The sequence below is a fragment of the Comamonas sp. SY3 genome (assembly GCF_041730275.1).
GTDB lineage: Bacteria > Pseudomonadota > Gammaproteobacteria > Burkholderiales > Burkholderiaceae_C > Comamonas > Comamonas sediminis.
This window is the reverse complement of the sequence record NZ_JBGTYN010000011.1, coordinates 1-53783: the sequence shown is the minus strand read 5'-3', so window position 1 is coordinate 53783 and position 53783 is coordinate 1. Positions and strand designations below refer to the sequence as shown.

Here is a 53783-nt window from a genome sequence, read left to right as displayed (position 1 = left end):
GGCGGCGCGCGCTGGAACTACCTGGCTGCCTGGGAGTTTGGCAAGCGCAACTATGGCGGTGAAGCAGGTGCCAAGGACTACATCACCAAGCTGTTCAAGAATGTGCCGATTCTCGACACCGGCGCGCGCGGCTCGACGGTGACCTTTGTGCAGCGGGGCCAGGGCGATGTGCTGCTGGCCTGGGAAAACGAAGCCTACCTGGCACTGAAGGAATTCGGGCCCGAGAAGTTCGAGATCGTGACGCCTTCGCTGTCGATCCTGGCCGAGCCCACGGTGACTGTCGTGGACAAGGTGGTCGACAAGCGTGGCACCCGCAAGATTGCCGAGGCCTACCTGCAGTACCTGTACTCCGACGAAGGCCAGGACATTGCCGGCCGCAATTTCTACCGCCCCACTGCCGAAGCGGCCAAGGCCAAGTACGCCAGCCAGTTCGCCAACCTGAAGCTTTTCACCATCGATGACGCTTTCGGTGGCTGGACCAAGGCAGATGCTGCGCACTTTGCCGACGGCGGCAGCTTTGACCAGATCTACACCAAGAAATAAGCAAGGACGCTCAACAATCCGCCAGGTCATTACCTGGCGGTTGGTCCATAAAGGTGAATGTTATGAATTTTCAGCAACTGCGGGCCGTGCGTGAGGCCGCCCGCAATGGCTACAACCTGACCGAGGTGGCGCATGTGCTCTACACCTCGCAACCAGGTGTCAGCCGCCAGATCCGCGAATTGGAAGACGAGCTGGGCGTGGATATCTTCATCCGCGCCGGCAAGCGTCTGACCGGGCTGACCCCGCCGGGCGAGGCCATCTTGCCGATCGTGGACCGTTTGCTGCTGGAGTCCGAAAACCTGCGCCGCGCCGGTGCCGATTTCCATGCGAGCCGCAGCGGTCAGCTGAGCATTGCAGCCACCCACTCGCAGGCCCGCTATGCGCTGCCGCTGGTGGTGCGCGATTTTCGTGAGCAGTTTCCGGATGTGGCCCTGCACCTGCACCAGGGCTCGCCGCGCCAGGTGGCCGAGATGCTGCTGAGCGGTGCGGCCGATATCGGCGTGGCCACCGAGGCCTTGACCGGCTATGCCAGCCTGGCCACCTTGCCGGGCTACCGCTGGACGCACTCGGTTGTCGTGCCGCCCGGCCACCCGTTGCTGGCCCAGCAGGAGTCCGGCCGGCCGCTGACCCTGCAGTCGCTGGTGCGTTTTCCGATCATCACCTATGAGCAGGGCTATACCGGCCGCTCGCATATCGATGAATCCTTTGCCGCCGCCGAGGTCACACCCAATGTGGTGCTGACCGCGATGGATGCGGACGTGATCAAGACCTATGTCGAGCTGGGCATGGGCATCGGCATCGTGGCCTCGATCGCGTTTGACGAGGAGCGCGACCGCAACCTGCGGGCGATTGATGCCGGTCATCTGTTCAAGGTCAACACCACCCGCATCGCACTGCGCAAGGGCGTGTGGTTGCGCGCCTACGCGTTGCAGTTCATCGAGAGCTTTGTGCCAACCTTGAAGCGCGAAGTGGTCTTGCAGGCGGTGTCCGCTACCGCACCGGACGAAGCGGCAGCCGCTGCCAACGCCCAGAAAGCGGCTTGAGCGCGCTGGTTTATACGCGAAGGGGATCGAGGCTGACAAGAATGGAAACAAAGTTTTCCATATGCGCAGGCTATGATGCACGTTTTCAACGTGAGGAGATAGCGAATGCGCATAACTTTGATGCTCACCGGTCTGGTGGCCGCCATGGCCCTGGCCGGCTGCAAGACCATGGACGCGGGCAACCTGAGCGGGCTGATGGACTCCGGCTCCACCGCAATGAAGGCCATGACATTGACCGATGGCGATGTCGTGGCCTTGTCCAATGAATCCTGCGCTGCACTGGACCAGCAAAACAAGCTTGCGCCTGCAAACAACAAATACAGCCAGCGTCTGGCCAAGGTCGTGGCCAAGATGCCGCAAGAGGTAGAAGGCAAGAAGGCCGACTACAAGGTCTACCTGACCAGCGATGTGAACGCCTGGGCGATGGCCAATGGCTGTATCCGCGTCTACAGCGGCCTGATGGACCTGATGAACGACGACGAACTGCGTGGCGTGATCGGCCATGAAATCGGCCACGTGGCCTTGGGCCACAGCAAGCGCCGCATGCAGACGGCCTATGCCACATCGGCCGCACGCCAGATTGCCGCCAACAGCGGCAATGCCACCTTGGCATCGCTGTCGAGCTCGCAAGCGGGCGAGCTGGGGGAGAAGTTCATCCATGCGCAGTTCTCGCAGGCCAACGAGTCTGCTGCCGATAACTACTCCTTTGACCTGCTGACCCAGCAAAAGATGGAGCGGCAGGGCCTGGTGACTGCGTTCCAGAAGCTCGCCAAGCTCAGCGGCGGTGGCGGCGGCTCCCTGATGGATTCGCACCCGCCATCGGAGGCCCGTGCCAAGGCGATGCAGGCACGACTGGACAGCGGCAAGTAAATCTCCGCAACGCAAAGGACTGGCAGGCTGCAAGGCAGCTGACCAGTCCTTTTTTGCGTCTGCACATCGCGGAGGGGCCTGCCGCCGGTGCTTGTGTGACGCCGCTGCACAGCGCGGGCTGCTATGCTGGCAGCCCAACTCCAAGAGATGTTATGCAGTTACTGTTGTTGAGCAACTCCCGTGCCCCGGATGGCGGCTACCTGACTTTTTGCCGCGATGCGCTGGCAGCCCAGATGCAGGGCGTGCAAAAAGCATTGTTCGTGCCCTTTGCCGGTGTCACCCTGAGCTGGGATGATTACGCTGCGCAGGTTCAGGACGCCATGGCACACACCGGCGTTCAGTTGGTGGGCGCGCACCGGGATGACGCCCTGGGCCAGTTCCTGGCTGGGGATATTCAAGCCGTCATCGTCGGCGGTGGCAATACCTTCCAGCTGCTGGCCGAATGCCGCAAACGGGGCTGGCTGGTGCGCATCGGCGATGCGGTGCGCTCTGGCCGCATGTCGTACACCGGTTGGAGCGCTGGCGCCAATCTGGCGGGGCTGACGATCAACACCACCAATGACATGCCTATCGTCGACCCCCAAGGCTTTAGCGCGCTGGGCCTGGTGCCGTTCTGCATCAACCCCCATTACAACAACAGCCTGCCGCCCGGCCACCAGGGCGAAACGCGCGACCAGCGCCTGGCGGAGTTCCTGATCGCCAACCCGGACAAGCTGGTGGTGGCGTTGCCGGAGGGCAGCTGGCTGCGCGTGCAGGGCGGCCAGGCCCAGGTGGCGGGGCAGTTTGCAGCCAAGCGCTTTGCAGCGGGCAAGCCGGTCGAGGACCTGCCCGTAGGGACTGCGCTGAACGTCTAGTACTTAGACGCGCTCAAAGATGGCGGCAATACCCTGGCCGCCGCCAATGCACATGGTAACCAGCGCATAGCGGCCACCGGTGCGGTGCAGCTCATGGATGGCCTTGACGGTGATGATCGCGCCCGTCGCTCCAATCGGGTGGCCCAGCGAAATGCCCGAACCATTGGGGTTGACCTTGGCTGGGTCGGCGCCCAGGCCCTTGGTCACCGCGCAGGCCTGTGCCGCAAAGGCTTCATTGGCTTCGATGACATCTATCTGGTCGAGCTTGAGGCCGGTCTTGGCCAGCACGGCCTTGGACGCCGGCACCGGGCCAATGCCCATGATCTTGGGGTCGACACCCGCGTGGGCATAGCCCACCAGACGGGCCAGCGGCTTGGCGCCACGCGCGTTGGCGGCGGCCGCTTCCATCAGCACCATGGCGGCTGCGGCGTCATTGATGCCGGAGGCATTGGCGGCGGTGACGGTGCCGTCTTCCTTGATGAAGACGGGCTTCATCTTCTGAAAGTCTTCGATCTTGGCGCCGGCGCGGAAGTGCTCGTCCTTGTCAAAGCGGATGTCACCCTTCTTGCTTTTGAGGATGACCGGCACGATCTGGCCGGCAAAGCGGTCCTCTGCCCAGGCCTGCTCGGCGCGCTGGTGGCTGCTCAAGGCCAGCTGGTCCTGGTCATCGCGGCTGACGCCAAATTCCTTGGCCACGTTCTCGGCGGTCACGCCCATATGGATGTTGTGGAAGGGGTCGTGCAGCGCGCCGGTCATCATGTCGATCATTTTGAAATCGCCCATGCGTGCGCCCCAGCGGCTGGTGGTGCTGGCGTACGGTGCGCGGCTCATGTTTTCTGCTCCGGCACCGATCGCCACGTCGTAGTCGCCCAGCAGAATGCCCTGGCTGGCCGTCACAATCGCCTGCAGGCCCGAACCGCAGAGGCGGTTGACGTTCATCGCCGGCGTCTCCTGCGGGCAGCCGCCCTGGATGGCGGCTACGCGGCTCAGGTACATGTCCTTGGGTTCCGTATTGACCACGTGGCCGAAGACCACATGGCCCACATCCTTGCCTTCAATGCCGGCGCGGGCCAGCGACTCCTTGACGACCAGCGCCCCCAGCTCGGTCGGTGGAACATCCTTGAGGCTGCCGCCAAAGGTGCCGATGGCAGTGCGCACGGCGCTGCAGACAAGTACTTCACGGGACATGGAAAGGTCTCCTGTTTAAATGGATAGAGGCATGCAAATGTTGCCTTGCAGCATTATTGCCACCCAGCCCGCCGCTGTGTCAATCAAACAGGGCGAGCACGCACCTTGGTGACAGTCCACGACGGGCTGGAAGCGTCCAGTGCGCTGCGTCGTTCAAGGCTCGCGCACGTCGGCAATCACGTTCTGGCCAAAGTCGGCGCGGTCCAGCCAGCCCAGCACCTTGGCAGCAGCTTCTTCCGGGCTGCTGAGTTTGCCGCCTTCATGCAGGCCCTTGAAGTTGCCTACATCGGGGAAGGCGCCCGCATCGGCACTGCGCAGCTGCACCTGCATGTCGGTATCGATCACGCCGGGTGCGAGCGAGACGATCTTGGCGCCATGGGGCTTGTGGGCTTCTTCCAGCGCCACGCAGCGCGCATAGGCATCCATGCCGGCCTTGGCGGTGCAGTAGGCAGCCTGCGATGCCATCGGGCGGCGACCCAGGCCGGAGGACACATTCAGCACTTTCCTGGGCACGGTCCAGCTGCCGGTGGCGCCCAGGAACACGCCAGTCAGCGCCATCGGTGCCTCCAGCCCTACGCGCAGTGCATTGCGCAGATCGGGCGTGGCCAGGTCCGACAGCGGTGCGATCTGCGGAATCACGCCAGCGTTGTTGATCAGCGTGATGCTGGCCCAGTCGGTGGCCTTCAGGCTGCGCAGCCAGTCGCCCAGGCGCTGTGCTGCGGCATCGGTGTCGCCCAGGTCCTGCTCCCACTGGATGAGCTGGTCAGGCTTTGGAGCGGCAGCGGCCAGCGCGCTGGAGCTGCTGCGCGCGATGCTCAGCACGGTATGGCCCTTGGCCAGAAGTTGCCGGCCCATGGCCAGGCCCATGCCGCGCGATCCGCCGGTCAGGATGGTGAGGTGTTTGGTGGTCATAACCGGCTATCGTAACGGCAGTTGGGCCTGGGCGTTACGGCGTTTTTCCCGGATGCCTGCACAGGCGTGGCGGCTTGGTTAGGATCAGCAGCTTTGGAACGACAGACAAAGGAAGCACAGCATGAACCAATCCAAAGTAGCCATCGTGATCGCCGGTGGATCCGGCATGGGCGCAGCGGCAGCACGCCAGTTGCACCAGGCCGGCTATGCGCTGGGCATTTTGTCGTCTTCGGGCAAAGGCGAGGCGCTGGCCCAGGAGCTGGGCGGTGTGGGTGTGACCGGCTCCAACCAGAATGTGGCCGACATGCAAAAGCTGGTGGATGCGGTGATGGCGCGCTACGGCCGCATCGATGTGCTGGTCAATGGCGCCGGCCACGGCCCCAAGGGCGATCTGCTGTCGATCAGCGATGAGGACTGGATCAAGGGCCTGGAGGTGTACTTTCTGAACGTGGTGCGCGCCACGCGCCTGGTCGCACCCATCATGCAAAAGCAGGGCGGCGGCGCGATCATCAATATCTCGTCGGCCTGGGCGTTCGAGCCGGCAGCGCTGTTCCCGACCTCGGCCATGGCGCGTTCAGGCCTGGCGGCCTTCACGAAGATCTTCTGCGATGAATACGGCCAGCACAATATCCGCATGAACAATGTGCTGCCTGGCTGGATCGACAGCCTGCCCAAGAAGGACGAGCGCCAGGCGGCCGTGCCGCTGCAGCGCTACGGCAAGGCCGATGAGATTGGCGCCACCGTGGCCTTTCTGGCCTCCGACGGTGCGGCCTACATCACCGGCCAGAACATCCGCGTCGATGGCGGCCTGATGCGCCACGTCTAAGACGGCCAGGCCGTTCCAGCCCGGCCTTCAGAAATCTGCCGCCAGCCGGCAGTCCAGCCATTGGCCGGTCACCGGGTGGGCAAAGCCCAGCTGCTGCGCCTGCAGCAGCAGGCGCGGTGCCATGGCCTGCACCGCTGCGCTGGCATACAGGCCGTCGCCCAGCATCGCATGGCCGATGGCCTGCATATGCAGGCGCAGCTGGTGTGTGCGGCCGGTCAGTGGCTCCAGCCAGAGGCGGGTGCAGCCGGCGGGAATGGTTGGCAGCGCGGCTGCCTCGTCTGCGGTCATCGCCCGCCACCAGGTCTGGCTGGGCTTGCCAATCTCCCAATCGACACGCTGCAAGGGGCGGCGCTCCCAGTCGGTGATCAGCGGCAGGTCCACCAGGCTCCAGGCGTGGCCATCCTGCGGCATCGCGGCATGTAGCGCATGGCCGGGTGCCAGAGGCTGTGCAGCAGGGCTGCCGCAGACGACGGCCGCATAGCGCTTGCGTACCGTGCGGGCCGCAAAGGCATCACCCAGCGCACGCTGCACGGCCAGGCTGCGCGCCATCACCACCAGGCCCGAGGTGGGCTGGTCCAGCCGGTGCACCACCAGCGCATCGGGCCACTGCCGCTGGGCACGTGCGCTCAGGCAGTCCTGCTTGTCTTCTCCGCGGCCAGGCACGCACAACAGGCCCGATGGCTTGTTCAGCACCAGCAGGTGCTCGTCGATGTAATCGGGAATCAGCATGGCAACAGCGCAAAAAGGCGGCGGAGAAATGCGCAGGATTTTACGTGCTGCAGCCTAGGTGACAGCGCGCCGTGCACGTGGCGAGCGGCTGCCTGTACTGTATGCCTCGTCATAAGCAGCAGGCATTTGCTCATGCAGCCCGCGCGCAGTGCGGGTTGCTACGATGCCCTTTGCCGCGCACAAGCGCTATAAAAACGGATGCATGCCGGTGGTGCCATGCGCAGCATCGCCTGCGTGCCGCCACTGGCCATATCACAAGGAGACCCAATGCTAGGCCTGATGCAAAAGCAGCAACTGCTGACCTCCAACCTGCTGGAGTTTGCGGAGCGTTACCACCGCGATACCGAAATCGTCTCCCGCCGTGTCGAAGGTGACATCCACCGCTACACCTATGCCGACTTTGCGCAGCGCTCGCGGCAGCTGGCCCAGACCCTGGATGGCATGGGCCTGGCCGCAGGCACGCGCGTGGCGAGCCTGGCCTGGAATGGCTACCGCCATATGGAGCTGTACTACGGCGTGGGCGGCTCGGGCCGGGTCATCCATACCTTGAACCCCCGCCTGCATCCTGACCAGGTGGTCTGGATCGTCAACCATGCCGAGGACGAGGTGCTGTGCTTTGACAGCTGCTTCCTGCCGATCGTGCAGGCCATCCACGAGCGCTGCCCCACGGTGCGCCAATGGGTGGCGCTGTGCGATGCCGACAAGTTACCCGCCGATGCCGGCATTCCGGGCCTGGTCGCCTACGAAGCCTGGATTGCCAGCGCCGATGGCGCCTACCAGTGGCCCGAGTTTGACGAAAACACCGCCTGCGGCATGTGCTACACCAGCGGCACCACCGGCAACCCCAAGGCCGTGCTGTACTCGCACCGCAGCACCGTATTGCACGCCTATGGCGCCTCGCTGCCCGATGTGATGGATATTTCCTCGCGCGATGTGGTGCTGCCCGTCGTGCCGATGTTCCACGTCAACGCCTGGGGCCTGCCGTTCTCCGGGCCGCTCAATGGCGCCAAGCTGGTGTTTCCCGGCCCGGCGCTGGATGGTCCCTCGGTGTACGCGCTGATGGAGGCGGAGAAGGTGACGTTTGCCGCCGGCGTGCCCACTGTCTGGCAGATGCTGCTGAGCCATGTGCAAAGCCAGGGCCTGCGCTTTGGCAGCCTGCAGCGCACCATCATTGGCGGTTCGGCCTGCCCGCCGGCAATGATCAAGACCTTCCAGGACGACTATGGCGTGACGGTCCTGCATGCCTGGGGGATGACCGAGCTCAGCCCGCTGGGAACCGTCTGCACCTTGAAGCACAAGCACCTGGCGCTGCCGGCCGACACCCAGGCGCAGCTGCTGGCCAAGCAGGGCCGGGTCATCTTTGGTGTGGACATGCGGATTGTGGGCGACGATGGCCAGGACCAGCCCTGGGACGGCAAGACCTATGGCGACCTGCTGGTGCGCGGCCCCTGGGTGGTGGCAAACTACTACCGCAGCGAGGGCGCGTCGCCGCTGGTGACCGATGCGCAGGGCCGCGACTGGTTCCCCACCGGTGACGTGGCCACCATCGATGCCGATGGCTTCATGCAGATCACCGACCGCAGCAAGGACGTGATCAAGTCCGGCGGTGAATGGATCAGCTCCATCGACATCGAGAACATTGCGATGGCCCACCCGGCAGTCGCCATGGCCGCCTGCGTGGGCATGCCCCACCCCAAGTGGGACGAGCGGCCAGTGGTGTTTGTCGCGCTCAAGAAGGATGCCGCCGTCAGCGAAGCAGACTTGTTGGCTTTCTACCAGGGAAAAATGGCCAAATGGCAGATTCCCGATGCGGTGGTGTTTGTCGATGCGATCCCGCTGGGCGCCACCGGCAAGATGCTCAAGACCCGGCTGCGCGAGCAGTTCAAGGACTATGCGCTGCCGGCCTGAGGGCCTCCATTTGATCCATTTCTTCAGGCATACCAGGAGGCCTTTGCATGACCCGCAAGATTGGGCAATTATTTGATTTGACCGGCAAGACGGCACTGATCACCGGCGGCTCGCGTGGCCTGGGGCTGCAGCTGGCCCATGCGCTGGGCGAGGCCGGCGCCAAGGTGGTGCTGAGCAGCCGTAAGGCCCACGAGCTGGAGGCGGCCGTGGCCGAACTCGGTGGCGCCGGTATCGATGCGCGCTGGGTGGCGGCCGACTGTGCGGTGGACAGCGAGATCGAGCGCCTGGCGCAAGAGGTGCTGGAGCGCGTCGGTGATGTGGACATTCTGGTCAACAACGCCGGTGCCAGCTGGGGCGCGCCGGCCGAAGACCATCCCGCTGCCGCCTGGGACAAGGTGATGAACCTGAATGTGCGCGGCTATTTTTTGCTGTCGCAGCAGCTGGCCAAGCGCAGCATGATCCCGCGCCGCCAGGGCGCCATCATCAACCTGGCCTCGATTGCCGGGCTGGGTGGCAACCCGGCAGCGATGAAGACCATTGCCTACAACACCAGCAAGGGCGCCGTGATCAACTTCACCCGGGCGCTGGCGGCCGAATGGGGGCACTACGGCATCCGCGTCAATGCGCTGGCGCCGGGCTTTTTCCGCACCAAGATGGCCACTGGCCTGATCGACCAGATCGGCGAGGATGCGATGACTGCCGGCGTGCCGCTGGGGCGCCTGGGCGGGGATGATGATTTGAAGGGTGCTGCCGTGCTGCTGGCCAGCGACGCCGGCAAACACATCACCGGCCAGTGCCTGGCTGTCGATGGCGGGGTCAGCATCGTCACCGCTGGCTGATTCAGGCTGGCTGGCCGGGTAGATTGACGGGCTGCCTGCAAAAGGCAGCCCGCCTTCGCTGGATCAGCTGTGGTCCGTCTGCGCCAGGTAGAACCACTCGCGGTTCACGGCGGCATCGGCCTGCGGGAAGATCACGCAGCCATCGAACGGCGCCAGAATCTGGCTGCCATCGGCGCGCGTGGCCAGCAGGTCGCCCTTGCGGAATGGGTCAAAGTTCTGCCAGTCCTGTTGCATGCGGTCGTCGGCGCTTTGGCGCATGAACACCTGCCGCATATGGTGGGTGGTGTACTGGGCAACGGGCTCAACGGTCACATCGGCCATCTCCAGCAGGTTCAGCACGCCGGCGATGCAGCGGTCGGCGACCTCGATGGCCTGCGGCTCTTCGTGCGAGCCCGATTCCACGGTGATCGCATAGCCGCCCCGGCTGCGCATGAACTCATTGGTGCCGATGCCATGCTCGGGGCGAAGCGCGCCGCCGCTCGCTTTCACGGCTTGCTCATAGACCTCCAGCCAGCCTTGCACGATGACCGGCAGGCCCACGGCCTTGGCAAAGGCTTCTTCTTCCTGCTGGCGGGCAAAGGGCTCGAGGCTGCCCGTGTTGTTGAGCGGCCCGGTCATCGCAAAGGGCTGGCCGTCGCCGCTGTACGAGTGCAGGTCGAGCAGTGCGTCATGGCTCTCGAGCAACGGAGCCAGCGCATTGACCATGTGGTCTTCAAAGTTCTGCGGCTCGGCCTGCGGCACAAAGTTGCGGTTGAGGTTGCGGTCGCCTTCGCGCTCGTTCTTGATGAAGGCCTTGGGATTGGCGACGGGCACCATCGTCAGCCGCCCGCGCTTGAGGCGCACCTGGCCCGATTCAAAGCGCTCGATCCAGCGGTGGATCGCATGCGTGCCGCTTTGCTCATTGCCATGCACGGCGCCAAAGATCAGCAGGGACGGGCCCGGCACAGCCGATGCCCAGCCGTAGCTGCGCAACGCGGCAGGCTGACCGGCAGAGGGGCTGTGGTCCAGTTGGGGGATGTGGAAGCGAGAGACAGTCATTGCAGTTTTCCGGTGTGATGGCATGCCAGCCCGGGCCACTGCATCACAAGCCTTGCATCCCGCCGGGGACTGTCGCACCAGAGCAGGGCGCAAGGTTTATACCCACAACCGTGGGGCAGGGGGCGGCGTGTGCCATTGGCACCTGCTCGCAGGTGCCAGCAGCCATCCTACCGCATCAAGGGCTGCAGGCGGCCGGTTCTGCTATCAATTTTGATAAACATGGCAACTGTTACCTCGTCAGCCCGGTGCCCCAGGCAGCAAAAAAGAGAAAGGCTGCCGAAGCAGCCTCTGCATGTGGCGTGGGCTACTCGGCCCCCCCCCCGCTTATGCGGCGCGGGTGAACACCAGATCCCAGACACCATGGCCCAGACGCAGTCCGCGGTTCTCGAACTTCGTCAGCGGGCGGTATTCCGGCTGCGGCGCGTAGCCGTCGGCGGTGTTCTTCAGGTCGGGGTTGGCCGACAGCACCTCGAGCATCTGCTCGGCATAGGGCTGCCAGTCGGTCGCGCAGTGGATATAGCCACCGGGCTTCAAGTGGGCCACCAGCTGGGCCACAAAGGGCGACTGGATCAGGCGGCGCTTGTTGTGCTTTTTCTTGTGCCAGGGATCGGGGAAGAACACATGGATGCCGTCCAGCGAGCCTGGCTGCAGCATGTTCTCCAGCACTTCCACCGCGTCGTGCTGGAAGATGCGGATATTGGTGATGTCCTGCTCGCCAATGCGCTTGAGCAGCGCGCCCACACCCGGCTCATGCACTTCGCAGCACAGGAAATTGTCTTCCGGGCGAACGCGGGCAATGTGCGCCGTGGCCTCGCCCATGCCAAAGCCGATTTCCAGAATCACCTTGGCCTGGCGGCCAAAGGCGGCTTCGGCGTTGAAAGCCTCACCGGTGTAGGGCAGCACATAGCGGGTGCCCAAGGTCTCAAAGGCCTTGGCCTGGCCGGTCGTGGTGCGGCCCGCACGGCGCACATAGGAGCGGATGGTCTTGGGATGGGCGACATCCGCAGGCGCATGGCCGGGGGCACTGCTGGCATCGCGTGCGTTGGTAATGATGGGCTCGGGCACGGGGCCGGCAGCAGGCGTCGAAGAAGATTGCATGGTCATGGAGGTGCCGCTCAGCACAAGCGGCAGGGTGGCGCTTGCCCGGCAAGGGGCGCTCGGCCGCGTCAAAAAAGGGGCTATTGTAGATTTTTCCAGTCTGCAATGGCAAAACGGTGGGCAATCGGTGTGCGTGCAGCTGGCCTGGTGACTGCCATCTCGCTGCCTATAATGCCTTTTTCACAAAGTGAAGTCTGTCGTGATTGCAGGTCTGTATGCGACAGGAAACTCGGGTGGCGGCTCGCGGCTCGCGGCTTGCGCCAGGCGGCGTGGCTCGCCCCATGGGTTCCGGTAAGGGCCTGCCAGTTGCGCCAGCATCCGGAGCAGCATGGACATTCTTTCGTCGTTGGAGCCGATCGTGCGCGAGCTTATCGCGCCGGCGGCCGCGCATACCGATAGCCAGGCGGTCTACCCGCGCCAGGCGCTGCAGGCCTTGGGCAGCCAGGGGCTGCTGGGCCTGATCAGCGCCGCTGATGTGGGCGGCATGGGCGCAGGCCTGCCCGAAGCGGTACAGGTGGTGGAGCGCATTGCCCAGGACTGCCCCTGCACGGCCATGGTGCTGACCATGCACTACTGCGGCGTGGCGCTGATCGAGCCCTTTGCTGCCGAAGACACCCGGCGCGCCATTGCGCAGGGCCGCCACATCACCACGTTGGCGGTGTCGGAGACCGGCTCGCGCAGCCATATCTGGGCGCCAACGGGTACTGCCGCAGCGCAGGGCCCGAGCGCGGTGCTGCTCAATGCCCACAAAAGCATGATCACCTCGGCCGGGGAGGCCGATTCCTATGTCTGGATCTCGCGGGCCAGCACCGGCGAGGGCAATACGCTGTGGCTGGTGGACAGCCGCCTGCCCGGGCTGCAGATCCCCGCGCGCTTTGATGGCATGGGGCTGCGCGGCAATGCCTCGTCTCCGATCATCGCCCAGGATGTGGCCGTGCCGCTGTCCTGCCGTTTGGGCGAGGATGGCCAGGGCGAGGACGTCAAGGCCCGCTACCTGATGCCGTATTTTCCGACCTTGATCGCAACCACGTCGGTTGGCCTGATGCAAGGCGTGCTGCGCCGCGCGCTGCAGCATGTGGCCCACACCCGCTTTGCCGAAAACGGCAGCGGCCTGGCCGACCTGCCCACCATCCGCGCCTACCTGGCCAAGGCCCAGCTCAAGGCCGATCAGGCCCGCCTGCTGCGCGATGACGCCGTGCAGGCGGTGCTGGCCGGGCGCCCCGATGCCAAGACCCGGCTGCTGCAATGCAAGGCCGCTGCGGCCGAGGCGGCGCTGGAGGTGAGCGATACCGCCATGCGTGTCTGCGGTGGCGCCGCCTTCCGCAAGGACCTGGGCATTGAGCGGCTGTTCCGCGATGCCCGCGCTGCCTCGGTGATGGACCCCACCACCGATGTGATCTATGACCTGCTGGGCAAGGCGCTGTGTGAGGCCGCCGCCTGAGCCCTTTGTGTTCCACCTACCTGAGAAGGCATCCATGACCGCTTCCTACACCACCCTCCAACTCGGCGCTGTGGCCTATGCGCCCAAGGTCATCACGATCTGGGAAGGCTTCAAGGCCCACTTCATCGAGCAGGGCCTGTACTTTGACTATGTGCTGTATTCCAACTACGAGTCGCTGACCGAGGCACTGATCGACGGCCGTGTGCAGCTGGCCTGGAACTCGCCGCTGGCCTTTGTGCGTGCCGAGCTGATGGCCCGGGCCGCCGGCCAGCAGGTGCGGTCCATCGCAATGCGCGACACCGACATGGATGTGCAGTCGCTGCTGGTGGTGCGCGCAGACAGCCCGGCCCAGACCCTGGCTGACCTGCGCGGCCAGACCCTGGGCTTTGGCGCGATAGATTCGCCCCAGGCCACCTTGATTCCACTGGACCACCTGCGCCAACAGGGCATGCTAGCCGGCCGGGATTTTCAGGCGCGCCGTTTTGATGTGCTGGGCGGCAAGCATGGTGACCATATCGGTGGCGAGCGCCTGGCGGCCAAGGCCATGGTGGCGGGAGACATTGCGGCGTCGTGGATGGTGGCCAAGAACTACCTGGCCTTTGCCGCCGAAGGCACCTTGCCGGCAGGCGCCACGCGCGTACTCGACACCTCGCAGCCTTTTGACCACTGCAATATGACGGCGGGCCCCAGCATCAGCGCCGCCGATGCGGCGCGCTTTACCGAGATCCTGCTGGCCATGTCCTGGGACGACCCGCTGATCCGCCCGTTGCTGGAGTTGGAAGGCCTCAAGGTCTGGCACCCTGGCCGTGCTTCGGGCTATGCGCCTTTGTCCCGTGCGGTGCGCGATGAGCGCTTCTATGATGACGCGGGCCGCATTCTGGCGGCGGACTACCGGTATTGACGCCCATGGAAAAACCGTCCGCACCGTCCAGCAGCGCTGGCAGCGAACGCCAGGCCGACCCCGCCAGCCTGCCGCTGGTGGATTTGGGCCGGCTGGGCTTTGATGCCGGTGCGCACCTGCTGGTCAAGCACGGCCTGGCCGCCGTCGCCGTGGGCGAGTCCATCCGGGTCAGCGGCCAGGCGCCGGGCTGGCAGGCGCAGTTGGCGGCCTGGTGCCAGGCCCAGGGCCATGCGCTGCAAACGCCGCCGGGCTGGCTGCGGCAGCCGGCCTTGCTGGTGCTGCGCGGCAACGCGCAAGCCGGCCGGTGGCGCCATGCTGCGGTGGCAGGCCACAGCGATGCCAGCCAACCCGGTGCGGTCGCCGCACAGGCCAACCCGGCCTGGGGCTTGGCGGCGCGCGGCGCAGCGGTGGAGGCCGGGGCGCCGGCCTTTGCCTTTCGCCTGCAGGAGAAGGCCGAGTTCTGGACCGACCAGGCCGGGGACCTGTATGCCCAGGCCGTGGCTGCACAGTGGAATGCCGACACCGATATCGACTGGGCGCATGCGCCCGAGCCCCCGGCAGTGATCGAGGACGCGATCGTGCAGGTGATGACCTATATGGTCGAGAACGAGAATGCGGCGCTGATCGTGCCGGCGCGCTTCTTGGGCGAGCTGCATCCGCATTACCGCGAGTTGCAGGCGGCGCTGGCGATCCAGGTGGCCGATGAGGCCCGCCATATCGATGTGTTCACCCGCCGCATTCGCCGCCATGGGCGTGAACCGGCGCTCTCCACCGCAGGCGGCCAGGCATCGCTGCAAAGCTTGCTTGCGGAAAAGGATTTTTCAGTGGCGGGCTTTTTGCTGTCGGTGCTGGGTGAGGGCAGCTTTGTCAACCTGCTGCAGTTCTTGCAGACCTATGCGCCCGATCCGCTGACCCGCCAGATCTGTCGCCTGGCCGCCCGCGATGAGGCGCGCCATGTGGCGCTGGGCATGTCGCACCTGCTGCACCGCCTGAAGCTCGAGCCGGATTTTCGCCACCGGCTGGCCCAGGCGGTGGAAGCACGCCATGATGCCCTGGCCGGGACATCGGGCTTGAACGAAGAGGTGTTCGATGCGCTGATCCTGGTGGGCGCCGGGGCCTTGTCCGCCGATGCGCTGGCGCTGGGCAGCCAGCGCGTGCAGCAGCTGATGCAGGACATGGCCGATGGCCGCTACACCAAGCTGGTGCGGCTGGGCTTTGAGCGCGGCCATGCGCAGGAGCTGGCCTCCTTGCACACGCGCAATTTCATGTAGGGGGCAGGTGGCGGCGCGCCCATTGCGCCGTCCAGCCGGCCAGCGCATCGGGGATGCTGCTGGCCTGGCCCGCCTCGAGCCCCAGGTGCTGGGCCGACTGGCGCAGCACGGCGATGCGCTGCTCGGCGCTGTCCACCACGACGGCTGGCGCGCCGTATTGTTTGGAGAGTTTTTCACCATCGGCCTGCAGTACCAGCGGCGTGTGCATATAGCGCGGCGCAGGCAGGCCCAGCGCGCGCTGCAGCAACAGCTGGCGCGGCGTGTTGTCGGCCAGGTCGGCGCCGCGCACCACATCGCTGATGCCTTGCGTGGCGTCATCGACCACCACGGCCAGCTGGTAGGCCCAAAGGCCATCGGCGCGCTGCACCAGAAAATCGCCGACGCTGGCAGCCACATCCTGCTGCAGCGGGCCCAGCCAGCGGTCTTGCCACAGCAGCTGCTGGTCGCTGTGCAGTACCGGGTGTTCGAGCGTCGGCAACAGGTCGTCTTCGGCCGCTACGGCGCTGGCATGCTGCTGGTAGCGCTGCGCATGGAAGCGCCAGCTGCGGCCGGTCTTGCCATGCAGGCCATCGCGGCAGGTGCCCGCGTACGGGCGCTCGCCGTGGCGCTCATGCACATGGCCCTGCGCGGCGAGCGCGGCATCCATGTCACGGCGGGTGCAGGCGCAGGGGTAGGCCCAGCCGGCTGCCTGCAGCTGCGCCAGTGCGGCGGCATAAAGGCCATGGCGGGCGGATTGCCATTGCGGCGGCGCATCGGGAACCAGCTGCAGCGCATGGAGCTGGCGCAATATTTCCCGGTCCATGCCCGGCGGGCAGCGGGGCGGGTCGATGTCTTCTATCCGCAGCAACCAGGTGCCGCCATGGGCGCGGGCATCGAGCCAGGACGCCAGGGCCGCCACCAAGGAGCCCGCATGCAGCGGCCCGGTGGGCGAGGGGGCAAAACGGCCGGTATAAACGCGTGAGCTCATGGGACAGCAAGTGTAATGCCGCTGGCCAGCGCGAAAAGCCGTTGCCCGGTATCGGCAACGGCTCAGGATGGAGAACGGAAAAGCGCCCGGCAGGCTGCCGGGCGCGCTGCGCTTAGAGTCGCTAACACGGCCCAGCAAACCGAAGGTTTGCGGTTGAGACGAGGCGCCAAGCCGCAGGCAGTACAGACGTACGACAAGGCTTGGTAACGACGTATCAAGGGTTGTGTTAGCGACTCTTATTCGCCGAGCACGGCCAGCGCGAGTTCCAGGCCAGAAACAAAGGCGTCTTCGACTCGGTAGCCCAGGCACCAGTCGCCGCACAGGCCAATGGCGCTCTTGGCGTTCCACAGATGGCTGCGGGCTTGGCCCTTCGCATCCTTGGGCAGGGGGTTGATGGTTTTCGCATAGCCCCATTGCACAACGCGGATGTCGCTGGGCGTGGCGCGGATGCGGGTCAATTCGGAGAAGGCCTGCAGCATCTTGGCGGCGACGCGCTGGGGTTCATCGTTCTCATGCTTGCGCGCCCAGTCGGGGCTGGCCTGCACGGTCCAGCGCTCGACCTTGCCGCGGCCGGGCTTGGACGACTCACGCGAGAGCCAGGTGATGCGGGGGTGTTCGGTGCGCGCGGCATTCCACTGCGGGCCCATCGTGGTGATGCTCGGATCGACCGCATGGGCAAAGGTCAGCAGCAGGGTCCAGCTCGGGGCGATGTAGACATCGGGCAGCTGCCAGTCAGCGGGCACATGGGTTTCGCTGTCCGCCAGAAGCTCCTGGGCTTCGGGCGACGGAATGGCCAGCACGACGCCGTCAAGGCCGGCGTAGACGTGGACGCCGCCATCGACGTCTTCGGTGCGCAACTGCCACTGGCTGGGGTTGAGTGCATCGCGCTCAAAAGCCAGTGCATATTCATTGAGGCGAACGGTCAGCGGCGCGGACCAGGACGCGAGCAGACTGTCCATCGTGGGGACGCCCACCAGATGGGCTTCCATGCCGCGCTGCGTGGTCACGGCGACCTTGCCGGTCGCATCCAGGGTGCGGATGGCATTGACGCTCCATTGGCGGGTGACATCGGGGGTGGTGTCCAGCGCCAATTGGAAGCGCGGGTCGCGCACCGTGAAGAACTGGGCGCCGACATCGAAGCTGCCGTGCGCGCTGTGGCGGCTGGCCATGCGGCCACCCACCTGGGGTTGGGCTTCGATCACGGTGACCTGGTGGCCCGCCTGCTGCAAGGTGCGTGCGCAGACGACGCCCGCCATGCCGGCGCCTACCACGGCATAGTGCTTGCGGGTGGCCAGAACAATATGGGAAGAGGAGGCTGATCGTTTGGGTTTGGGGGGAATGCGAGAAGACATGAAAGACTTTCTGTACTGTTTCGACAAACGATAAGGCATCACAGATGGCTGCAGGTGCAGCGGCATCTGGAGAACCACTCTACACGGTGTGCATGCCCATTTTGCTCAGGATTTATCCCACATAGTGATTGCTCAGCAAAGAAGTGCGTGTGGCCTCGGACTGCAACTGGTCGAGCCACCACTGCAAAGCCTTGCCCGGATTGGTGCCGCGCCAGGCGTAGCGCAGCTTGATCTTGCGCGGGGGACGCATCAGTTCGCGCTCCACCAACTGGCCGCTGCGCAGATAGGGCATGGTCATGTTGTCTGGCAGAAAACCGCCTCCGATGCCGCGCAGCTGCGCCTGCAGCTTGGCCTGCATGGTGTCGACGGTCAGCACATCCTGGCCGTTGAGCACGCCGATCGTCTGGCCATTTCCGCTGCGCGAGGAATCGGCCACGGCGATGATGCGGTGCTGGCGCAGCACCTCGTCGCTGATGGGTTGCAACTCGTCGGCCAGGCGGTGGTGCGGGGCGACGACATAGCGGAAGGTGATCTCGCCCAGGTCCAGCTGCTGCAGGCCGGCGACGTGCGATGCATCGACGGCAATGCCGATGGCCAGATCGGCGCGGCCCGAGCTGAGGGCTTCCAAGGTCCCGGCCAGTATGGAGTCGGTGATCTTGAGCCTGGTGGGCGGCGCGATCGTGTAGAAGGCCTCGATCAACTCCAGCAGGGTGGTGCGCGATATCACCCCGTCGACGGCAATGCGCAGCTCGGGCTCCCAGCCGGTAGCGACGCGGCGTACGCGGTTGGCAACGGCATCCACTTCCGACAGCAGGCGCGCGCCTTCGCGCAGCAGCTCCTGGCCAGCCTCGGTGGGTCTGGCCTGGCGCGCGCTGCGGTCAAACAGCAGCACATCCAGGGCATCCTCGACCTGGCGGATACGGTAGGTGAGCGCGCTGGGCACCAGACCCAACTGGCGTGCTGCAGCGGCAAAGCTGCCGGAGTCCGCCACCAGCTGGAGCAAGGCCAGGGTATCGGGGGTGAGGACATCGCGGTCACGCAACAAGGCCATTTTGACGGTTCTTTCCTACATGCAGCCCTGGGCAGATCGGTAAATCTTCGCTGCTGAGGCCGGCTTGATTCAGGCTTGACGAGATCGTGGCAACGTTCTGGAAAAAGCCCATCAGAATTTTTGAATGATGCCATCAAAACCGCTGCCCCGCAGGCAGATGCTGCGGTTTTACAGTCTTGGACATGGTGATGAACAGCGCAATGTGCGCCGTTTGCCAGACAGGAGATCAAAAATGTTGATGGTTCGTAAATCTGCCGATCGTGGCCATGCTGACCATGGCTGGCTGCGCTCCAACCACAGTTTCTCGTTTGCCGGCTACTACGACCCCCGCTTCATGGGCTGGGGCAATCTGCGCGTGATCAATGAAGACCGGGTGGCACCGGGCAAGGGCTTTGGCACCCATGGCCACCGCGACATGGAAATCATCAGCTATGTGCTGGAAGGCAACCTGGCCCACAAGGACAGCATGGGCCACATCGAAGGCCTGCCACCGGGCGATGTGCAGCGCATGAGCGCCGGCACCGGCGTGCAGCACAGCGAGTTCAACCATGCCAGCGGCCAGGAAACGCATTTTCTGCAGATCTGGATCGAGCCCGATCGCAAGGGCATTGCGCCCAGCTATGCACAAAAGACGTTTGCGGATCCGGACAAGCGCGGCCAGCTGCGCCTGGTGGTGTCGCCCGATGGGGCCGACGGCTCGCTGACGATGAACGCCGATGCGCGCATGTATGCCGGATTGCTTGACGGCGATGAAGAGGCCAGCCTGCGCCTGGCGCCCGGACGCAAGTCCTATGTCTATGTGGTGCGGGGCGATGTGTCGGTGAACGACACGGCGCTGCACACCGGGGATGCGGCCTATCTGGACCAGGAGACATCGCTGCGCCTGGCGCAGGCCCGCGATGCCGAAGTGCTGGTATTTGATCTGGCTGCCTGATGCACAGGGGGCGCTGCCATGGAGGGCCGCCCCCGTGTGGCGCAGGTGTGGGTGTTGGTAGTAGTGGTGGTGTTATTTCAAGGAGAAAAATATGAATGCTTTGCAAAATCCTTTGGCCCTGCTGGGCCGTATCCTGATTGCCTGGTTCTTTATCATTCCAGGCTGGGGCAAGTTGACCGGCTTTGCCGGCGCCGTAGGCTATGCCCAATCGGCAGCCATGCCGATGCCCGAGGTGGGGGTGGCCGTGGGCCTGGCGATCGAGATTCTGGGTGGTCTGGCGCTGCTGCTGGGCCTGGGTACGCGCTATGCCGCAGCCATTCTGGCGGTCTTTACGTTGGCTGCGACCATGATCTTCCATGCCTACTGGTCGGTTCCCGCCGAGGCTGTGATGGTCACCAAGCTGCTGTTCAACAAGAACATCGCCATCGTCGGCGGGCTGCTGGCCTTTGCCGCCTTTGGGGCCGGCGCATGGAGCCTGGACGCCAAGCGCCACGCTGCTTGATCGCCTGCAGCATGCCGAGCCGGGCAGCAGCCTAGCGGTCAGGTCTCGGTCTTGAGCGCCGTCTTGCGCAGGCCGTCATCGACGGCGCGGCGCTCGTCAAACACAAAGCAGCTGCCCTGGTAGCCGCTGCCATCGGTTTCCTCAAAGTACTTGAGGATGCCGCCTTCGAGTTGGTAGACATGCGTCAGGCCCTCTTCCTGCATCAGGATGGCGGCCTTTTCGCAGCGGATGCCACCGGTGCAGTAGCTCACCACGGTCTTGCCGGCCAGCTCCTCCCGGTGCGCCCGCAGCTGTGCGGGGAACTCGGTGAACTTGCGCAGCCGCCAGTCGATCGCGCCGACAAAGGCGCCTTCGTCCACCTCGTAGTCGTTGCGGGTGTCCAGGGTGACCACCGGGCGGCCCTGGTCATCATGGCCTTGCTGCAGCCAGCGCTGCAGATCGCGGGGGCTCACCGATGGTGCCCGGCCATGGGCAGGGCGAATGGCCGGGTGGTCCATGCGGATGATCTCCGGCTTGACCTTGACCAGCATCTTGCGGAACGGCACGGTCTGCGACCAGCTCTCCTTGGGCTGTACATCGGCAAAACGCGGGTCCTGGCGCAGCTCATCCACCCAGGCGTGTACTGCCTCGGCGGGCCCGGCCAGAAAGAAATTGATGCCTTCCTCGGCCAGCAATACCGTGCCCTTGAGCGCCAGATCGGCCGCGCGCCGGGCGAGCAGCTCGCGCAGCGCCTCACAGTCAGGCAGGCTGATGAACTTGTAGCAGGAGATGTTGAGAATCGAGGACACGGTGGTTTCTGGCAAAGCTTCGGGGATGAAATAGCCGCCTGTGCCGGAGTGCATGGCGGGCGGCTATTTTAGCCAGGGTAGCGCTGGCCGCTGGTCAGGCCCCTGTGGCAGGGGCCCGAATCGCTAGATCGCATACTCGATGCCGTCATCGCTGTGCGCGCGGTTCATCGCTTGCAGAAACTCGGCATCGGTGCGGTACATGCGCAGATGCGGATTGTCTTGCAGCAGGCCGGCGCGTTGGAGGCGGGCTTCGACGGGCAGCTTCATGCCGACGATATGCAGCATGCCGCCGCGCTTGGCAGCCATGCGCTCCAACCGTACAAACGCCTCCACACCGGTAATGTCGATCTGGTTCATCGGCTGGGCCAGCAGCGCCAGTTGCCGGTAGTGCGCGTGCTGGGTCCACAGGTTGGCGGCGCGCTCCTCGAGCGCTGCGGCCGATGCAAAGTCCAGCTCCGAATCCATGCGCAGGGCCAGCAGGTCCGGGGCCAGCGCAGGCAATTGCCACAGATGGCGGTCGCGCAGGCTGCCGTCCGGGTGCAGGCCGACCTCCACAATGCGCGGGTGCAGCCGGTTGTAGAGAAAGTAGCAGGAGCTGAGCAGGATGCCCGAGAGCACGCCCCAGTAGATGCGCGGTGCCGTCAGCAAGGTGATCCCGAAAGTGGCGACCGCAATACATCCTTCGACGCGCGAGATCTTGAACAGATAGAGCAGGGCACGCGGCTTGACCAGGTTGGCGACGGCTGTCATCACAATCGCGGCCAGTGCCGCCTGCGGCACATGGTAGAGCGCCGGGATGAACCACAGCACCACGCTGACGACCAGCAAAATCGAGAACACATTGGCGTAGCCGGTCTTGGCACCAGCCAGCAGATTGACGGCCGAGCGCGAGAACGAGGCGCTGGTGGCAAAGCTGCCGAACAGGCCGGCGCTCATCTTGGACAGGCCTTGCGCCACCAGCTCCTGGCTGCTGTCCCAGCGTGTACCCGCCTGTTGGTGCTCGACCTGGGCGCTGGAGGCGGTCTCCAGCGCGCTGACCAGCGAAATCACCAGCACCGGCATGACGAGCAGGCCAAACTGCGACCAGTCCAGCATCCCCGGCCAGACAAGGTGCGGCAGGCCAGTGGGCAGGTGGCCGACTACCGCGCCGCCTTTGTCGGCAAAGTCGGTCAGCCAGCTGATCAGCCCGGTGCCCGCGATGACGAACACCGCCGACGGGAAGGCCGGGCGCCACTTCTTGCCCAGCACCAGGATGGCGACGCTGGCCAGTCCCAGCAGGATGGAGCGCCAGTCAAACAGGCCGAGCGACGGGTTGTCCCAGACGGTAGCCCAGTCGCTGCGCATGCCCAGCAAACTGGGCAGTTGCGAGGCCAGGATCAGCAGCGCGGCAGCCTGGGTGAAGCCGGCCAGCACCGGTGAAGTGACCAGGTTCAGCAGCCAGCCGGCACGCACCAGGCCCAGGCTCAGTTGCACCAGGCCGGCCAGGATGGCCATCCAGGCGGCCAGCACCACCCACTGGGCCGAGCCCGGTTCGGCCATGCCGGTCAGCGATGCACCGATCAGCAAGGCGCTGAGTGCAGTGGGCCCGACACCCAGCCGAGGGGACGGGCTGAAAAGAATGGCCACGGCCGCCGGGATCATCGATGCATAGATCCCCGTGATCAGCGGCATGCCCGCCAGATGCGCGTAAGCCACCCCTTGGGGCACCAGCATCAACCCGACCGTGATGCCGGCCATGAATTCACCACGCAAGAGCTGTGGGGTAGGCCTGGGCCAGCGCAGGAACGGAAAGATACGGTGAATCAGGGTGGGCTGCATGGCTGCATTGTCGCCGCATCAACCCCGTCTTGCAGCGTGTCTCCTGCGCCCGCGCGACTGCGGGCAGTGGCCTGGGCCATCCCTCGGGCTGATCGGCGGCCGGAGTTTGTGAAGCATTGCCAAGCCCTGGTATCTGATCGGTATCGCTTGCCGCAGCTTGTTGCAATGGCTTGGCAAGCTGCGGCCGCGCCGCGACAATCGTCAGCGCAGACCAGGCCTTGTCTGCGCGCCGCCGCTGCTTGTATCTGCTTGCCTTTGCCTTTGCTTTCCATGCCCATGATCCGCCGCTTCACCCCGCTTCAAGCCATCGCCATCGCAGCGCTGGTGCTCGCTGCGCTCGGCGCTGGCCTGGTGGCACTGTGGCAGTCCGGGGCCTTGCAGCAGGGCCGGGGCTGGAGCCAGGGGCTGGCACACACACTGGACGCCTCGGGCCAGCGGGCCAGCCAGGCCGTTGAGCGCGCAGCCCAGTCCAACCGCCAGCGCGCCGATGACGATGCGATCACCTCCCAGGTGGTGGATGCGCTGGCCGCCTCGCAAAGCCCTGACCTGCTGGCGCTGCAGGTGGAGACCTCCCACGCAATGGTCACGTTGCGCGGCACGGTCTCCTCCCAACCGCTGCTCGACCGTGCGGTGGCGATTGCGGGCAGTGTGCTGGGGGTGCATGGCGTTTTCAGCCTGATCCAGGTGCATGCCGATGCGCTCGGATGAGCAGCCCTGCCGTGCGGCAGTCCCTGCATGGCCCATGGCATTAGTCCCCGTGTGGCCCGCCTCCATGGCAGTTGGCCGCATAATGCCGCCCAACACCGAAGGTGCCGGTTTTGCATGCAGAACCGGGCACCGCTCTTCATATCCGGCAGCCTTGGGCCTGCCTTTCTCTACCTCCGTTTGCCGCCATGCACCAGCACGACCACTCCCATGACCACGACCATGGTCACTGCGACCACGCGCACTGCCAGCACCACCATGCCCAAGGCCCCAAGCATATTTATGTGTACTCCCCATCGGGGGCGGTGCGTGACAAAAAGGCGTTCAAACGCGCGGTGAAGCGCCTGGAGGCCATGGGGCACCAGGTGGAGGTGGACCAGGATGCGCTCGCCTCCAGTACGCGTTTTGCCGGCGACGATGACACGCGCCTGGCGGCGATCACGCGCGCCTGCCAAAGCGGCGCCGATGTGGCCATGATCAGCCGGGGCGGCTATGGACTCTCACGCCTGTTGCACCGCCTGGACTATGAACAGATCGCCCAGGCCGTCGCCTCCGGCACGCGTTTTGTCGGACTGAGCGATTTCACCGCATTCCAATTGGCGCTGTATGCCAGGACCCGCGCGGTGACCTGGGCCGGCCCGGCGCTGGTGGGCGATTTTGGCGCCGAAGAGGGCGTCGATGACATCATGCAGGATTGCTTTGAAGACCTGCTGAGCGGGGCTGGCGAAGGCGCTGGCTGGCGGCTGGCGCCGGAAAAGGCGGGCACGGTGACGGGCGCGTCAGCCTCGGACGATGTCTACATCCCCAAGGCGACGCTGTGGGGCGGCAACCTGGCGATGATCGCATCCCTGGTGGGCACACCGTACCTGCCCAAGGTCAAGGGCGGGGTACTGTTCATCGAGGATGTAGGCGAGGCGCCCTACAAGGTGGAGCGCATGCTGACCACCTTGCTGCACGCCGGCGTGCTGGCCCAGCAAAAGGCCGTGGTGTTTGGCCAGTTCAGTGACTACCATCTCAATGCGCATGACAAGGGCTTCAAGCTGGCCAGCGTCGTGCAGTGGCTGCGCACGCAGATCGAGGCGCCGGTGTTCACCAACCTGCCTTTTGGCCATGTGCCGACCAAGGTGCTGCTGCCGGTGGGCGCCCAGGTTTCGCTGAGTGTTGAAGGCCGGGATGCATTGATTTATTGGGGCCATCAATAAGCATCCACCGCCAGCAGCCGCAGGCTTTGACCGCGATTTGTCACAGGCTCCATGTGTTGGAATCTTAACAATTCGTAAGCTCCACGACAGGCTCAAGACTGGTCGGGCATGCTGGTTTGCAGTGTAATATGCATGGTCGCCATTGATGCATAGGCCGGCGTTGCTCCTGGGGAGGAGGTAGCGACGGCCGTAACAAGAAAATCCATGACAACTGTCGCCACCGTGGTATTCATCGATATCTCGGGCAGTACCGCATTGTTCGAAACTTTGGGCAATGAACGCGCTGCGCGAGCCGTCGCGGGCATGACGGACGCTTTCAAGCAGGTCGTCGTGCAGGCGGGGGGCCGCGTCATCAAAACGCTCGGCGATGGTGTGCTGGCCATTTTCAACAGCAGTGCGTTGGCCGTCAGCGCCATGACGATGCTGATGCGCCGCCATTACGGGCAGTGGGATTCGCTGCCCCCCTCCCAGAAATTCCATGTGCGCGTGGGCATGAGTACCGGTGAAGTGGTGCTGATGGAAGGCGACTGCTATGGCGACTCGGTCAACATGGCGGCGCGTCTGTGTGAGAAGGCCGGCCACCGCGAGGTCTGGGCTGCAGCCTCGACGATGGAGTCCGGCGCCCGCGCCGACACGGTGTTTGTGCCGATGGGCTGGATGGATGTGCGTGGCAAGGCCGAGCAGCAAATGCTCTACCAGGTGCAATGGATCGAGCCGGAAGCCCAGGACGTCGTCACCGCCTACGACTCGGTATTGCCGATGAAGCCCGAAGCCGTGGTGCAGATGCGCTTGCGGCTGGCATCGGGCGGCCTCGAGCGCTTTTTCAGCACCCAGGAGATGCCGATCTTTGTCGGACGCTCATCCGATTCGGAGTGGGTCGTGCTGGACCGGCGTGTCTCCCGCCAGCATGGCCGCATCGACTGGCGCAGCGGCAATGTCATCTACACCGATCTGAGCCGCTATGGTACCTGGGTGAGCTTTGGTGCCAACCCTGCCACCGCCGTGCGGCGCGAGTCGGTGCAGCTGCACGGGATGGGCGTGATGTACTTTGGCGTGTCACCCGAGGACCCGACCGCGCCGAGCACGGCGTTCTCGGTCACGCCGGTCTGAGGCATACCCCTGGCTGGCGCATCGATAGGCGTCGCCGGGCGCAACGCCGGTGTGTTCATGTTTACGGCGCTTGCAGCGCGGCCAGTGCCGTCTCGATGCTTGCTGCCGTCGTGGGCCGCACCACGCGCGCCACTTCCTGCCCATTGCGCAGCATCACCAGCGTGGGCCAGAGCTTGATGCGGTAGCTGCGGCCCAGCGGTCGGCCTGGGCCGTCTTCCACTTTCAGATGACGGATATCTGCGCGCGGGGCCAGCGCCTGCTCGATCAAGCCTTGTGCCCCCAGGCAATGCGGGCACCAGGGGGTGCCAAATTCCAGGACGGTCAAGCCCGCTTGGGTATCGATGTCGGAGCGCTGGGGCTCCTGGCTGAGGTGCTGTGCCGAGTAGGTCAAAAGGCGGCTCCAAGGTGGGAATGCTGATCTGGTCTGTTATAGCACCGGCACAGTCCGTGTCCGTCAGCGCCAGTCACTTGTGCGGCGATGGCATGTCCTGCAGACGAGCCAGCTCTTCGGGCGTATTGGCGTTATAAAAGGCCTGGGCATCGTCAAATGGCACGAGGCAATGGCCATGCTGCGCTGCCCATTGCCGCAGTTTGCGCCCGCCACCGGCCACAAATTGCCGCACGCTACCCGCCAAGCTGGCATGGATCAGGCAGAACGTGGGTTGCAAAACCGGGCGTGTGCTGCCGGCCTCATCGGGCGGGGTGCAGGCCATCGCAATCGGGCAGCCCTGGGCGGCAGTGGCCTGCGCCAGGCGCCGGGCCAGGTCCTGCGGAAAATAGGGTGTGTCGCAGGCCACCGTCAACAGCCATGGCGTTTGGCAGGCCGCCAGGCCGGCGGCAAATCCTGCCAACGGGCCTGCGTAGGCTTCGGTGTCCGGCAAATGCAGGTCTGCCACTACCGGGTAGCCCAGCGCGCGGTAGGTATCCAGGTGGCGATTGGCGTTGATGAGCAGCGGGCCCACTTGGGGCTGCAGCCGTTGGGCGCAATGCCATGCCAGCGCCTGGCCGCCCAGCAGTTGCAGGCCTTTGTCTGCCCCGCCCATGCGCGAGCCCTGGCCGCCCGCCAGTACCAGGCCGGTGATTTGTTCAGGGGGAATGGCGACGACAGAAGAGGGCATGGTCGGCAAAGGCAGCAGGTACTCAGGCGATCTGGTGGTGGCATCCATCAGAAGGGCGCGATGGCGCTGTCAGCCACCGATATAGCTCATCTCCACGCGCTGGCGCTGCTGGGCGATCTCGGGGTGTTGGCTGCGCTGTTCGCTATAGTTGTCGCTGCGCTGGCCCCAGACCTGGGCAATGGCCTGGCGAATATCGCTGTCGCTGGCGCCATTGCGCAGCAACGCGCGCAGGTCCCAGCCTTCGCTGGCAAACAGACACAGAAACAGCTTTCCCTCGGTGGACAGGCGTGCGCGGTTGCAGTCGTGGCAGAAGGCGTGCGTGACGCTGCTGATCAACCCAATCTCTCCCAGGCTTGGATCATGCCGGCCGTTGGCACCGACATAGCCCCAGCGCACCGCCGTCTCTCCAGGCGCAGTCGCGGACAAGGGGGTCAGTGCAAAAGCCGACTGCAGGCGCTCCAGCACCGCATCCGAGGGCAGCACTTCTTCAAGCCGCCAGCCATTGGTGGCGCCGACATCCATGAACTCGATAAAGCGCAGGGTGACGCCGCTGCCGCGAAAGTGGCGCGCCATCGCGACGATCTCGTGGTCATTGACACCCCGCTTGACCACCATGTTCACCTTGATGTTGGCAAAACCCACGGCCTGCGCGGCCTCGATGCCCTGCAGCACGGTGGCGACCGGAAAGTCCATGTCGTTCATCTGGCGGAACAGCGGATCGCTCAGGCTGTCGAGGCTGACGGTCAGCCGCTTGAGCCCGGCGTCTTTGAGCGCACGGGCCTTGCGTGCCAGAATGGAGCCATTGGTCGTCAAGGTCAGGTCCATCGGCGCGCCGTCCAGCGTTTGCAGCTCGGCCAGCTGGGCAATCAGCGCTTCGAGGTTTTTGCGCAGCAGCGGCTCGCCGCCGGTGATGCGCAGCTTGCCGACGCCAAGTTGCGAAAACAGGCGAGCAGTACGGGTGATCTCCTCGAAACTGAGCAAATCGCCATGCGGCAGATACACATGGTCCTTGTCGAACACATCCTTGGGCATGCAGTAGCTGCAGCGGAAATTGCAGCGGTCCGTGACGCTGATGCGCAGATCCCGCAGCGGCCGCTGGCGCAGGTCGTGCACCGCATTGCCGTGCGGCAGTGCGACGCCGGCCGGTGCGGGCATAGCCAGACCTGCATCGCGCAGACGCAGGTCAACCAGGGAAATAACAGGACGATCCATGGCCGAATGGTACTAGAGGGCGCCTTCCGATGTGGCCTTGCGGTTATGCGCTGCCTTGCCAAGCAGCAAAAAGTACCAATCCCCGGTTGCCGGTGGCCCGAGTTGGTGTATGGTTCGCCCCCTTGTTCTCTTTTGCTTTGCGTGATTTTTGCCATGACCTTGCCCAGCCATTCCTCTTCTTCACCCGCCCCATTGGATGTCGCGGTTATTGGTGGCGGCCCGGCTGGCTTGATGGCGGCGCACCGTCTGGCGCAGTCCGGTCTGCAGGTGACGGTGTATGACGCGATGCCGTCGGTGGGGCGCAAGTTCCTGCTCGCCGGGCGCGGCGGGCTCAACCTCACCCATTCGGAGCCGATGGCACCGTTTGTCGGGCGTTATGGGCGTCAGCAGGCGGTGGTCGCATCCTGGCTGCAGTATTTTGGCGCTGCCGAAGTGCAGGCCTGGGCGCAGGATTTGGGTGTCGAGACCTTTGTAGGCACCTCGGGCCGGGTGTTCCCGAAAGACATGAAAGCGGCGCCGCTGCTGCGCGCCTGGCTGGTGGCCATGCGGGCTGCAGGCGTGCGTTTTGCAATGCGCCACCGCTGGCTGGGCTGGGATGATGCAGGCGCGCTGCGCTTTGCGGTGCCCGATGGCGAGACCGCCGTGCAAGCCCGGGCCACCGTGCTGGCGCTGGGCGGAGGAAGCTGGGCACGCCTGGGATCGGACGGCGCCTGGATGCCGCTGCTGGCGCAGGCGGGGGTCAGCACCGTGGCACTGGAGCCCGCCAACTGCGGTTTTGATGTGCGCATGCTGCCATCGGCCCATGGCGAGACCGCACCCGGCTGGTCGCCATTTTTTGCCAGCAAGTTTGCCGGCCAACCCTTCAAATCGGTGGCCATCCGTTTTGACGATGGCAGCGAAGCGGGCTTTGCACGCCGAGGAGAATTTGTGGCGACTGACTCGGGCGTGGAAGGCAGCCTCATCTATGCGGTGTCCGCTCCGCTTCGCGAGGCCATCAAGGCCCAGGGGAGTGCAACGTTTTTTGTCGACTTGCTGCCCGATCACAGCGCGGAGCGCGTACTCGCCGAGGTCCGCCACCCGCGCGGCTCGCGCAGCCTGGCCAGCCACCTCAAGGGCCGGCTGGGGCTCGACGGCATCAAGGCGGCACTGCTGTTCGAGGTGTTGGGCAAGGAGGGCATGCAGGATGCGCAGAAACTGGCAGCCACCATCAAGGCGGCTCCCATCACCGTCACCGCTACCCGCCCGATGGATGAAGCGATCAGCACTGCCGGGGGCGTGGCGTTCTCCGCGCTGTCGCATGACCTGATGTGCCATGCCCGGCCGGGGCTCTTTTGCGCGGGCGAGATGCTGGACTGGGAAGCGCCGACCGGTGGCTATCTGCTGACCGCCGCGTTGTCGAGCGGCGTGCGCGCGGCGCAGGGTGTTGCGCATTTTCTCAAGGGCTGATCCCACCGCAGCGGTAGCAGCTATGCGGACGCTGCGGCCAGCCCGTTCTTGAAATGCAGCTTCACGCAGGCGCGTGCTGCCTGGCTGTCATGCGTGGCCAGCGCCTGCATCAGCGCACGGTGCTCCTGCAGCGATTCCTCGATGCGGCCGGATTTGAACAGCGAGTTGTGGCGGTTGAGCTTCATCACCTTGCGCAGGTCGGCGACCATCTGGCTGAGCCATTTGTTGTCCAGCATCTCCAGCACGCGCATATGAAACTGCTCATTGGCCATAAAGAACGCATCGCGCTCATGGACGGCAGCTTCCAGCGCGTCGTGCAGGCCTTGTAGCTCAGCGATCTGCTCGGCGCTGGCGCAGCTGGCCAGTTCGGCGGCCGCATCGCTTTCCAGCAAGGCGAGCAGGTGGTAGACCTGGAGCAGGTCTTTTTGCGACACCTCAGTCACATAGGCGCCACGGCGCAGCTTCATGGTGACCAGGCCCTCGGTCGCCAAAACCTTCAAGGCCTCGCGCAAAGGCGTGCGGCTGATGCCTATTTCTTCGGCAATCTTCAACTCATCGATCCAGCTGCCCGGCGGCAGCTGGTGCGCAAAAATGCGTTGCCGCAGTAGCTCGGCAACGTCCTGGTACAGCGCGCGTGGCGCAAAATTGGGGAGGCTCATCGGTGGCGCCATTGTACAGAAGGCGACTGAAATTCAAAATTCTGCATTCATAATTATGAATAATGTACACTTGCCTGGTGGCCGTGGGTAGGCCAATATGCATTGTCTATAACGTATTCCGAGCTTGAGACATGACTGATTCCGCGAAGCACAACACTGCATCCGAGTTCCCCAAGGCCGACCGCGCTGCCTGGGACAAGGCCGCCAGCAAATCCGCCCCGGGTGGCGATGTCACCAACCTCAATTGGCTGACGCCCGATGGAATCACGGTCAAGCCGCTCTATACCGCTGCCGATACCGCCGACCTGCCTTTTGCCGATACCTTGCCGGGCTTTGCGCCGTATCTGCGCGGCCCGCAGGCCACGATGTACGCGGTGCGCCCCTGGACCATTCGCCAGTACGCCGGCTTTTCGACGGCCGAAGAGTCCAATGCCTTCTACCGCAAGGCGCTGGCGGCCGGCGGCCAAGGCGTGTCGGTCGCGTTTGACCTGGCCACCCACCGTGGTTACGACAGTGACCACCCGCGCGTGACGGGTGACGTCGGCAAGGCCGGTGTGGCGATCGACTCGGTCGAGGACATGAAGATCCTGTTCAACAGCATTCCGCTGGACAAGGTCTCGGTGTCGATGACGATGAATGGCGCGGTGCTGCCGGTGCTGGCCGGCTATGTGGTGGCGGCCGAAGAGCAGGGCGTTGCGCAGGACCAGCTGTCGGGCACGATCCAGAACGACATTCTCAAAGAGTTCATGGTGCGCAACACCTACATCTATCCGCCCAAGCCGAGCATGCGCATCATCGGCGACATCATCGAGTACACGAGCCAGAACATGCCGAAGTTCAACTCGATCTCGATCAGCGGCTACCACATGCAGGAAGCCGGGGCCAACCAGGCGCTGGAGCTGGCCTTTACGTTGGCGGACGGCAAGGAATATGTGAAAACCGCCATTGCCAAAGGCATGGACGTGGATGCCTTTGCCGGGCGCCTGTCCTTCTTCTGGGCGGTGGGCATGAACTTCTACCTCGAAATCGCCAAGATGCGGGCCGCCCGCCTGCTGTGGTGCCGCATCATGACCGGTTTCGACGCGAAGAACCCCAAGAGCCTGATGCTGCGCACCCACAGCCAGACCAGCGGCTGGAGCCTGACCGAGCAGGACCCCTATAACAATGTGGTGCGCACCACCATCGAGGCGATGGCCGCCGTGTTTGGCGGCACGCAGTCTTTGCACACCAATGCGCTCGACGAAGCGATTGCGCTGCCCACCGAGTTCAGCGCCCGCATTGCGCGCAACACCCAGCTCATCATCCAGGAAGAGACCCACATCACCAATGTGATCGACCCCTGGGCTGGCAGCTACATGATGGAAAAGCTGACCCAGGACATGGCCGATGCCGCCTGGAAGATCATCGAGGAGGTCGATGCCATGGGTGGCATGACCCAGGCGGTGGACAGCGGCTGGGCCAAGCTCAAGATCGAGGCCGCTGCGGCAGAGAAGCAGGCGCGCATCGATTCGGGCAAGGAAGTGATTGTCGGCGTCAACAAATACAAGCTTGCCAAGGAAGACCCGGTCGATATTCTGGAAGTGGACAACGTCAAGGTGCGCGACAGCCAGATTGCGCGCCTGAACCAGATCAAGGCCACGCGCGATGCGGCTGCTGTTGACAAGGCACTGCAGGCACTGAGCGCTGCCGCCGAGTCCGGCGAAGGCAATCTGCTGGATCTGGCGATCCAGGCCGTTCGGCTGCGTGCCACCGTCGGTGAGGTGTCCGACGCACTGGAAAAATCCTTTGGCCGCCACCGCGCCGATACGCAGAAGGTGACCGGCGTCTACGCGGCCGCCTATGACTCGGCCGAAGGCTGGGAAAACCTCAAGGGCGAGATTGCTGCCTTTGCCGAAGCGCAAGGCCGCCGCCCCCGCGTGATGATTGCCAAACTCGGCCAAGACGGCCATGACCGGGGGGCCAAGGTGGTCGCCACCGCCTTTGCCGATCTGGGCTATGACGTCGACATGGGCCCGCTGTTCCAGACCCCCGAGGAATGCGCCCGCCAGGCCATCGAGAATGACGTTCACGCCGTCGGCGTCTCGACCTTGGCCGCCGGCCACAAGACGCTGGTGCCCGCGATCATCGAAGAGCTCAAGAAGCAGGGCGCCGATGACATCATCGTGTTTGTCGGCGGCGTGATCCCTGCGCAGGACTACGACTATCTGTACAACGCCGGCGTCAAGGGCGTCTACGGCCCGGGCACACCGATCCCGGCCAGTGCCAAGGATGTGCTGGAGCAGATCAAGGCCAGCTTGACGGCCTGAGGCAAGGTATATACCATTGATATATATCACCTCCTGAAAGCACCGCATGTCTGATCTCGCCACCGCCAAAATCTTCATGAATGGTCGCAGCCAGGCCGTTCGTCTGCCCAAGGAGTTCCGCTTCGACACCGACGAGGTGACTGTCGAGCGCCAGGCAGATGGCTCGGTGGTCTTGCGCCCCGTGCCCGCCGATGCGCATGCAGCATGGCTGGCGCGGCTCGACCGTTTGGTGGGGCGCTTCGAGGGCATGCCCGAAGAGATCGAGCGCGACAAGACGCCTCCGCGTGACATCGGTTTTGACTGATCCGGACTGTGACGCGCTGACCTATGCCCCGTTACTACTTGGACACCAATATCTGCATCTATGCCTGGCACCGCCAGCATGCAGCCGTGCTCCATCGCATGCGGACCGTGGACCATACCCGGATGGTGATACCTGCATTGGTCGCAACGGAGCTGGCCAGTGGTGCCATGCGCAGCACGTATCCGGAGCGCAACCGGGCGTTGATGGAGGAGGCCCTGTCGCTGTTTTGCATTGAGCCTTGGGGCGGTGATGCCATCTGGCATTACGGTGCGCAATCGGCCCGCTTGCGCAAGGCGGGCACGCCCATTGGTGCCATCGACTTGATGATTGGCTGCCAGGCGCTGGCCGACCCTGATGGCGTTCTGGTGACACACAACGTCCGCGAATTCGAGCGCATCGCAGGCTTGCGGATCGAAGACTGGATGGAGGCAGCGGTATGAAGCTTTCTTTTGCCCCGGTGGACAGCAGCGATTTCGAATCGCTGTTCGCGCTGCGCGTAGCCGCCATGCGCCCCAGCCTGGAGCGGCTGGGCATCTTCAACATGGACCATGCCCGCAAGCGTTTTCAGCGCCAGTTCGAGCCGCAGTACATGCAGCACATCTGTGTGGATGAGGGCGCAGGCGAGGGCCCTCAGCGCGCAGGGCTGCTGACCTTGGTGCCCTATGACGATGGCCGCCTGAAACTGCAGCACCTGTACCTGCTGCCGGCCTGGCATAACCGCCGTATTGGCGACTGGGCGCTGCAGCAGGTGCAAACCCAAGCGCGCCGCGAAGGCCGCGCGGTGTGGTTGGAGGTGCTCAACCAGAGCGATGCGATCCGTTTCTACGAGCGCCATGGCTTTGTGCAGACGGGCGGCGATCCGATTGACCTGTTGTACCAGTGGACCCCGGCGTAGAGGTAGTGGATATGGTGTTGGCAAAACAAATGATGGCTGCATGCGCTTGTTGCGCAGAGGCTTTGCAGCAATGTGGCGGCAGGGCGGCGGCATGAATACCGAGGTTGCCGAGCGCGTTGCCGCCATTACGCAAGGGGACAACCCGGCGCTGCAGCGCCGCGCGATGGCCAAGGCCATCACCTTGCTGGAATCCACCCGTGCCGACCACCGTGCGCTGGGTGACGCGCTGCTGACGGCGCTGTTGCCGCACACCGGCCAGTCCTTTCGCCTGGGCATCAGTGGCGTGCCGGGCGTGGGCAAATCGACGTTTATCGAAACCCTGGGGCTCTATCTGATCGGCAAGGGCCTGCGTGTGGCCGTGCTGGCGATCGATCCGTCGTCGACGGTGTCAGGCGGCTCGATCCTGGGTGACAAGACGCGCATGGAGCAACTGTCGATGCGGACCGAAGCCTATATCCGGCCCAGCCCGTCGAGCGGCACGCTGGGCGGCGTGGCAGAGAAGACACGCGAGGCCGTGCTGGTCTGCGAAGCGGCAGGCTATGACGTGGTAATGGTCGAGACCGTCGGCGTTGGCCAAAGCGAGATTGCGGTGCATGGCATGACCGACATGTTCTGCGTGCTGCAGTTGCCCAATGCCGGCGATGACCTGCAGGCCATCAAAAAAGGCGTGATGGAGCTGGCTGATCTGGTGGTCATCAACAAGGCCGATATCGACCCGAATGCAGCCACCCGTGCGCAGGCGCAGATCACCTCCAGCCTGCGCTTGCTGGGCATGCATGGCAGCCATGACCCTGCGGCACGCGGTGCGCTGTGGCAGCCCCGGGTGATACAGATCAGCGCGCTGCTGGGCGATGGCGTGGAGGCCTTCTGGGAGGCTGTGAGCAGCTACCGCCAGATGCAGACCAGCAATGGCTGCCTGGCGATGCGGCGCGAAAAGCAGTCGCTGGCCTGGATGTGGGAGCGCATTGACCATGGGCTCAAGCTGGCGTTTCGCAGCCACCCTGCCGTGCGCGATATGCTGCCTGCTGTGCAGCAGCAAGTCGCATCGGGCCAGTTGGCGGCATCGACGGCGGCCAGAAACCTGCTGCAGGCGCAAAGCAGTGCAGCGATGATTCAGAAAGCGGATTGACCCGGGTTGCGAGCCCGGATCAAGACAGAGAGACAACCTAGCAAGCTTCAAGGATGGAACATGCAAGATATCTTGGAACAACTGGAGAAAAAGCGTGAACTCGCCCGCCTCGGCGGCGGGCAAAAGCGCATCGATGCACAGCACAAGAAGGGCAAGCTGACCGCGCGCGAACGCATCGAGCTGCTGCTCGATGACGGCACCTTCGAAGAATGGGACATGTTCGTCGAGCACCGCTGCACCGACTTCGGCATGGAAGAGACCAAGATCCCCGGCGATGGTGTGGTCACCGGCTACGGCATGATCAATGGCCGTCTGGTCTTTGTGTTCAGCCAGGATTTCACCGTGTTTGGCGGCGCGCTGTCCGAGACCCATGCCGAGAAGATCTGCAAGGTGATGGACCAGGCGATGAAGGTCGGCGCACCAGTCATCGGCCTCAACGATTCGGGCGGCGCCCGCATCCAGGAAGGCGTGGCATCGCTGGGCGGCTATGCCGATGTGTTCCAGAAGAATGTGCTGGCCTCGGGCGTGGTGCCACAGATCTCGATGATCATGGGCCCCTGCGCCGGTGGCGCGGTCTACTCGCCGGCGATGACGGACTTCATCTTCATGGTCAAGGATTCGAGCTACATGTTTGTCACCGGCCCCGAAGTGGTCAAGACCGTGACGCATGAGCAGGTGACCGCCGAAGAGCTGGGAGGCGCGCTGACCCACACCAGCAAGAGCGGTGTGGCCGACATGGCGTTCGACAACGATGTCGAGGCGCTGATGATGCTGCGCCGCCTCTACAACTACCTGCCGCTGAACAACCGCGAAAAGGCACCGGTGCGCGCGACGACCGATCCGGTCAGCCGTGCCGATATGTCGCTTGACACGCTGGTGCCCGAGAACCCGAACAAGCCCTATGACATGAAGGAGCTGATCGCCAAGACCGTCGATGATGGCGATTTCTTTGAGCTGCAGCCCGAGTACGCCAAGAACATCCTGATCGGCTTTGCCCGCATGGCCGGCCAGACCGTCGGCATTGTGGCCAACCAGCCGCTGGTGCTGGCCGGCTGCCTGGATATCAAGAGCTCCATCAAGGCGGCCCGCTTTGTGCGCTTTTGCGATGCCTTCAACATCCCGGTGGTCACCTTTGTCGATGTGCCCGGCTTCATGCCTGGTACCAGCCAGGAATACGGCGGCATCATCAAGCACGGTGCCAAGCTGCTGTATGCGTATGCCGAATGCACGGTGCCAAAAATCACCGTCATCACCCGCAAGGCCTACGGCGGTGCCTATGACGTGATGGCCTCCAAGCACCTGCGCGGTGATGTGAACCTGGCCTGGCCACAAGCGGAAATCGCGGTCATGGGCGCCAAGGGGGCTGTCGAGATCATCTTCCGCGAAGACAAGAACGATCCGGACAAGCTCTCCAAGCGCGAGGCCGAGTACAAAAGCCGCTTTGCCAACCCCTTTGTTGCGGGCGCCCGGGGCTTCATCGACGATGTGATCCTGCCGCACGAGACGCGCAAGCGCATCTGCCGCAGCCTGGAAATGCTCAAGAACAAGCAGCTTGAGAACCCCTGGCGCAAGCACGGCAATATCCCGCTGTAAGCGCCGCAGGCCCGATGCATCCCACCCCCGCCACACCCCGCATGGCCGCAACGCGGCTGGCGCAGCGATTGCAGGCGCGCCGCCTGTTGGCGCTGCGCTTGCTGTGCGCGGCCGTGGCTGGCGTTGCCGGGGCCGCGTGGGCGCAAGCCCCTGCCATTTCGCGGGCGGCACCGGGCACCGGTTGCGTCGCTCGCAGTGGCGCGCCGCTGGCCCAGTCCACGCAGTATGTGTTCTCGTACCAGGGAGGCTGTGAAAACGGCCTGGCCCAGGGCGAGGGACGGGCGCAGTGGCTGCCGCGCGGCGATGCCGCTGCGGCGCCGGTGGTGTGGCAGGGCCGCTTTGACCGGGGGATTTTCCTCAGCCGCCCGGCAGCGCGCGCTGCCCGGCCCCTGGCCGACAGCCAGGTGCTGCTCGATCTGGGGCCGTTGGCGGACAGCGAAGGCAAGGGAGGGCGCCTGTGGGTGCAGGCGGCATTGGGTGGCAACACGCCGGCCGATGCCTGTGCACCGGTGGCGCTGCATGTGCTGGTGGACATCCATTCACCGCTGGGCTCCGAGCAGGTGGCCAGGCAGTGGCTGCAGGCGGCCTTGCAGCACTGGCAGCGTGCCTGCCCCGCTGCAGCGCAGAACCTGGTGCGGCTGATGCTGTACCAGGGCTTCGAGCTGGCGGCCGACGCCGATGGCCATCTGCCCGCGCCGGTGGTGCGGGCCACGGCCTCGCTGCAGGGGCGTGAGCTGCTGTTCCAGCAGTACAGCAACAACGCAGCGGCGCAGCAGCAGCACAATGCCGGCCAGCCCGAACAGCAGCGTGAGTACAGCGCCAATGCCCAGCGGCTGCAGGCGATGGTGCGCCAGTACCAGGCCCGGCGCGTGGTGGACCTGCCTACCCTGGACAAAAACCTGGCCAGCTTGCGCGGCCAGGTGGTGCTGGTGGGTGTGCGGCCCGAGCGCATCCTGTCGCGCAGGCTGGCGACGGTGCGCACGGCCCACCGCGATGGCTGGGACGGCACGGCAGCCGTGGTCGAAGGCCAGGAGATTGCCCGCTGGGGCAAGGACAGCCGCCTGCTGGCTGTGGAGGTGCAAGGGCGTTCGACCGATGTGCGCACGCAGGACCAGGTGATGCTGCAGCTGCTGGGCAGTGCGCGCTGCAGCGAGATCGATTGCGAAGACTATCTGCTCATGCCCGGCGGGCATTGGGCACATGACAAGGCGCTGCCGTAAGCACGGCAGCAGGGTGGCCAACCGAGAGATTCAACAAAGAGACGACAACCATGTTCAGCAAAATCCTGATTGCCAATCGCGGCGAGATCGCATGCCGCGTGATCGCCACGGCCCGGACCATGGGCATCCAGACCGTTGCGGTCTACTCCGATGCGGACAAGGACGCGCGCCATGTGAAGCTGGCCGACGAGGCCGTGCATATTGGCGCGGCTCCGAGCCGCGAATCCTATCTGCTGGCCGACCGCATCATCGATGCGGCCCGCAAGACCGGCGCGCAGGCCATCCACCCGGGCTATGGTTTCCTGTCCGAGAACGAGGCCTTTGCCAAGCGCTGCGAAGACGAGGGCATTGCCTTTATCGGCCCCAAGGCGCATTCGATTGCTGCGATGGGCGACAAGATCGCGTCGAAGAAGCTGGCGAACGAAGCCAAGGTCAACACCATCCCAGGCTACAACGATGCCATCGAGAACGCAGAAAAAGCGGTGGGCATCGCGCAGGGCATTGGCTACCCGGTGATGATCAAGGCATCGGCCGGCGGCGGCGGCAAGGGCCTGCGCGTGGCCTACAACGACAAGGAGGCGCTGGAGGGCTTTACCGCCTGCCAGAATGAAGCCCGCAACAGCTTCGGCGATGACCGGATCTTTATCGAGAAGTTCGTGCAGGAGCCGCGCCATATCGAGATCCAGATCCTGGGCGACAGCCATGGCAATGTGGTCTACCTGAACGAGCGCGAATGCTCGATCCAGCGCCGCCACCAGAAAGTGATCGAAGAGGCGCCATCGCCCTTCATCAGCGATGCCACCCGCAAGGCGATGGGCGAGCAGGCGGTCGCGCTGGCCAAGGCGGTGCAGTACCAGAGTGCGGGCACGGTGGAATTTGTCGTCGGCAAGGACCAGGACTTCTACTTTCTGGAGATGAACACGCGCCTGCAGGTGGAGCACCCGGTGACTGAGTGCATCACCGGCCTGGATTTGGTCGAGCAGATGATCCGCGTGGCGGCAGGCGAGAAGCTGTCCTTCAGCCAGGCCGATGTGAAGCGTGATGGCTGGGCGATCGAATGCCGCATCAATGCCGAGGACCCGTTCCGCAACTTCCTGCCATCGACCGGCCGCCTGGTGCGTTTTGAGCCGCCCAAGCAGACCATGTGGCAGGCCGATACCACCCATTTGCAGGGGGTGCGCGTCGACACCGGTGTGTACGAGGGCGGTGAGATCCCCATGTACTACGACTCGATGATTGCCAAGCTGATCGTGCATGGCAAGGACCGCAACGAAGCGATTGCGAAGATGCGCGAGGCGCTCAACGGCTTTGCGATCCGCGGCATCAGCTCGAACATCCCCTTCCAGGCAGCGCTGCTGGCCCATCCCAAGTTTGTCTCGGGCCAGTTCAACACCGGCTTTATCGCCGAGCACTATGGCCATGGTTTCCATGCCGAGGACGTGCCCCATGAGGACACCGATTTTCTGGTGGCGCTGGCGATGTTCCGCAACCGCCGCTACCGCGCGCGAGCCTCCACCATCAGCGGCCAGATGCTGGGCCACCAGGTACGTGTGGGCCACAGCTACACGGCCGTGGTGCTGGGCGCCGAAGGCCAGCACCGCTTTGTGTCGGCCGAGGTGACCGATTTTGACGACGAAGCCCGCGTCTGCAAGGTCAGCATTGGCGACAAGGTCTACCAGTTCAGCAGCGAAGCGGTGCTGCGCGATGTTGTCACCCACGGCACCTGCAACGGCCAGCCCTTTACCGCCCAGATCGAGCGCGGCACGGCCAAGAACCCGCTCGCGCTGCGCGTGATCCACAATGGCACGCAGCGCGACATCCTCGTGCTGTCCGAGCGCGGCGCCGCGCTCTACCAGCTGATGCCGTACAAGGCGCCACCGGATCTGTCCAAGTTCCTGCTCTCGCCCATGCCCGGCCTGCTGGTCGATGTGGCGGTGCAGCCAGGCCAGAAGGTGCAGGCCGGCGAGAAGCTGGCGGTCATCGAGGCGATGAAGATGGAGAACATCCTGTTTGCGACGCAGGACGGCATTGTCAGCAAGGTGAGTGCCGCCAAGGGCAATTCGCTGGCGGTAGACGATATCATCCTGGAGTTCGAATGATCTGATTGCTTTGCCCGCATGCAGACCCGCTGCCCCGCAGCGGGTTTTTTTGTGGGCCGGGAAGGATGTACGAGGGAATGGGAATGCAACGAGCTTTGTTGGCCTTGGCCGCGCTGGTGCTGCTGGGGCTGGGCGCCGTGCCATTGGCGGCCGGGCACTTTCACCTGGGGGTGCTGGTGCCTGTGGGGCTGGGCCTGGCCGGTGGCTACCTGGCCTGGCGCTGGTGGGCGGTGCAGGCCTGGGGCGCGGCTGCGCCCTGGCGCCGCGCATGCTGGCGTGCCGCCTGGTTGGGCTTGGCCTTGTGGGTGGTCAGCGTGGGCTGGCTCTGGCAGCGCATTGCCGGCCTGGGGCAGCCACCGGCGACTACGCCGCCGGTGGCTGCGATCGTGGTGCTGGGCAGCGGAACGCAAGACGGCAAGCCGCGCCCGGCGCTGGCCATGCGGCTGGATACCGCCGCACAGCTGGCGGCCTTGCAGCCGCAGGCGGTGCTGGCGGTGACCGGCGGGGTGGACTTTGGGCAGGACGAGAGCGAGGGCGCCATCATGGCGCGTTACCTGGCCCAGACCCATGGGCTGGACCCTGCGGCGATGGTCGTGGAAGCGCGCAGCACCAGCACCGTGCTCAACCTGGAATGGACCGGCCCCCTGCTGCTGCAGCGCGGCGTAGATCTGGCGCAGCCCATTGCGATTGTCAGCAGCGATTTTCACCTCTGGCGCGCGCTGCAGATTGCCCGCAGCCAGGGCTTTGGCCAGCCCATTGGCGTGGCGGCCCCGACACCGTTGCTGACCCGGTTCAACGTCTGGCTGCGCGAGTACTTTGCGGTGGCCAGCAGCTGGGTCTTGGGGGAGTGGTAGCGGCTAAATACGTCAGGTGCTGGCGCGCCGCACCAGGTGGTAGCCCAGATCCAGCCGGTTCTGCGTCACCGGCTGGCCTTGCACCAGCTGCAGCAGCATCGTGGCGGCCTCGGCGCCAATGGCGCTGCGGGGGGTGTGGATGGTGGTCAGCGGCGGCACCATCTGCGCGCTGCCGGGCAGGTCGTTGAAACCGGCAATCGCGATTTGCGCGGGCACGGCCAGCCTCAGGCGGTTGGCAGCCAGCAGCGCGCCCTGGGCCAGGTCGTCGTTGCAGAAAAATACCGCATCCACGCTGCTGCCCAGCTGCAGCACCTGCTCCAGCAGCTGCGCGCCCAAGGCCAGCGACGAGCGCTCGGGACTCAGGATCTCCAGGCTGGGGTCGGCCAGGCCCGCCTGATGCAAGGCCCGGCGGTAGCCCTGCAGGCGCTGCATGACGCGGGCATCCAGCTGGGCGCCGCAAAAAGCGATGCGGCGGTAACCCTGGGCCAGCAGGTGCTCCGTCATCGTCACCCCGGCATCCACCTGCGAAAAGCCCACGCTGTGCACGGCAGCGGCAGCGCTGGCCGGGTGCAGTTCCATCAAATGCACGCAGGCCGTGCCACTGGCTGCCAGCAACTGGGCACTGCCGGCGCTGCGCTCATAACCGGTCAGCATCAGGCCGGCGGGGCGCATCGGCAGGTAGGCGCGCAGCAGCTGCTCTTCCTCAGCGGCGCTGTAATGCGATACCCCAATCAGCAGGTGGTACCCGGCGGCAAACAGCACCTTGTGCGCCGCTTCGATCAAATCCACAAACAGGGTATTGCTGAGCAAAGGCACGATGACCAGCACCTGGTTGCTTTTCTGCGATGCCAGTGCGCGCGCGGCCGGATCCGGCACATAACCCAGGCGCAAAGCCACCTCGCGCACCTTGTCGGCCAGCGCAGCAGCCACCCGGCGCTCACCGCGCAGTGCGCGCGACACCGTCATCGGGCTCACCCCAGCGGCATCTGCAACGTCCTGCAAGGTGACCCGGCCGCTGGCGCGCGAGCGGCGGCCAGCGGGCTCGGCCACTGGTGCGGGCAATGGGGTGGAAGAGGGCAGGGGCAAGCAATTCTCCGGTCGAGTCGGCAAGCAATATCCGGTATGATAGCGCTATCCCAGTTTGATGGGGGAGGAAGGCAGTGCCTGCAGCCGTCTCAAATGCTAAGTTGATTGCTGAATCGGCTTGTTCAAGAGGCGTCATCCAAGGGCAGTGCTTATTTTTACCTATATTGGATAGCGCTAACCCAATGACCATGTCCTCTAGTGATTCTTCGCGTCAGCGTCCTGTAGCTCTGGTGGTGATGGGGGTGTCGGGATGCGGCAAATCCAGCGCCGGTGAAGCCGTTGCAACGCACCTGGGATGGCGCCTCGTCGAAGGCGACAGCTACCATGCGGCCGAAAGTGTGGCCAAGATGCAGGCGGGCATTGCGCTGACCGATGCCGACCGTGCAGGCTGGCTGCAGCGTCTGGCGCAGTTGCTGGCAGAGGCGGATGATGGCGGGGGTGTGGTGCTGACCTGTTCGGCGCTCAAACGCCAGTACCGGGAGTTGCTGCGCGCGTCCCAGGCCCGGCTCGGCTTTGTGTTTCTGGATCTCAGCTACGAGACGGCCCTGGCACGGGTGCAGCAGCGCGCGGGGCATTTCTTCTCGCCCGAGCTGGTGGCCAACCAGTTTGCGACGCTGGAAGACCCCCGCGAGGAGGCGCAGGTATTGACTGTGGATGCCGACACCCCACTGGGGCACATAGCCCAGCAGGTGCAGCAGTGGCTCGATGCCCAGCAGCCTTGAGATCGTCAACAGGCTCTAAGTGCTGACAAAGCCTGGTGCCAGCGCCGCATGCGGCGGCTGTGCTATAAAAATTACATAAACAAGGGGATGCTGCAGCCATGGCTGCAGGCCCCGGCAATGCAAAGGATTCCCCATGATGCAGATCCACCCCGTTCTTCAAGCGGTGACCGACCGCATCCGCGCCAAGAGCGCGGCCACGCGCAGCGACTATCTGGCCCAGCTGGACGCGATGGCCCAGCGGCCGCCGCAGATGCGCTCCATGGGCTGCGCCAATGTGGCCCATGCCGTGGCGGGTGTGCCGGTCCATGACAAGCTGCGCATTGTTGAGGTCAAGGGCCCGAATGTGGGCATTGTCACGGCCTACAACGATGTGCTGTCGGCCCATGCGCCGCTGCAGCGCTACCCCGACATTCTGAAAGATGAGGCGCGCAAGCACGGCGCCACCGCGCAGGTGGCGGGTGGTGTGCCTGCCATGTGCGACGGGGTGACTCAGGGCATGCCGGGGATGGAGCTGAGCCTGTTCAGCCGCGATGCGATTGCGATGGGCACCGCCGTGGCACTGACCCATGACACCTTTGATGCGGCGCTGATGCTTGGCGTCTGCGACAAGATTGTTCCTGGTTTGCTGATCGGCGCCTTGCATTTTGGCCATCTGCCGATGGTGTTTGTGCCCGCAGGGCCGATGACCTCGGGTCTGTCCAACAACGACAAGGCCAAGGTGCGCGAGCTGGCCGCCCAGGGCCTGGTGGGCCGCGAAAAGCTGCTGGAAGCCGAGATGGCCGCTTACCATGATGCGGGCACCTGCACCTTCTACGGCACGGCCAACAGCAACCAGATGCTGCTTGAGGCCATGGGCCTGCATGTGCCTGGCAATGCCTTCATCAACCCCGCAGATGGGGCGCGTGAGCTGCTGACCCGCGAGGCGATGCGCACGGTGCTCAATATCACTGCCGGCAAGCGCTTTGCGCCGATTGGCCGCGTCGTCGACGAGCGCTGCATTGTCAACGCGATGGTGGCCTTGCTGGCCACCGGCGGCTCGACCAACCACCTGATCCACTGGGTGGCAGTGGCGCGGGCTGCGGGTATCGTCATCGACTGGAATGATTTCGAACAGCTGTCGTCGGTCGTGCCCCTGCTGGCACGCGTCTACCCCAATGGGGCGGCCGATGTGAACCAGTTCCAGGCGGCAGGCGGACCAGGCTATGTGATTGGCCAACTGCTGGCGGCAGGCCTGATGCATGGCGATGTGCTGACGGTGCGCCCCGAGGGCCTGGCGGCTTACGCCAGTGTGCCGCGCGTCGAAGCGGGCCAACTGGTGTGGCAAGCGGCCACCGAATCGGGTGACGACAGCGTGCTGCGCCCCGTCAGCGCGCCTTTCAGTCCCACCGGAGGCCTCAAGCTGCTGACCGGCAACCTGGGCCGCAGCGTGATCAAGGTCAGCGCCGTGCCGCTCGATCGCCATGTGCTGCGCGCGCCTGCCTGGGTGTTTGACTCGCAGGACGCGCTGCAAGAGGCCTTCAAGTCGGGGGCGCTGGAGCAGGCCTGCCAGACCAATGGGCACAACGGCGTGGTCTGCGTGGTGCGCTGGCAGGGCCCGCAAGCCAATGGCATGCCCGAGCTTCACAAGCTGACGCCCCCATTGGCCGTGCTGCAAGGCAAGGGCTACCAGGTGGCTTTGGTGACCGATGGGCGCATGAGCGGCGCCTCGGGCAAGGTACCCGCTGCCATCCATGTGTCGCCTGAAGCACTGGCCGGCGGCCCTCTGGCCAAAATTGAGAGCGGCGATATGGTGCTGCTGGACGCTGAAACCGGTATCATGCAGGCCGAAGTGGATGCCGCCGTCTGGGAGGCACGCCCGCTTGCCACGATACCGGCCGAGCAGCTGCGCGCCAATGGCCGTGGTCTGGGCCGAGAACTGTTTGCCGGATTCCGGCGCAATGCGCTGAGCGCAGAAGAAGGAGCCTGCACATGGCTGAGCAACTGACCGCCTTGTCGATCATGCAAGATGCACCGGTGATCCCGGTGATCGTGCTGCGCGATGTCAACCACGCCGTGTCCATGGCCAAGGCCCTGGTCGCAGGCGGTATCCGGGTACTGGAAGTGACCTTGCGCACGCCCCAAGGCCTGCCCTCGATCGAAGCGATTGCCAAGGCCGTGCCGGAGGCGATCGTCGGCGCAGGTACCGTGCGCAATGCCGCCGATGCGCATGCGGCTGCAGCGGCCGGTGCCCGCTTTGCGGTCAGCCCTGGCTACACCTCCAGCGTCGGCCAAGCCTGCCGCGAGGCCCGTTTGCCGCTGCTGCCTGGCGTTGCCACCAGCAGCGAGATCATGCAGGCGCAGCAAGATGGCTTCCAGGAACTGAAGTTCTTCCCCGCGCTGCAAGCCGGGGGCATCAACATGCTCAAGGCCTGGCAGGGCCCCTTCGCCGAAGTGCGGTTTTGCCCCACTGGCGGCATCACGCCCACCAACGCGCCGGAGTTTCTGGCGTTGAAGAATGTCGTCTGCGTGGGAGGCTCCTGGCTGGTGCCCACCGATACCCTGGAGCGCGGCGACTGGGAGCACATCACCTTGCTGGCGCGCGAAGCCGCTGGCTTGCGGCACAAGGGCTGACCGCGCAGCCGCAGGCGTGCGGATAAGCTGTGCGCCTGCTACCTACCCTGGCCCCTCTCAGGGCCTGCGGGCGCTGGAGGCCATGCCAAGCGCGATGCTGCCATGACTGGCTGCTGCAGCGCCATCTGCTTCCACCCCGTTCTTGGATGACCAAGGCGGCGCAGCTGGGCATCGCGCCGCACAGCGCTGCCTGGTATGTGGTATTTGCCCAGCGACGCGAGTGCCGAGGGTGCAGGCTGCCCCCGTGGGGCCCTTATTCCTTGGACTGAGTCTGATCCCCACGGGAATGGCTGGAGGCATCTTCGGTCCACGCCTTGTAGCGGCCGGAATGCGGCTGGAACTGCTGTCCGGGAAACAGCGTTCGCTCGATATCGCGCAGTACCGTCATGCCCACACCATTGAGCTTGAGCAAGCGCTCGGGATATGCTTCGACCACCTGATCCATGGTGGTGATCGCGTGCCGCCCCAGGCTGTTGAGGGTTCTGCGAGAGAGCCTTTTGTTCAGGAGGAGTTCAGTGGCCATGGGATCATCAATCTATAAACAAAGCGGCAACGTCCGTCGTTGGAGTGAAGACAGGGACCAGGCAACTGCTACTTCAGCGGGAGTTGCGATGCCCAAGCCTTTGCCCCAACGAGACAGGAATGGATACAAATCATGCTAAATCGCATTTTGTTATTCATTCATTCTATCAGCTTATAGCTAATTTGTAACTCAGAGGCGGGCGATTTCTGCCGATGAGAGATTGATTTGCGCCACATTAATGTAATTAAATGTATTTGTGCGCATATACTCAGCGATGTGCGGGGTGGAATGTCTGCGTTTCTTCCCAGCGGTATTTTCCTCCTAAAAAATGAATCTCCAGCGCAACTATCCTTTAACCAAACTGCAGGTAATGGGTGAGAGGGCCTGCCCAAGGACCAGAAAATCACAGGGTTTGCCTAGGGCTGTTGTCACCGCTGCGCTGGCCGGTGCTGGGTTATTACGCAGGTCTATCATGCTATGTAATCCATAAAAACGGTTAAAGTAAGAATGGGCGGAGAGTATCAATATCCCTGGCTGCCCGCCGCGTGCTATCCGCGCCCTACTACTGTCTGGTTATGCCCGTTCGTAAAGCCTCGTCGTTGACGATCACCTTGATTTTGCCTTTTGTGATGCTGATCGCATTGCTGACCGGGGTGCTGGGCGTGCTGTGGTACTGGACGGGCAGCAAGACGGTCTCGATGCTGTCTCAGCAATTGATGGTGGAGATGGCCGAGCGCATCAGCCAGGCAGTGGACCGGCATGTCTTCAGTTCCGGCTCCATCATCGAGGCGAGCTTTCCGGCCGGTTTGCAGGCGCCTGACCGGATCGAGGACGATATGCCTGCACTGCGCACCCGGCTGTGGGCGGCCACGTCGCTGACACAGCACCGGGGCGACTATGTCTACTACGGCAACCGCCATGGCCAGGGCATGGGCCTGCTGCGCCGCAATGCAACCCAGGCGGAGCTGCGCATCAAGCTCCATGCGCAGGACGTGCGCAGCCTCTACCTGCTGCCGGGGATTCAGGCTGAACCCATCTTTCTGTCCCAAGAGTCCCATCTGTTCGATCCGCGCACCCGTCCCTGGTACCGGCTTGCGCAGGGCGTGGCTGGCCATATCTGGACGCCTGTCTACATCGACTTCAATGCCAAGGACCTGGTGATGACGCGGGCGCGGCAGGTGTTTGGGCGGGACGGCCAGCCCGTTGGTGTGGTGGCCACCGATGTCTCGCTGAAGGAATTGCGGCTTTTTGTCGATGGCCTGCATTTGTCCGAAGGGGCACAGGCATTCCTCATGGAGCCCAATGGCGACCTGGTTGCCGGCACGGGCATGGACAATATCCGCCAGAGCGGTGAGCAGCCGCCCAGCCGGGTCAATGCTGCCAGCGCGGGCAATCCACTCTTGAAGGCGGTGTACCGGCAGCTGGTCAACGAGTTCTCGCAGTCCAACGAGGTGGCTCGCACGGCGCTGATCTTTGACGCCAAGGACCATGCGATCGAAGTGGCCTACCGCCGCGTCACCGATGAGGCGGGCCTGAACTGGCTGGCGGTGGTGGCCGTGCCGCACCAGCAGATGCTGGCTGGCATTCGCGTCCATGTCGTGCTGGTGGTCGCCTTGGGTTTGCTTGCGCTGGGCAGTGCGCTGGCACTGGGGTTGCGCATCTTTGGCGGTTTGGCCAAGGACATGCGCTCGCTCACCTATGCGGTGCGCCGTGTCGGGCAAGGTGAAATCGATGTACCGATCGGCGTGGAACGCAACGACGAGATTGGCGAACTGGCCAACAATGTCCACCATATGCGGCACCGCTTGTTTACGGATGCGCTCACCGGCGCTGCCAACCGCAGCGCGCTGAACCACATTCTGGAAACCCTGACCCGGCCCGGCAGCGGCAAGCCTGCCGTGTTTGCGATTCTCTTCATTGATTTGAACCAGTTCAAGCCGCTCAATGACCGCTGGGGCCATGACAACGGTGACCTGGCCCTGGTCGAGGTGGTGCAGCGCCTCAAGGAAGTACTGCGCAGCAACGATGTGCTGATACGCCTGGGAGGGGACGAGTTTGTCGCCGTGCTGCAGGGCGTCCACAGCGATGCGCAGATCCAGGTGGTAAAAGCCAAGATTCTTGAAGCCCTCGCACCGGCGTTGCAGACGCTGAAGGGCTTGCCCGAGGGGGTGGTGGTTCACCTGGGCGCCTCCATCGGGCAGGCCATCTTTCCGGCCGATGGTGCCGATCCGCAAAGCCTGCTCAAGCACGCGGACCTGGACATGTACAAGAACAAGCAGCGCAGCGGCCATAGCCGTTGACCAGCGCAATGGGCCGTTGAGGGCCTGAAAGCAGAAAAGCCAGGCGGGGCCTGGCTTGGGGGTGTGAGAGGCCTGCTGTCAAGCGGCCCAGGGTCTGTTAACGCAGACCGCCACCTTCGCCACCTTCGGCACGTTGAATGAGTTCAATCTTGTAGCCACCTTATCGAAATAGATGGTAAAAAATAAACTAATAAAATCAATAAGATAGTATTTTAATGGCGTCTATTATTAGGCTCAAACTGCCTCATCTATGCCTCAAGACGCCAAAAAATGGCGGCTGAATCTCAACACATCTGTGTCAAAATCCAGTTGAATGAATTTTTTGGGAGAGTGCATGGCCAAGCCTAGACAGAAGCCGTCAGGGAAGTGGGAGATAGGTCTGCGGCATCCATCGCTGCCAGGTGGCCGGAAGTATTTCACCTTCGATACAGAGGATGAAGCCATTGCATACGCGCAGCAATGGAAGCTGATGAAAGGGGCAGACATGCCGCCGCCTCAAGAGTTGCTGGCGCCTACCGGCCCGGTGCGAGAGGTTCGGCTCACCCGGATACTTGGCGAATGGGAAGAAAGTGGCTTCGCTGCACCGACCCAGCTTTTGACCCTTCGCACAGTTGCGCGAGAAGTGGGCACCACAAAGCTGTCTGAAGCCAATTACGCCTGGGTGACGGGCTACCTGAGGATGCTCAAAGTGGAAAAGAATCTCTCGCCATGCTCTATCAAGCACCGCATGCAGGCCTTGAGCCGCGCGCTCGATGAGTACCAGCGCCATAACCCAGGACTGACCATCGCTAACCCTGTGAAGCTCTTGCCCAAGGGTTACTCCACTTATACCGAAGTTGACACAAAGCTGGCCAAGGCCAGAGGTGGGCGCGAAAAGGTGACGCAGACGCGCGACCGTCGCCTCCGCCCGGGGGAGCACGAGAAAATAGTCAAGGTGCTCTCAGGGTATGAGCGGCCAGATCGGGAGCGGGGTCTGGAGCTTCGCGGCGGCAATGCGCTGCTCACGCTTTACCTGCTGATCGTGGGCACGGGAATGCGCCTGCAGGAGGCTTTCTCGCTCAAGCGCGGCCAGGTGGATATGGAAGCCAAGGTGATTCGGGTGCAGAGCTCCAAGCAGTGGCGGGGGAAGGTGAGCTTTAGGGATGTGCCCATGCGGCCCGAGGTTCACAAGGCCTTGTCTGTCTACCTGTCCACGCGTGCGATGCTTCCCGGGGCCTGGTTCTTCCCGTTCCTGGAAGAAGATGGCGTTAAGGGGTTCAAGACGGTGAGCCAGCGACTTTCGTTCCGCTTCCGTATCGCGTTTGAGTACATGGGGATTGAAGGGCTGCATGAGCATGACCTGCGGCACGAAGCCACATGCCAATGGCTTGAGCTGAAAGACGCAGACGGACGTGACCTATTCCGTCTGGAGGAGTTGAACAAGATCATGGGTTGGACGCCAGGGTCACTGATGGCGCAGCGATATGCCAGCTTCAGGGGCGTTGACCTTGCACAGCGCCTGTGGTCATCATATGCAACACCTGGGGGAGAGCCGGGGGCGTCTTCCGGCGCGGCTTAACGGGTGGGGCCAGGCTGGCACTGGCTTGCTTCAGGCGCTTCTGGAGGTCAAGTCGACGTTCCGCCGCCTCGGCGCGCGCACGTTCCGCCAGATAGTCCAGCAAATCGACCTTCACGTAAATCCAGCTGCGACCAAACTTTATGCCAGGAAGTTCGCCCTTGCGGGTGAGCTCTTCTACTTGAGCTGTGGTGCATTTCAGCAGTTCAGCGCACTGCTCAGCGGTGATGGTTTCTTTGCTCATAGCTGTCTCGATCGCCCTTCTGGGCGAGAAGGAGGTTGGGGTGGAGCGGCCTTCAGATAGGCCTCCCAGAGATCCAGGCCCTGGACGCAGCGTTGCTGCAGGCCTGGTGTTTTGCCGGCGGCGCAGCACGCGCGGCATTTGAAGTGGTGGGCCAGGTATGCCCGGTCTTCGGGCATGTCCACCGTGCTAAGGCTGGCGCTCATGGCTGGGGGAAGCCGTCCCAGGTGCGGCCATCGAGCAGGCGGCCGGCCGCCTTCTTGCCGACCTTGAATGTTTGCATGGCGCCAGTCCCGTGCAGGAAAGCCATCGGCTCCGTCACGCCGTGCATCGACCCATCGAAATGAGCAATCGTCTCCGGGACGGTGCAGCTGCGGCCGTAGCAGTCATCCAGGCAGTCCTGGTTTTCATGCGGCTTCGCTTTCACGTTGGACCGGTACAGAGCCCGATGCTCGGATTCCTCCATCTGGCCGATGGGCTTCCACTCGCCCCACTGCTTGAACAGGAATGGCACGCCTGCGGCCTCGCATTGATCGCGCAGGCCGCGTGCCCAGTCGGGGTGCATAGGCCGCGCGCCGGGGCCGCTCTCGCCGCCGACGATCACCCAGTCGAGTGTCGCTGGGGCCTGGTGAAAGCGGTCGTCGTCGTGCTCGGCCAGCGCATTGAACTTGAACCCCTCGAAATCCCAAGGACGGCGCAGGCGGTCGTGCTCCTCCGGGACTGCCACGTTGCGCAGATCCACGGGCCCCAACAGCGGCTCCATGGACAGGAAGCGCACGCTCGCAGGCACGGCCAGCAGCTTCGGGATGTCGCGGTCGGCCTCGGCCTGGGTGGTGATGGTCGCGCCGATCCAGACATTGGGCAGCGGCATCATGTCACGCAAGGACAGATCTGGGTCGCTGCCGTGCGCCAGCTGTGCAAGCATCGAACCCACATTGCCAATGCGCTTCGTGAGTAGCAGCCAATCCAGGTTTGGCGTCTGGGCGATCAGGCTGAAAAGGTCGGCGCGCCACTGCGGATCAACGGCGTTGTCGAACACGTCCGCGAGGCTGGCGCAGAACACGCGCTGGCGCCGGCCGTGCTCGGCAATAAACGCATCGGCATTTTTGTTCCACATGAGGGGCTTGTTCCAGTTGCTGGCGCTGGTGCGGCGCCGGGGTGCGCCTGGCCCCCAGTTGATGGCCTGGCCACCGGCATAGCGGGCATTGCGGGTTTCGGCGTAGCAGTTGTCGCAGCCGGGGCCTACCTTCTGGCAGCCTTCCCACGGGTTGAATGTGTGATCGGTCCATTCGATCTTGGTGTTTTCGGCCATGTGAGCCTCCAAATGAAAAGGCCCCGCTGGGTGGCGGGGCTGGTGTCGGGTTACGCGCTTGGGACGGGGTGGATTGCAGGACTTTGCAGCTCAATTCGGGCGCGTTCTTGAACGCTGGCCAGCTCTGCGCGCTTGTTCTCGATGTGGGCCCTGATGACGGACTCAGCGAGCACGGGGTCTACATCCAGCACTCGATGAGAGTTTTCTCCAGAGGGAATGCCAAGCTGGAGGTGCCGGGGGCGGCCAAAAGCGTCCTTGATGGTTGGGGCGTGCTTGTCCAAGCCCTGGCGCTCTCGGATGGTTTTCATATCCTCAAGGATCTTCAGGCCGCTTTCAATCTCGCGGTAGGCCTGATAAATCAGTGCAGCGGTTTCCTGGGTAATCATGTCGATGGCTCCAATGAAAAAGCCCCGCGAGTGCGGGGCCGGTGGTGGTGTTGGGGGGTTAGGTCGGGATGCCGATGGCGGTCACAAACACGTCATCGCCAATCTTCTGCAGCTGGTCGGGATCTCGGGGCTTGAACACAGCAGCGGCCGAGGCTCGGGCGATTTCAATCTCGCCAAAGATGCCTTCGGCGTAGCAAGACCCGATGAGCGCAACCCCGTGGTGTTTGCACAGGCGCTGCAGATCGGCCAGCACGGCGGCGTAGTCCAGCTCTTGGCCTGGTGCTGGCGCTGGACTCGGGGGCGCCAAGGCATCCATTCGGGATACCGGGGGCCGTGCCTCAAGCTGATGCAGCACCTCATGGAAGCATGTGCCGTTGTATTGCGTGGCGAATGCGCCCCGGATGGTGGCCATGTCCTCGCGGGCCGCCTGCGCAGTGATGGAGTGGTCTTGATCCTCCCCCAGCAGCACAAGCCAGGTGTTCACCCGCTGGTCCATGCGATCCAAAGCGCCAGCGACTGCCAACTGGGCCTGCGCGACTTCTGACATCAGGTTGGGCTTTTTCTCGGTCATGCCATCCCCCTGTACGCAGCCAGGGCCTTGCGCAGCTCAAGGTGCTCACCGTGGTCACGGATGTTCAGGCGAATGTCCAGGGGCGTCATCCAAAGCCATTCACCATCCGGGTCCACCTCCACCTTGGCTGCTGGCGCACCGCGAGCTGCACGGGTGGTGTTGAACTCGATGAACTTCCAGTGCTGTGGCTCGTCATCGGCTTGTTCCACCTGTTCCACCTGTTCCACCTGTTCCACCGGTCGGGGCGGCAGGGCCGGGGGCTGCGCTGCTGCGCGCATGTCCAGATGCTTGCCGCGCTTGTAAAACCGATCGAAGACGGCTCCATCATCGCGGTCAAGCCACCATACTTCAACGCCGTTGACGTGGTGCAGGCCTGAGGGGCTCACGAAAGTGACGATGCCGGGGCCTTTGGCGCTGTCTGTGGCCACGTCGCCTACTTCAAGGGGTCGGAATGCCATGGGTTTCCTTTTCTGCTTGTGCACCTGCTGGTAGATAGCTCATGCACCAGGTGGGGTGATAGATCCCGGTGTGCTTTTCCCCATCCATGCGGACGCGCAGGCGGGCACCTTCCGAGCTCGTGATGGTTCCTTGCTGTGGCTCCTGCTCGCCCGTGTATTCCACGCGCGCGCCGCGGCGGGCCGGCACCTTGTAGTAGCGGCGGATATAGCGCATGCTCATTTGCCGCCTTTCAGCGGATCCCGATCGGGAGGGGGCGGGGCGGCTGAGAGCATGACGTGCCAATGGTCCTCTGCCGCTTGTGGCATGTGCATCCTTCCACCGAATGCACGCTTGCTGTATTCGCAGTCACTTGCATGAGCGGCATCCAGCATCTCCTCTGTTGGCGACTCCGGCACCAGGCGCCACCCATCCGGCGCAGCCTGCCGCGCTGATAGCTGGGCCTTGAACTGCTGTATCTCGGCGTGCAGGCGGCGCAGTTCGGCGGCGGCCGCTCGCTCCAGGGCAATCACGAGAGGGTTGCAGCCCTCGCATTCGTCGATCTGTGCGTTGCCCATCAGGCGGTCGGCCAGCTCCAGCGCTTCGGGCTGTGCTTCTGTCTTGTCGGTCATGGTGCTGGCCTCCTTAAAAATCGAACTTCTTGTATTTGCCGCAGTGCTTGCAGCGGCATACGTGATACGCGCCAGAGATGGTGCTCTTTGTCCTGCCGGCGTATTCACCCTTGACGATTGGCTCACCCCATTGATGCAAGTGCCAGTCGCCGGTAAGCAGGAATCGGAGTAGTCGGATCATGGTGCTTCCTTGGGGGCGGGCTCGCGTGGTGTCGTATCGATGTCGGCTCGGCACCAGGGGCAGTAGTAGAGGGGCGCACATTTCTTGCCCACCACGATTGCCAAGCGTTGGCGCCGCTTTTGCGTTTCTCTATCCACCAGGCTCTGCAGTCGTATCATTTCTGCCGAGAGCGCATTTGCAGCAGAGTCGCAGAGTTGCAGGGTTGCGCCCTTGGCGCGTCGGCATTTTTCGGGCATCTCAATCCTCCTTCTTGGCCTGGGCTGCCCGCTTTGCAACCTGCAAGCAGCGGTCCTCAGCCTTCTGGGTTTGGAGCAGATGACGAGCCATGCATGCTTCATAGGCTGCAAGCTTGGCCTGGCCAATGGCATCATCTGAAAAGGGCTGCCATGTGCTTGCGCAGCCGGTTAGCAGCAGAGTTAGGGCTAGGGCTCGCATCACTGGCCCTCCCTCTGTTGGGCGCGCTGGGCGTCGCAAGTGGTAAAGCCGGGGTGTCCGCGGTGGTAG

At 64.1% G+C, this 53783-nt stretch carries 56 protein-coding genes (1 of these 56 running past the window's edge); 31 read left to right on the top strand and 25 right to left on the bottom strand.

Features of this window, described 5'->3' with window-relative positions; genetic code table 11:
• The 4 genes from ACCQ08_RS15235 to pepE all read left to right on the top strand — a co-directional run.
• A protein-coding gene (locus tag ACCQ08_RS15235; protein ID WP_305852724.1) for a sulfate ABC transporter substrate-binding protein crosses the window boundary here: on the top strand, nucleotides 1-543 show its 3' portion. Its footprint begins 504 nt before the window's first position; 543 of the gene's 1047 nt are visible here — the last part of the coding sequence; its start codon lies beyond the left edge, outside the window; the stop codon is at nucleotides 541-543.
• A 62-nt stretch (nucleotides 544-605) separates the two neighbouring features.
• The gene (locus ACCQ08_RS15230) at nucleotides 606-1586 is read left to right on the top strand and encodes a CysB family HTH-type transcriptional regulator (protein WP_239811899.1); all 981 of its coding nucleotides are present in this window, start codon (nucleotides 606-608) and stop codon (nucleotides 1584-1586) included.
• Between the two features lie 105 nt (nucleotides 1587-1691).
• On the top strand, nucleotides 1692-2456 hold the full coding sequence (locus tag ACCQ08_RS15225) for a M48 family metalloprotease (RefSeq protein ID WP_373450276.1): 765 nt from the start codon (nucleotides 1692-1694) through the stop codon (nucleotides 2454-2456).
• Between the two features lie 152 nt (nucleotides 2457-2608).
• Nucleotides 2609-3310: a dipeptidase PepE gene (gene pepE / locus ACCQ08_RS15220; RefSeq protein WP_239811901.1), complete on the top strand. Its 702-nt coding sequence runs from the start codon at nucleotides 2609-2611 to the stop codon at nucleotides 3308-3310.
• Nucleotides 3311-3313: 3 nt separating this feature from the next.
• Here pepE and bktB read toward each other — a convergent pair whose 3' ends face one another.
• Together bktB and ACCQ08_RS15210 are read right to left on the bottom strand one after the other, a co-directional pair.
• Nucleotides 3314-4498, bottom strand: a complete 1185-nt coding sequence (gene bktB, locus ACCQ08_RS15215; protein WP_373450275.1) for a beta-ketothiolase BktB — start codon at nucleotides 4496-4498, stop codon at nucleotides 3314-3316.
• Nucleotides 4499-4651: 153 nt separating this feature from the next.
• Nucleotides 4652-5410 (bottom strand): SDR family NAD(P)-dependent oxidoreductase, encoded by a 759-nt coding sequence (locus ACCQ08_RS15210; RefSeq protein WP_373450274.1) that lies wholly within the window; start codon nucleotides 5408-5410, stop codon nucleotides 4652-4654.
• Nucleotides 5411-5531: 121 nt separating this feature from the next.
• Here ACCQ08_RS15210 and ACCQ08_RS15205 point away from each other — a divergent pair, with 121 nt between their 5' ends.
• A complete protein-coding gene (locus ACCQ08_RS15205; RefSeq protein WP_312457672.1) occupies nucleotides 5532-6236 on the top strand; it encodes an SDR family oxidoreductase in 705 nt (234 codons plus the stop codon).
• Between the two features lie 27 nt (nucleotides 6237-6263).
• Here the strand turns inward: ACCQ08_RS15205 and ACCQ08_RS15200 are convergent, their stop codons facing one another.
• Nucleotides 6264-6965: a pseudouridine synthase gene (locus ACCQ08_RS15200; RefSeq protein ID WP_312457687.1), complete on the bottom strand. Its 702-nt coding sequence runs from the start codon at nucleotides 6963-6965 to the stop codon at nucleotides 6264-6266.
• A gap of 267 nt (nucleotides 6966-7232) precedes the next feature.
• Between ACCQ08_RS15200 and ACCQ08_RS15195 the strand changes: the two genes are divergently transcribed.
• Together ACCQ08_RS15195 and ACCQ08_RS15190 are read left to right on the top strand one after the other, a co-directional pair.
• Nucleotides 7233-8873 (top strand): 3-(methylthio)propionyl-CoA ligase, encoded by a 1641-nt coding sequence (locus tag ACCQ08_RS15195; protein ID WP_373450273.1) that lies wholly within the window; start codon nucleotides 7233-7235, stop codon nucleotides 8871-8873.
• A 47-nt stretch (nucleotides 8874-8920) separates the two neighbouring features.
• On the top strand, nucleotides 8921-9712 hold the full coding sequence (locus ACCQ08_RS15190; protein ID WP_312457707.1) for an SDR family oxidoreductase: 792 nt from the start codon (nucleotides 8921-8923) through the stop codon (nucleotides 9710-9712).
• Between the two features lie 63 nt (nucleotides 9713-9775).
• On the opposite strand, the gene ACCQ08_RS15185 is transcribed toward ACCQ08_RS15190, so the two are convergent.
• Nucleotides 9776-10750 (bottom strand): succinylglutamate desuccinylase/aspartoacylase family protein, encoded by a 975-nt coding sequence (locus ACCQ08_RS15185; protein ID WP_373450272.1) that lies wholly within the window; start codon nucleotides 10748-10750, stop codon nucleotides 9776-9778.
• A 324-nt stretch (nucleotides 10751-11074) separates the two neighbouring features.
• Nucleotides 11075-11848: a tRNA (guanosine(46)-N7)-methyltransferase TrmB gene (trmB, locus tag ACCQ08_RS15180; RefSeq protein WP_373450271.1), complete on the bottom strand. Its 774-nt coding sequence runs from the start codon at nucleotides 11846-11848 to the stop codon at nucleotides 11075-11077.
• On the opposite strand from trmB, the gene ACCQ08_RS15175 reads away from it, so the two are divergent.
• From ACCQ08_RS15175 to ACCQ08_RS15160, 4 genes are all read left to right on the top strand, one after another.
• Entirely contained in the window at nucleotides 11847-11999 is a 153-nt protein-coding gene (locus ACCQ08_RS15175; protein WP_373450270.1) for a hypothetical protein, read from the top strand. The genes trmB and ACCQ08_RS15175 overlap by 2 nt on opposite strands.
• A gap of 177 nt (nucleotides 12000-12176) precedes the next feature.
• On the top strand, nucleotides 12177-13289 hold the full coding sequence (locus ACCQ08_RS15170) for an acyl-CoA dehydrogenase family protein (RefSeq protein ID WP_373450269.1): 1113 nt from the start codon (nucleotides 12177-12179) through the stop codon (nucleotides 13287-13289).
• Between the two features lie 34 nt (nucleotides 13290-13323).
• Nucleotides 13324-14190 (top strand): phosphate/phosphite/phosphonate ABC transporter substrate-binding protein, encoded by an 867-nt coding sequence (locus tag ACCQ08_RS15165; protein ID WP_239811910.1) that lies wholly within the window; start codon nucleotides 13324-13326, stop codon nucleotides 14188-14190.
• Between the two features lie 5 nt (nucleotides 14191-14195).
• Complete coding sequence (locus tag ACCQ08_RS15160) at nucleotides 14196-15461, top strand: ferritin-like domain-containing protein (protein ID WP_312457759.1); 1266 nt, start codon at nucleotides 14196-14198, stop codon at nucleotides 15459-15461.
• Here the strand turns inward: ACCQ08_RS15160 and gluQRS are convergent.
• From gluQRS to ACCQ08_RS15145, 3 genes are all read right to left on the bottom strand, one after another.
• Nucleotides 15454-16428 carry a tRNA glutamyl-Q(34) synthetase GluQRS gene (gene gluQRS, locus ACCQ08_RS15155; protein ID WP_373450268.1) on the bottom strand — a complete coding sequence of 325 codons (975 nt, stop codon included), beginning with the start codon at nucleotides 16426-16428 and terminating at the stop codon, nucleotides 15454-15456. The two genes, ACCQ08_RS15160 and gluQRS, sit on opposite strands and share 8 nt — an antisense overlap.
• Nucleotides 16429-16664: 236 nt before the next feature.
• Nucleotides 16665-17780, bottom strand: a complete 1116-nt coding sequence (locus ACCQ08_RS15150; RefSeq protein ID WP_312457785.1) for an FAD-dependent oxidoreductase — start codon at nucleotides 17778-17780, stop codon at nucleotides 16665-16667.
• Nucleotides 17781-17892: 112 nt separating this feature from the next.
• On the bottom strand, nucleotides 17893-18825 hold the full coding sequence (locus ACCQ08_RS15145; protein ID WP_239812687.1) for a LysR family transcriptional regulator: 933 nt from the start codon (nucleotides 18823-18825) through the stop codon (nucleotides 17893-17895).
• A gap of 238 nt (nucleotides 18826-19063) precedes the next feature.
• On the opposite strand from ACCQ08_RS15145, the gene ACCQ08_RS15140 reads away from it, so the two are divergent.
• Complete coding sequence (locus ACCQ08_RS15140) at nucleotides 19064-19765, top strand: pirin family protein (protein ID WP_373450267.1); 702 nt, start codon at nucleotides 19064-19066, stop codon at nucleotides 19763-19765.
• A gap of 91 nt (nucleotides 19766-19856) precedes the next feature.
• Complete coding sequence (locus tag ACCQ08_RS15135; protein ID WP_373450266.1) at nucleotides 19857-20267, top strand: DoxX family protein; 411 nt, start codon at nucleotides 19857-19859, stop codon at nucleotides 20265-20267.
• 38 nt (nucleotides 20268-20305) lie between these two features.
• Here ACCQ08_RS15135 and ACCQ08_RS15130 read toward each other — a convergent pair whose 3' ends face one another.
• Nucleotides 20306-21055, bottom strand: coding sequence for a sulfurtransferase (locus ACCQ08_RS15130; protein WP_373450311.1), 750 nt, complete (start codon nucleotides 21053-21055; stop codon nucleotides 20306-20308).
• Nucleotides 21056-21178: 123 nt separating this feature from the next.
• Nucleotides 21179-22873, bottom strand: a complete 1695-nt coding sequence (locus ACCQ08_RS15125; RefSeq protein WP_312409053.1) for a SulP family inorganic anion transporter — start codon at nucleotides 22871-22873, stop codon at nucleotides 21179-21181.
• Nucleotides 22874-23143: 270 nt separating this feature from the next.
• On the opposite strand from ACCQ08_RS15125, the gene ACCQ08_RS15120 reads away from it, so the two are divergent.
• The 3 genes from ACCQ08_RS15120 to ACCQ08_RS15110 all read left to right on the top strand — a co-directional run bounded on the left by ACCQ08_RS15120 (nucleotide 23144) and on the right by ACCQ08_RS15110 (nucleotide 25890).
• Nucleotides 23144-23581, top strand: coding sequence for a BON domain-containing protein (locus ACCQ08_RS15120; protein ID WP_373450265.1), 438 nt, complete (start codon nucleotides 23144-23146; stop codon nucleotides 23579-23581).
• A 185-nt stretch (nucleotides 23582-23766) separates the two neighbouring features.
• A complete protein-coding gene (locus tag ACCQ08_RS15115) occupies nucleotides 23767-24780 on the top strand; it encodes an LD-carboxypeptidase (protein ID WP_373450264.1) in 1014 nt (337 codons plus the stop codon).
• Between the two features lie 204 nt (nucleotides 24781-24984).
• Complete coding sequence (locus tag ACCQ08_RS15110) at nucleotides 24985-25890, top strand: adenylate/guanylate cyclase domain-containing protein (protein WP_312409055.1); 906 nt, start codon at nucleotides 24985-24987, stop codon at nucleotides 25888-25890.
• A 61-nt stretch (nucleotides 25891-25951) separates the two neighbouring features.
• Here ACCQ08_RS15110 and ACCQ08_RS15105 read toward each other — a convergent pair whose 3' ends face one another.
• The 3 genes from ACCQ08_RS15105 to moaA form a co-directional block, all read right to left on the bottom strand.
• On the bottom strand, nucleotides 25952-26281 hold the full coding sequence (locus ACCQ08_RS15105; RefSeq protein WP_239811921.1) for a thioredoxin family protein: 330 nt from the start codon (nucleotides 26279-26281) through the stop codon (nucleotides 25952-25954).
• A gap of 73 nt (nucleotides 26282-26354) precedes the next feature.
• Nucleotides 26355-27008: a molybdenum cofactor guanylyltransferase MobA gene (gene mobA / locus ACCQ08_RS15100; protein ID WP_373450310.1), complete on the bottom strand. Its 654-nt coding sequence runs from the start codon at nucleotides 27006-27008 to the stop codon at nucleotides 26355-26357.
• A 69-nt stretch (nucleotides 27009-27077) separates the two neighbouring features.
• Nucleotides 27078-28220 (bottom strand): GTP 3',8-cyclase MoaA, encoded by a 1143-nt coding sequence (gene moaA, locus ACCQ08_RS15095; protein WP_373450263.1) that lies wholly within the window; start codon nucleotides 28218-28220, stop codon nucleotides 27078-27080.
• 153 nt (nucleotides 28221-28373) lie between these two features.
• Here moaA and ACCQ08_RS15090 point away from each other — a divergent pair, with 153 nt between their 5' ends.
• Nucleotides 28374-29666 carry a TIGR03862 family flavoprotein gene (locus ACCQ08_RS15090; RefSeq protein WP_312409058.1) on the top strand — a complete coding sequence of 431 codons (1293 nt, stop codon included), beginning with the start codon at nucleotides 28374-28376 and terminating at the stop codon, nucleotides 29664-29666.
• A gap of 20 nt (nucleotides 29667-29686) precedes the next feature.
• Here ACCQ08_RS15090 and ACCQ08_RS15085 read toward each other — a convergent pair whose 3' ends face one another.
• On the bottom strand, nucleotides 29687-30325 hold the full coding sequence (locus tag ACCQ08_RS15085) for a GntR family transcriptional regulator (RefSeq protein ID WP_239811924.1): 639 nt from the start codon (nucleotides 30323-30325) through the stop codon (nucleotides 29687-29689).
• A gap of 131 nt (nucleotides 30326-30456) precedes the next feature.
• Here ACCQ08_RS15085 and scpA point away from each other — a divergent pair, with 131 nt between their 5' ends.
• The 9 genes from scpA (at nucleotide 30457) to ACCQ08_RS15040 (ending at nucleotide 40725) form a co-directional block, all read left to right on the top strand.
• On the top strand, nucleotides 30457-32631 hold the full coding sequence (scpA, locus tag ACCQ08_RS15080; RefSeq protein WP_373450262.1) for a methylmalonyl-CoA mutase: 2175 nt from the start codon (nucleotides 30457-30459) through the stop codon (nucleotides 32629-32631).
• Between the two features lie 46 nt (nucleotides 32632-32677).
• Entirely contained in the window at nucleotides 32678-32935 is a 258-nt protein-coding gene (locus ACCQ08_RS15075; protein ID WP_369459320.1) for an antitoxin, read from the top strand.
• Between the two features lie 23 nt (nucleotides 32936-32958).
• A complete protein-coding gene (locus tag ACCQ08_RS15070) occupies nucleotides 32959-33375 on the top strand; it encodes a PIN domain-containing protein (RefSeq protein WP_373450261.1) in 417 nt (138 codons plus the stop codon).
• A complete protein-coding gene (locus tag ACCQ08_RS15065) occupies nucleotides 33372-33830 on the top strand; it encodes a GNAT family N-acetyltransferase (protein ID WP_312528468.1) in 459 nt (152 codons plus the stop codon). The genes ACCQ08_RS15070 and ACCQ08_RS15065 overlap by 4 nt, the downstream gene beginning before the upstream one ends.
• Nucleotides 33831-33921: 91 nt before the next feature.
• A complete protein-coding gene (meaB, locus tag ACCQ08_RS15060; protein WP_373450260.1) occupies nucleotides 33922-34959 on the top strand; it encodes a methylmalonyl Co-A mutase-associated GTPase MeaB in 1038 nt (345 codons plus the stop codon).
• A 60-nt stretch (nucleotides 34960-35019) separates the two neighbouring features.
• Nucleotides 35020-36552 carry an acyl-CoA carboxylase subunit beta gene (locus tag ACCQ08_RS15055; protein ID WP_230777196.1) on the top strand — a complete coding sequence of 511 codons (1533 nt, stop codon included), beginning with the start codon at nucleotides 35020-35022 and terminating at the stop codon, nucleotides 36550-36552.
• 14 nt (nucleotides 36553-36566) lie between these two features.
• Nucleotides 36567-37772, top strand: a complete 1206-nt coding sequence (locus ACCQ08_RS15050; protein WP_373450259.1) for a hypothetical protein — start codon at nucleotides 36567-36569, stop codon at nucleotides 37770-37772.
• 50 nt (nucleotides 37773-37822) lie between these two features.
• The gene (gene accC, locus ACCQ08_RS15045; protein WP_373450258.1) at nucleotides 37823-39871 is read left to right on the top strand and encodes an acetyl-CoA carboxylase biotin carboxylase subunit; all 2049 of its coding nucleotides are present in this window, start codon (nucleotides 37823-37825) and stop codon (nucleotides 39869-39871) included.
• Between the two features lie 83 nt (nucleotides 39872-39954).
• A complete protein-coding gene (locus ACCQ08_RS15040; protein WP_373450257.1) occupies nucleotides 39955-40725 on the top strand; it encodes a YdcF family protein in 771 nt (256 codons plus the stop codon).
• Nucleotides 40726-40737: 12 nt separating this feature from the next.
• Here the strand turns inward: ACCQ08_RS15040 and ACCQ08_RS15035 are convergent, their stop codons facing one another.
• Nucleotides 40738-41811, bottom strand: a complete 1074-nt coding sequence (locus ACCQ08_RS15035; protein WP_373450256.1) for a LacI family DNA-binding transcriptional regulator — start codon at nucleotides 41809-41811, stop codon at nucleotides 40738-40740.
• Nucleotides 41812-41999: 188 nt separating this feature from the next.
• Between ACCQ08_RS15035 and ACCQ08_RS15030 the strand changes: the two genes are divergently transcribed.
• From ACCQ08_RS15030 to eda, 3 genes are all read left to right on the top strand, one after another.
• Nucleotides 42000-42533: a gluconokinase gene (locus ACCQ08_RS15030; RefSeq protein WP_373450309.1), complete on the top strand. Its 534-nt coding sequence runs from the start codon at nucleotides 42000-42002 to the stop codon at nucleotides 42531-42533.
• Between the two features lie 136 nt (nucleotides 42534-42669).
• Nucleotides 42670-44517 carry a phosphogluconate dehydratase gene (edd, locus tag ACCQ08_RS15025; RefSeq protein ID WP_373450308.1) on the top strand — a complete coding sequence of 616 codons (1848 nt, stop codon included), beginning with the start codon at nucleotides 42670-42672 and terminating at the stop codon, nucleotides 44515-44517.
• On the top strand, nucleotides 44502-45143 hold the full coding sequence (gene eda, locus ACCQ08_RS15020) for a bifunctional 4-hydroxy-2-oxoglutarate aldolase/2-dehydro-3-deoxy-phosphogluconate aldolase (protein ID WP_312457918.1): 642 nt from the start codon (nucleotides 44502-44504) through the stop codon (nucleotides 45141-45143). The genes edd and eda overlap by 16 nt, the downstream gene beginning before the upstream one ends.
• A 253-nt stretch (nucleotides 45144-45396) precedes the next feature.
• Here eda and ACCQ08_RS15015 read toward each other — a convergent pair whose 3' ends face one another.
• On the bottom strand, nucleotides 45397-45666 hold the full coding sequence (locus tag ACCQ08_RS15015) for a DNA-directed RNA polymerase subunit alpha C-terminal domain-containing protein (protein ID WP_373450255.1): 270 nt from the start codon (nucleotides 45664-45666) through the stop codon (nucleotides 45397-45399).
• A gap of 575 nt (nucleotides 45667-46241) precedes the next feature.
• Here ACCQ08_RS15015 and ACCQ08_RS15010 point away from each other — a divergent pair.
• Both ACCQ08_RS15010 and ACCQ08_RS15005 read left to right on the top strand, forming a co-directional pair.
• Entirely contained in the window at nucleotides 46242-47966 is a 1725-nt protein-coding gene (locus ACCQ08_RS15010) for a diguanylate cyclase domain-containing protein (RefSeq protein ID WP_373450254.1), read from the top strand.
• Nucleotides 47967-48300: 334 nt separating this feature from the next.
• The gene (locus ACCQ08_RS15005) at nucleotides 48301-49524 is read left to right on the top strand and encodes a tyrosine-type recombinase/integrase (RefSeq protein ID WP_373450253.1); all 1224 of its coding nucleotides are present in this window, start codon (nucleotides 48301-48303) and stop codon (nucleotides 49522-49524) included.
• On the opposite strand, the gene ACCQ08_RS15000 is transcribed toward ACCQ08_RS15005, so the two are convergent.
• The 9 genes from ACCQ08_RS15000 to ACCQ08_RS14960 form a co-directional block, all read right to left on the bottom strand.
• A complete protein-coding gene (locus tag ACCQ08_RS15000) occupies nucleotides 49439-49765 on the bottom strand; it encodes a helix-turn-helix domain-containing protein (RefSeq protein WP_373450252.1) in 327 nt (108 codons plus the stop codon). The genes ACCQ08_RS15005 and ACCQ08_RS15000 overlap by 86 nt on opposite strands.
• 199 nt (nucleotides 49766-49964) lie before the next feature.
• Complete coding sequence (locus ACCQ08_RS14995) at nucleotides 49965-51074, bottom strand: phage Gp37/Gp68 family protein (RefSeq protein ID WP_373450251.1); 1110 nt, start codon at nucleotides 51072-51074, stop codon at nucleotides 49965-49967.
• 50 nt (nucleotides 51075-51124) lie between these two features.
• Nucleotides 51125-51460, bottom strand: coding sequence for a hypothetical protein (locus tag ACCQ08_RS14990; RefSeq protein ID WP_373450250.1), 336 nt, complete (start codon nucleotides 51458-51460; stop codon nucleotides 51125-51127).
• A 58-nt stretch (nucleotides 51461-51518) separates the two neighbouring features.
• A complete protein-coding gene (locus ACCQ08_RS14985) occupies nucleotides 51519-52031 on the bottom strand; it encodes a hypothetical protein (RefSeq protein ID WP_373450249.1) in 513 nt (170 codons plus the stop codon).
• Entirely contained in the window at nucleotides 52028-52489 is a 462-nt protein-coding gene (locus ACCQ08_RS14980; protein WP_373450248.1) for a hypothetical protein, read from the bottom strand. Before ACCQ08_RS14980 ends, ACCQ08_RS14985 begins: the two co-directional genes overlap by 4 nt.
• Complete coding sequence (locus tag ACCQ08_RS14975) at nucleotides 52470-52709, bottom strand: hypothetical protein (protein ID WP_373450247.1); 240 nt, start codon at nucleotides 52707-52709, stop codon at nucleotides 52470-52472. Before ACCQ08_RS14975 ends, ACCQ08_RS14980 begins: the two co-directional genes overlap by 20 nt.
• Nucleotides 52706-53098, bottom strand: a complete 393-nt coding sequence (locus ACCQ08_RS14970) for a hypothetical protein (protein ID WP_373450246.1) — start codon at nucleotides 53096-53098, stop codon at nucleotides 52706-52708. Before ACCQ08_RS14970 ends, ACCQ08_RS14975 begins: the two co-directional genes overlap by 4 nt.
• Nucleotides 53099-53111: 13 nt before the next feature.
• Entirely contained in the window at nucleotides 53112-53279 is a 168-nt protein-coding gene (locus ACCQ08_RS14965; protein ID WP_373450245.1) for a hypothetical protein, read from the bottom strand.
• A complete protein-coding gene (locus ACCQ08_RS14960; RefSeq protein ID WP_373450244.1) occupies nucleotides 53276-53515 on the bottom strand; it encodes a hypothetical protein in 240 nt (79 codons plus the stop codon). The genes ACCQ08_RS14965 and ACCQ08_RS14960 overlap by 4 nt, the downstream gene beginning before the upstream one ends.
• Nucleotides 53516-53783: the final 268 nt, after the last annotated feature.

What these genes read in the sequence shown, in the direction of transcription:
- ACCQ08_RS15230 (WP_239811899.1), top strand. Translation starts at nt 606, where the DNA reads ATGAATTTTCAGCAACTGCGGGCCGTGCGTGAGGCCGCCCGCAATGGC.
- ACCQ08_RS15225 (WP_373450276.1), top strand. Translation starts at nt 1,692, where the DNA reads ATGCGCATAACTTTGATGCTCACCGGTCTGGTGGCCGCCATGGCCCTG.
- pepE (WP_239811901.1), top strand. Translation starts at nt 2,609, where the DNA reads ATGCAGTTACTGTTGTTGAGCAACTCCCGTGCCCCGGATGGCGGCTAC.
- bktB (WP_373450275.1), bottom strand. Translation starts at nt 4,498, where the DNA reads ATGTCCCGTGAAGTACTTGTCTGCAGCGCCGTGCGCACTGCCATCGGC.
- ACCQ08_RS15210 (WP_373450274.1), bottom strand. Translation starts at nt 5,410, where the DNA reads ATGACCACCAAACACCTCACCATCCTGACCGGCGGATCGCGCGGCATG.
- ACCQ08_RS15205 (WP_312457672.1), top strand. Translation starts at nt 5,532, where the DNA reads ATGAACCAATCCAAAGTAGCCATCGTGATCGCCGGTGGATCCGGCATG.
- ACCQ08_RS15200 (WP_312457687.1), bottom strand. Translation starts at nt 6,965, where the DNA reads ATGCTGATTCCCGATTACATCGACGAGCACCTGCTGGTGCTGAACAAG.
- ACCQ08_RS15195 (WP_373450273.1), top strand. Translation starts at nt 7,233, where the DNA reads ATGCTAGGCCTGATGCAAAAGCAGCAACTGCTGACCTCCAACCTGCTG.
- ACCQ08_RS15190 (WP_312457707.1), top strand. Translation starts at nt 8,921, where the DNA reads ATGACCCGCAAGATTGGGCAATTATTTGATTTGACCGGCAAGACGGCA.
- ACCQ08_RS15185 (WP_373450272.1), bottom strand. Translation starts at nt 10,750, where the DNA reads ATGACTGTCTCTCGCTTCCACATCCCCCAACTGGACCACAGCCCCTCT.
- ACCQ08_RS15175 (WP_373450270.1), top strand. Translation starts at nt 11,847, where the DNA reads ATGGTCATGGAGGTGCCGCTCAGCACAAGCGGCAGGGTGGCGCTTGCC.
- trmB (WP_373450271.1), bottom strand. Translation starts at nt 11,848, where the DNA reads ATGCAATCTTCTTCGACGCCTGCTGCCGGCCCCGTGCCCGAGCCCATC.
- ACCQ08_RS15170 (WP_373450269.1), top strand. Translation starts at nt 12,177, where the DNA reads ATGGACATTCTTTCGTCGTTGGAGCCGATCGTGCGCGAGCTTATCGCG.
- ACCQ08_RS15165 (WP_239811910.1), top strand. Translation starts at nt 13,324, where the DNA reads ATGACCGCTTCCTACACCACCCTCCAACTCGGCGCTGTGGCCTATGCG.
- ACCQ08_RS15160 (WP_312457759.1), top strand. Translation starts at nt 14,196, where the DNA reads ATGGAAAAACCGTCCGCACCGTCCAGCAGCGCTGGCAGCGAACGCCAG.
- gluQRS (WP_373450268.1), bottom strand. Translation starts at nt 16,428, where the DNA reads ATGAGCTCACGCGTTTATACCGGCCGTTTTGCCCCCTCGCCCACCGGG.
- ACCQ08_RS15150 (WP_312457785.1), bottom strand. Translation starts at nt 17,780, where the DNA reads ATGTCTTCTCGCATTCCCCCCAAACCCAAACGATCAGCCTCCTCTTCC.
- ACCQ08_RS15140 (WP_373450267.1), top strand. Translation starts at nt 19,064, where the DNA reads ATGTTGATGGTTCGTAAATCTGCCGATCGTGGCCATGCTGACCATGGC.
- ACCQ08_RS15135 (WP_373450266.1), top strand. Translation starts at nt 19,857, where the DNA reads ATGAATGCTTTGCAAAATCCTTTGGCCCTGCTGGGCCGTATCCTGATT.
- ACCQ08_RS15125 (WP_312409053.1), bottom strand. Translation starts at nt 22,873, where the DNA reads ATGCAGCCCACCCTGATTCACCGTATCTTTCCGTTCCTGCGCTGGCCC.
- ACCQ08_RS15120 (WP_373450265.1), top strand. Translation starts at nt 23,144, where the DNA reads ATGCCCATGATCCGCCGCTTCACCCCGCTTCAAGCCATCGCCATCGCA.
- ACCQ08_RS15115 (WP_373450264.1), top strand. Translation starts at nt 23,767, where the DNA reads ATGCACCAGCACGACCACTCCCATGACCACGACCATGGTCACTGCGAC.
- ACCQ08_RS15110 (WP_312409055.1), top strand. Translation starts at nt 24,985, where the DNA reads ATGACAACTGTCGCCACCGTGGTATTCATCGATATCTCGGGCAGTACC.
- mobA (WP_373450310.1), bottom strand. Translation starts at nt 27,008, where the DNA reads ATGCCCTCTTCTGTCGTCGCCATTCCCCCTGAACAAATCACCGGCCTG.
- moaA (WP_373450263.1), bottom strand. Translation starts at nt 28,220, where the DNA reads ATGGATCGTCCTGTTATTTCCCTGGTTGACCTGCGTCTGCGCGATGCA.
- ACCQ08_RS15090 (WP_312409058.1), top strand. Translation starts at nt 28,374, where the DNA reads ATGACCTTGCCCAGCCATTCCTCTTCTTCACCCGCCCCATTGGATGTC.
- ACCQ08_RS15085 (WP_239811924.1), bottom strand. Translation starts at nt 30,325, where the DNA reads ATGAGCCTCCCCAATTTTGCGCCACGCGCGCTGTACCAGGACGTTGCC.
- scpA (WP_373450262.1), top strand. Translation starts at nt 30,457, where the DNA reads ATGACTGATTCCGCGAAGCACAACACTGCATCCGAGTTCCCCAAGGCC.
- ACCQ08_RS15075 (WP_369459320.1), top strand. Translation starts at nt 32,678, where the DNA reads ATGTCTGATCTCGCCACCGCCAAAATCTTCATGAATGGTCGCAGCCAG.
- ACCQ08_RS15070 (WP_373450261.1), top strand. Translation starts at nt 32,959, where the DNA reads ATGCCCCGTTACTACTTGGACACCAATATCTGCATCTATGCCTGGCAC.
- ACCQ08_RS15065 (WP_312528468.1), top strand. Translation starts at nt 33,372, where the DNA reads ATGAAGCTTTCTTTTGCCCCGGTGGACAGCAGCGATTTCGAATCGCTG.
- meaB (WP_373450260.1), top strand. Translation starts at nt 33,922, where the DNA reads ATGAATACCGAGGTTGCCGAGCGCGTTGCCGCCATTACGCAAGGGGAC.
- ACCQ08_RS15055 (WP_230777196.1), top strand. Translation starts at nt 35,020, where the DNA reads ATGCAAGATATCTTGGAACAACTGGAGAAAAAGCGTGAACTCGCCCGC.
- ACCQ08_RS15050 (WP_373450259.1), top strand. Translation starts at nt 36,567, where the DNA reads ATGCATCCCACCCCCGCCACACCCCGCATGGCCGCAACGCGGCTGGCG.
- accC (WP_373450258.1), top strand. Translation starts at nt 37,823, where the DNA reads ATGTTCAGCAAAATCCTGATTGCCAATCGCGGCGAGATCGCATGCCGC.
- ACCQ08_RS15040 (WP_373450257.1), top strand. Translation starts at nt 39,955, where the DNA reads ATGCAACGAGCTTTGTTGGCCTTGGCCGCGCTGGTGCTGCTGGGGCTG.
- ACCQ08_RS15030 (WP_373450309.1), top strand. Translation starts at nt 42,000, where the DNA reads ATGTCCTCTAGTGATTCTTCGCGTCAGCGTCCTGTAGCTCTGGTGGTG.
- edd (WP_373450308.1), top strand. Translation starts at nt 42,670, where the DNA reads ATGCAGATCCACCCCGTTCTTCAAGCGGTGACCGACCGCATCCGCGCC.
- eda (WP_312457918.1), top strand. Translation starts at nt 44,502, where the DNA reads ATGGCTGAGCAACTGACCGCCTTGTCGATCATGCAAGATGCACCGGTG.
- ACCQ08_RS15015 (WP_373450255.1), bottom strand. Translation starts at nt 45,666, where the DNA reads ATGGCCACTGAACTCCTCCTGAACAAAAGGCTCTCTCGCAGAACCCTC.
- ACCQ08_RS15010 (WP_373450254.1), top strand. Translation starts at nt 46,242, where the DNA reads ATGCCCGTTCGTAAAGCCTCGTCGTTGACGATCACCTTGATTTTGCCT.
- ACCQ08_RS15005 (WP_373450253.1), top strand. Translation starts at nt 48,301, where the DNA reads ATGGCCAAGCCTAGACAGAAGCCGTCAGGGAAGTGGGAGATAGGTCTG.
- ACCQ08_RS15000 (WP_373450252.1), bottom strand. Translation starts at nt 49,765, where the DNA reads ATGAGCAAAGAAACCATCACCGCTGAGCAGTGCGCTGAACTGCTGAAA.
- ACCQ08_RS14995 (WP_373450251.1), bottom strand. Translation starts at nt 51,074, where the DNA reads ATGGCCGAAAACACCAAGATCGAATGGACCGATCACACATTCAACCCG.
- ACCQ08_RS14990 (WP_373450250.1), bottom strand. Translation starts at nt 51,460, where the DNA reads ATGATTACCCAGGAAACCGCTGCACTGATTTATCAGGCCTACCGCGAG.
- ACCQ08_RS14985 (WP_373450249.1), bottom strand. Translation starts at nt 52,031, where the DNA reads ATGACCGAGAAAAAGCCCAACCTGATGTCAGAAGTCGCGCAGGCCCAG.
- ACCQ08_RS14980 (WP_373450248.1), bottom strand. Translation starts at nt 52,489, where the DNA reads ATGGCATTCCGACCCCTTGAAGTAGGCGACGTGGCCACAGACAGCGCC.
- ACCQ08_RS14975 (WP_373450247.1), bottom strand. Translation starts at nt 52,709, where the DNA reads ATGAGCATGCGCTATATCCGCCGCTACTACAAGGTGCCGGCCCGCCGC.
- ACCQ08_RS14970 (WP_373450246.1), bottom strand. Translation starts at nt 53,098, where the DNA reads ATGACCGACAAGACAGAAGCACAGCCCGAAGCGCTGGAGCTGGCCGAC.
- ACCQ08_RS14965 (WP_373450245.1), bottom strand. Translation starts at nt 53,279, where the DNA reads ATGATCCGACTACTCCGATTCCTGCTTACCGGCGACTGGCACTTGCAT.
- ACCQ08_RS14960 (WP_373450244.1), bottom strand. Translation starts at nt 53,515, where the DNA reads ATGCCCGAAAAATGCCGACGCGCCAAGGGCGCAACCCTGCAACTCTGC.